Below are 57,671 nucleotides of genomic sequence, written 5' to 3'. Positions count from 1 at the left end.
TGGAGCATGTGCTGTGGGATGCGATCCTCGGGCACCGCAAGCTCGATACGGAAACGACGGCCACGCAGTTGATCGACATGCTGTGGGCCGCGATGCAGCCGCCGGCGCCGGAGCAGGCGGCGTTGGTGCGCTTCAGGAATGAAGTGGCGGAAGCGGTGCGGCGGCTGGAAGGGGAAGCGTCACGCGCGTGACGCGGATGAGCAGCGCGGCGACCGCCTCGCCGCAGCCTCTGCGCCGTCGCTCACGGCTCGGCGCCACTACGAATCCTCGCTGACGCGCAGCGGCGCGCGACTCTGCTCGTTGTTCAAATGCACGAACTTGCGCAACAGCCGCATCAATTCCTGCGAATCATCTTCGCCCATCCCGTCGAACAGCCCGGCACGCAGTTCCTGCACCGACGGAATCAGGTGGGTGAGCAACTCGACGCCCGCCGGCGTCAACAACAGACGCCGCTGACGCCGCGGCAGCACTTCGCGGACGATCAATCCTTTCGCTTCGAGCCGGACCGCGAGATCCGCGGTGGTCGACGTGTCGAGCGCCACCCGCTGCGCGAGCGTCACCTGGTCGAGCCCCGGATTCTCGTAGAGCATCCGCAGCACCGCGTACTGCACGGGCGTCACGTCCCGGCCCAGCTTCTCGTAGAACATCGCGACCGCGATCTGGTGCGCGCGCCGGATCAGGTGCCCCGGTTCGTCGTACAGGTCGATCGGGAAAGCCGGCAGGTCGGCGGGATTCGTTTTTTCCATGAATGAGTCGATGACATAGGCGGCACACGCCGGTTGCGCGCGCCGTCGGCATGGCGCTGCGTCGCGCCATTTCCCGGGAAAACCAGTATACCGCTCGCCTTGTTTCCGCCAATCTCAATGCGTACACTGAATCTCATTCAGTACACGGAATGAAGATCGGGCCGCATCCCCGGCGGCACCGTCCCCGAAGGAGACAAAGAACATGTTTCTCAAGAACGCTTGGTACGTGGCGTGCACGCCCGATGAAATCGACGGCAAGCCGCTGGGCCGCAAGATCTGCAACGAGTCGATGGTGCTCTACCGCGCGGCGGACGGCCGGGTCGCCGCGCTCGAGGATTTCTGCCCGCATCGCGGCGCGCCGCTGTCACTGGGATTCGTGCGCGACGGCGTGCTCGTGTGCGGCTATCACGGGCTCGAAATGGGGTGCAACGGCAAGACGGCCGGCATGCCGGGCCAGCGCGTCGGCGGTTTCCCGCCGATTCGCAGCTTCCCGGCGGTCGAGCGGTACGGCTTCGTGTGGGTCTGGCCGGGCGACGCGTCCGAAGCCGATCCCGCCAAACTGCCCGCGCTGGCGTGGGCCGAGGATCCGGCCTGGGCGCACGGCGGCGGCCTGTATCACATCCGCTGCGACTACCGGCTGATGATCGACAACCTGATGGACCTCACGCACGAGACCTACGTGCATGCGTCGAGCATCGGCCAGAAGGAAATCGACGAAGCGCCGCCGAAGACGGTGAGCCATGGCGACGAGGTCGTCACGAGCCGCTTCATGGAGAACGTGATGCCGCCGCCGTTCTGGCGGATGGCGCTGCGCGGCAACGGGCTCGCCGACGACGTGCCGGTCGACCGCTGGCAGATCTGCCGCTTCACGCCGCCGAGCCACGTGATGATCGAAGTGGGCGTCGCGCATGCGGGCCACGGCGGCTACGACGCGCCGGCGCACAAGAAGGCGTCGTCGATCGTGGTCGACTTCATCACACCGGAAACCGACACGTCGATCTGGTACTTCTGGGGGATGGCGCGCAACTTCCGGCCCGACGATCGCGCACTGACCGCCGAGATCCGCGAAGGCCAGGGCAAGATCTTCTCGGAAGATCTCGAGATGCTCGAGCGACAGCAGCGCAATCTCGAGCAGTGGCCCGAGCGCACGCTGCTCAAGCTCAACATCGACGCCGGCGGCGTGCTGTCGCGCAAGGTGATCGACCGGCTGCTCGCCGCCGAAAACGCGGCGAGCCCGCAGCGGCCCGCGATTCCAGTCGCGCAGGTCAGGGAAGCGTCATGAGCGGCGCGACATTGACGGTCCGCGTAGCCCGCAAGTGGCAGGAAGCGCGCGACATCTGCGGCTTCGAATTCGTCAGCGACGACGGCTCGCCGTTGCCGCACTTCGACGCTGGCGCGCATATCGACGTGCATCTGCCGGGCGGGCTCGTGCGCCAGTACTCGCTGTGCAACCACCCGGCGCAACGCGATCGCTATCAGATCGCGGTGCTGCGCGAGGCCGACGGCCGCGGCGGGTCGCGCGCGATTCACGACGAAGTCCGGCAAGGCGATACCGTGCGGATCGGCCTGCCGCGCAATCAATTCCCGCTCGCGCCCGACGCGCCGCACCATCTGTTGCTCGCCGGCGGGATCGGCGTCACGCCGATCCTGAGCATGGCGGAACGGCTGTGCTCGGCCGGCATCCCGTTCGACATGCATTACTGCGCGCGTTCGGCCGATCGCATGGCCTTCGTCGAGCGGATCAATGCGGCCGGGTTTCGCGATCACGTCCGCTTCCACGTCGACGACGGCGCTCCCGCGCAACGCTTCGATCTGGCTGCCGTGCTGGCCGGCGCGCCCGACGGCACGCATCTGTACGTATGCGGCCCGCGCGGCTTCATGGACGCGGTGCTGAACGCCGCGCGCGAGCGCGACTGGCCCGACGCACGGCTGCACTATGAGTTCTTCGGCGGCGCGGTCGCATCGTCCGGCGCGGATCGTGCATTCCAGGTCAGGATCGCGAGCAGCGGCAAGGTGATCGACGTGCCGGCCGAATGCACGGTGATCGCGGCGCTGGCGGCGAACGGCGTCGACGTGCTGACGTCGTGCGAGCAAGGCGTGTGCGGCACCTGCCTGACCCGCGTGCTCGAAGGCGAGCCCGATCATCGCGATGCGTATCTGACCGACGACGAAAAAGCGGCCGGCGACCAGTTCATGCCGTGCTGCTCGCGATCGCGCACCAACCTGCTGGTGCTCGATCTGTAGATCGGTAGTCGGACCGCCCGACACGCGGCGGCCGACCCCACGATAACGAAGACGATCGATGGTGCTGCAATCCGAACCCGCCCAACCATCGCACGCCGCCCCGCGCCCATCGCTCAGTCAGCTCAATCGGCGAGCCGGCAATGCGACAGCTTCAACCCCGGCAGCACCGGCGCATCGACATAGCCTTCGTTCACGCAACTGAACCGGAACGCCGCCGACGTAACGAACGGCTTGATCTCGCCGCCGGGGAATTTCGGCTTCAGCGCGTCCTGGTCGGCCACGTCGAAATGCGTGTCGAATTGCTCGCCGTCGGCCGTCAGCGCGCCGAAGTACGTGCCGCCCGGGTCGCTGCCCATCCGGATCACGGCGCCGACGAACGTGACGCGCTTGCCGTCGTATTTCGCCTTCGCGGCGGCCATGTCCTGCGTATAAGCCTCGATCATCGCGCCGTAGTGCGCGTCGATCGCAGGTTCGGCGTTCGAAGCCGCACACGCGGCCTGGTGAACGCCCGTCAGCAGCGCGCAGGCCGCAAGGGCAGCCGCCGCGAACGGCGCGGAAATCTTCTTCAAGGGTGGTCTCCCGTCTAGCGTGGTGGTTGAAATGATCGAAGCCCGGCGCAACGCCGGCGGAATGCGCTTGCGTCGCTTTAATCGTTCGAATGGCGGTACACGGCTGCGATCACTTCGTCGCCCGCGCGGTCGTGCGCGGTGCGTGGCATCGCGCCGAGCGCGACGTGACAGGAAGATGACATGGTGCGGCCCCCGGCTCTCTCGTTGAATTTCACTGCGTCTGATTTTGGCCGCTACGGTAGCAGACGGCCGACAGGCCGGCAACCCAGGGCCAAGCGTTGCCCGGTCGCCCCATTACAATTGCAAATGGTTCTCATTACATATATCATGCGCGTCCTGTACGCAACGCAACGCCGCAGCCCGCGCCACGATCCTCAGCACGCCTCTTCCCGCCTCGATTCATGCCATCCCGTCGAACGCCCTGCCGTGTCCGGACCCCGCGTCCGTGGCACACGCGCCTGCCTGCCCTGCTCACCCTGTGCGCCGCGACCGGCGCGCATGCGGCCGGCGCCGAACCCGTTGCCCCCGCACCGGCTCCGGCGACCGCCGCCGAACACGAACTCCCGGCGATCAGCGTCAATGCATCGGCCACCGTCGATCCGACGATCGGCTATCAGCCGCGCACGACGAGCATCGCGGGCGGCGACGACCGTCCACTGAAGGAGATTCCGCAATCGGTCGCGGTGGTCAGCAGCAGCGTGATGCAGGACCAGCAGGCGCGCTCGCTCGACGACGTGCTCGGCAACATCAGCGGCGTCACGCAGACGAACACGCTCGGCGGCACACGCGACGCGTTCATCAAGCGCGGCTTCGGGTCCAACAACGACGGCTCGGTGCTGGTCGACGGCGTGCGCACGCCGGTGCTGCACAGCTATCTCGCGACGATCGATCGCGTCGAAGTGCTGAAGGGCCCCGCTTCGCTGCTGTACGGGATGCAGGACCCGGGCGGCGTGATCAATCTCGTCACGCGCAAGCCGGAAGACACGTTCGGCGGTTCGATCTCCGCGTCGCGCACGAACCACGGCGGCAGCACCGCCCAGTTCGATCTCACGGGGCCGCTCGGCAAACCCGGCCAGATCGCGGGCGGCACGCTCGCATTCCGGCTGACCGGCGAATACGACACCAGCCGCTACTGGCGCAGCTTCGGCCGCGAACGCAATGCGCTGATCGCGCCCGCGCTGTCGTGGCACGACGCGAACACGTCGATCGACGTCAGCTACCAGTACGTCGACTACACGATGCCGTTCGACCGCGGCACCGTGCTCGTCAACGGCCAGCTCGATGATGCGCTGCGCTATCGCCGCTACGAGGAAGCGTGGTCGCAAAGCAGCGGCATCCAGGAAACGCTGCGTACGCGCATCGAGCACCGCTTCTCCGATGCATGGCGCGTACGCGCGACCTACGGCTGGGGCCGCGACCGTTACGACCAATACATCACCCGCGCCACAGCGTTCAACAGCAGGACCGGCGCGCTCACGCGCTCGTCCGATGCGAACCTCGGGCGCAACGATTCGGACCAGATCGCGACGCTCGGCCTGCTCGGCAACGTGACGCTCGCGGGCATGCAACACGCGATCTACGTCGGCGGCGAATACGAGCGGCAGCGCAGCTTCCGCGGCGACACGATCCGCGGCAAGGCGACGACGGGCTTCAATCTCTACGATCCCGCGTACGACCTGCTCGCGCCGGGCGGCGTGCCGAATCCGAAGCAGAGCGATTCGCGCTCGGTCGTGCATGCGTATTCGACGATCGTGCAGGACTCGGTGAAGATCACCGATCGCCTCACTGCGGTCGGCGGGCTGCGCTGGGAAAACTGGCAGCAGGAATCGGGGATGGGCCGGCCGTTCGTGTTCGCCGACCGCTCGCGCGGCAGCGTCTGGCTGCCGCAGTTCGGGCTCGCGTATGCGTTGACGCCGGCGCTGACCGCCTACGCGAACGTGAGCCGCTCGTTCAAGCCGAACGTCGCGTCGAACGTCGCGGCGCCGCTCGCGCCGGAATACGGCCGCGTGCTCGAGGCCGGGCTGAAGTTCAGCCTGAAGCCCGCGATCACGGGCACGCTCGCCGTCTACCAGATCGACAAGCGCAACGTCGCGGTCACGGTTGGCGACATCACGTCGACGATCGGCACCGCGCGCTCGCGCGGGATCGAGCTGGACGTCGCCGGGCAGATCACGCGCCACCTGAGCGTGATCGGCAGCTATGCGTATACGAACGCGAACGATCGCGACAGCAACACGCCGCTCGTCAACGTCGCGCGCCACACGGGCAGCTTGTTCGCGGTGTACGACACGGCCATCGCGAACCTGCCCGGGCGCTGGCGCTTCGGCGGCGGCGCGCGGCTCGTCGGCGCGCGGCCCGGCGACACCGCGAACAGCTTCTCGCTGCCCGGCTACGTGACCGTCGACGCGTTCGCGGCGTACGAAACGACGATCGGCAAGTTCCCGACCCGCTTCCAGCTCAACGTGAAGAACCTGCTCGACAAGACCTACTATCCGTCGAGCAACAGCAACCTGATCGTCGCGGTCGGCGAGCCGCGGCTCGTCACGCTGACGACGACGGTATCGTTCTGACGGCCTGACGCGCTCACGGACGCCAGCGATACACGACGATGCTCGAGCCGTTGTAGTTGTCCTTCGTGATCACGTATTCGCCGGTCGAGCGCAGGTACGCCTGCACGCCGTACATCGAGTCGACGTCGTTGCCGACGTCCATCGCCGACGCGTTCGAGTTCGTCAGCGTCGTGACGAGCGCGCCGGTGTTCAGGTCGAATACGTCGATGTTCGGCACCGTGTGCACATAGCCGACGAACAGGTAGTGGCCGGCCGCCGCGATCGATTTCGGGTTCGCGCTCGTCAGGTTGATCACCGGGTTCGGGGTGCTCGTGTTGCCGTTCTTCCAGCCGCGATAGACCTCGATGTGCCCGTTCATCGCGGTCCAGTCCCAGTTGCCCGCGAGGCCCTGCGCGAGGATCATCGTGTCGCTGTCGGCCTGGTAGAGGATGCGCGTCACGGGCGCCACGCTGCTCGGCACGGCCGTCGTCACCGGCTTGCCCCATGACGGCTTGCCGGTCGCGTCGAAGCCCGTCATCGGGTAGCGCGTGATCACGTTGGAGCCGTTCAGTCCGGCCCACACGTCGCCGTTGCCGTCGATGTCGAAGCCGGCCGTCACCTGAAGCGTCGTGTTGAACGGCTTGCCGGGCAGCGAGCCGGCCGGAATCGCGATATAGCCGCTCGCGGTGTTGAAGTAATATAAGTTGAAGTTGCCCGGGTTCTGGCCCGACGCGACGAGAATCCGGTTGCCACCGACCGTCACGAGCTGGCCGAAGTGCTGGCCGCGCTGATAGTCGTTCATGTCGAGGCGCGGGTCCTTCGGATAGGTGAACGGGTCGATCGTGTTCGCGACGAACGTGCCGCCCGCGGTGCCCGTATACACATTGTTGCCGCTGAAGAACAACGCGCCGTCGGTCGCGGGATCGGGCGCGGCGATGCCCTCGAAGTTCAGCGCCTGCAGCTTCCATTGCAGCGTGCCGACCGGGCTGTACGAATGCAGATCGGTGCTGCCGTTGCGGCCGAGATCCCAGCCGCCGCCCCACGCGTTGTTCAGCACGTACAGGTTGCCGGCCGCATCCTTGCCGAGCGCCGCGACGCGCGTGAAGCGCTTGTCGCCGACCTGCCCCTTGATGCCCGTCGTCGTGTCGAGATAGCCGCCCTGCACGCCGAACGTACCGACCTGCACCGGCATCCCGGGCAGCCCGCCGTACACCTTGATGTTCATGTCGGGCCCTTCGTCGCCCACCATCAACCGGCCCATCGGCGCATCGAAGTACAGCGACGCCGGCCGCGCGCCGGCCGCCATCTGGAGCGTGTTCATCGCCGCACCGGTCGCACTGAACTGCGCGACGACGCCCGCGCTCTTGCGCGCGACCCACAGGTTGCCGGCCGCATCGAGCGCCAGCGCGCCGGGGCCCGTGACGCCGATGTCGCGCTGCCACACGCCGTCGGTCGTATAGACGCGCACGCGGTTGCCGTAGAAGTCGCTCACGTACAGCAGGTTGCCGCCCGTCGCGAGGCCCGTGATCACGTCCGCATACTGGATGCCCGTCCACGTGCTGACCGGGATGCGCAGGTCGCGCTGGTTCGTGCTGCGGTTGTAGCGACCCACCGAGCCGCTGCCGAACGTGCGGTTGTAGCCGAGCGCGACGAACAGCGACGTCGAATTGCCGGTGATCGCGCCGCCGTGGAATTCGTCGTGGATGCCGATCGTGCCGAGCGGCTGGCCGTTCTGGTAGATCGCGACGCCGCCCGCGTTCTCGTCCCAGCGCGACGCCGTGTAGATCACGCCTTCGGGCGCGACCCACATCGAGCGCGCGCCGTTGCCGACGTGCGAGGCCAGCGTGCCGTACGTGTTCGCGAGCCAGTCGGTCGAGTACTGCGCCTGCGCGTGGCTTGCCGGCGCCAGCAGCGCGATGCACATTCCGAGCAACGCCGCGCGGATTTGTTTCATTGACATGAATAATGCTCCCAGACGAACAATGGTCGACACTGTAAATCGCGGCGCATGAAATATTGGTGATTCCGGCAAATGCGCATTCGCCGTCCCCCCGAATTATTCACTCCACGCCTTTTGGCGTCCGGCGCTTTTTCGTCAACGATCGAAAAATCTTCGAAACCGCGCCGCGACGGCCTGCCAGCCGCACGATTCCGGCGCATTCCCCGGCATTTTCTTCCGGGTCATCCAATACAAATCCGTCATTTTTTCTGACATTGCCGTATTGCCTTTTCATCCCGGAATTCTTTTCGATTATTACAAATCGAAATTAAAATGAAAGAGAAAAATTATTGTGCGGCGCGATCGGCTTTTCGCGATTTCGGGCACGGAAGGGAAAACAGGAAGGAAAGAGGAATGCGGAGGGGAAGGCCGCGCGCCGGCCGTACCGGCACGCGGCGGCGATGTTCAGTTCGCCGGATCGAGCGTCGGGCCGTCCCAGCCGTCGACGTATTTCGGCAGCGCATCGACGACGTCGAGCACGCGTTGCCGGTAAAACAGGTGCATCGTCGGCTGCAGGTCGCCCGGCAATGGCCCGCCGTGCGCCCGCGCAGTCAGGCTGTTCGGCACGACACGCATGCCGAGCCGGTTCGTCCCGAACACGATCTCGCCGCACGCTGCGCACCACGTGCGCGCCATCGACTTCGACGGGTGCGGAAACGTCGCGTGGCCGCCGTCGATCGTCACCTGCTCCGGCGGCCATGCGGTCGCGGACAGCATCGGCGTGCCGTAGAAATCGCGGCAGGTCGCGCAATGACAGTTCGCCCGCGCGGCCGGCTCGCCGCGCAGCGTGACGGTCACGGCACCGCACAGGCAGCGCGCGGAAAGCGTTCGGGTCATGTCGTCTCCTCGAAAAGGGAGGCAACAGTATAGGAGCATGCATGCAACGGGGCTCGCCTCGGCCGCGGGCTCCGTTGCACGCGCAACGACCGTGCGTCAGAACTTCTGGCGCAGCCCGAGGCTCACGATCGCCTGCGAGCGCGAATCGGACGAGTGACCGTTCGCCTTGTCGGACACCGATGCGGTCGCGGCCACCGGTCGGCCGAGCGCGTCGAGCGTCGTGCCGGACGCATGCTGGTACGCGCCGAGCAGATACACGCTGGTGCGCTTCGACAGGTCGTAGACCGCGCCGAGCGTGACGTTGTGATACTGCGCGCGGTTGTCGATGCCGTCGACGTCGCTGCCGCGCGTGTAGCTGTAGCCGGCGAACAGTTGCGTCTGCGGCTGCACGTTCCAGCGCGTGAACACGCCCGCGACGTTGAACGTCGCATGGCCGGAGAACAGCGACTGCGCGCCGCTGCGGTACTGCACGTTGCTGTAGTTCACCCCGACGACGGCCGGGCCGAAGTCGTACGTCGCACCGGTCGCGATCACCTGCTGCGACTGCGCGCTCGCATAGCCTTCGTTGATCGACGAATTGAACAGGCCGTCGTCGGTGCTCTGCCACTTGCCCGCCGTCGGATCGGTCGCGCCCGTCTTGCTGTTGTCCGAGCGCTCGTAGCCAACGCCCACGCGCAGCGGCCCGGCCGCGTACGCGGCGCCGACGCTCCACGTGTTGCGCTGCTTCATGCTGCCCGGCTGGCCGCCGAAGCCGTACAGTGCGCCGAACGTGAAGCCCGCGTAGTTCGCGCTCGTGTACTTGATCGAACTGTCGACGCGCGCGGTCTGGTCGAGATCGTCGATGTCGCCCGGGTGCGCGCCGAAGCCGCCGATGAACGACGACGGGCCGACCGGGCTCACGAAGTCGTCGAGCGACGTGTATTGGCGGCCGAGCGTGATCGTGCCGTAGCGGTCGCTGCCGACGCCGACGAACGCCTGCCGGCCGAACTGGCGGCCGCCCTGGCCCGACGTGCCGTTGGTGATGTCGAAGCCGTTCTCGAGGACGAACAGCGCGCGCATCCCGCCGCCGAGATCCTCGGAACCCTTGATGCCCCAGCGGCTGCCGGACAGGTTGCCGGTCGTGAGCCCAACGCTCGAATGCCCGGTGTACGCGCCGGCCGAGCCGACCCGTTCGTTGCTGCGATAGGTCACGCCCGCGTCGACGATGCCGTACAGCATGACGGAGCTTTGCGCGGCGGCGACACCGGCGAGCGAGAGCAGCAGCGGGGCTGCGATCAGTTGCTTGTTCATGGTTGGTTGTCTCCGGGCGGTGAACCCGTTGTTCTGGCTGGCTGTTTGCGAATATCACGCGCGGGCGCCGACATCCGCCGGCGGTGCGAGACCGGCGACGTCCGCGCGCGACGACGGGCGGGCATGCCCGCTGCGGCCGGTATGGTAGTTGGAACCGGTTCCTTTCCAAAGCGGAATAATGGCAACAGTTTCTTGTCAAAATTGAGATAGTCGGCGACCGGCCGGGAGCGCGGTCGCCGCGCCTGTACAGCGCGTGGCGACGCAGACGATAATCGGCTGCGCGCCTTCCATCGGGAGCTCCTTCATGCATGAAACGACCCTGCTGATCTTCGCCGCCGTCGCGTTCGTCGGCATCGCGACGCCCGGCCCGACCGTGCTGCTCGCGCTGACCAACGGCTCGCGCTACGGCGTGCGCCGCGCGGCCTACGGTTTCGCGGGCGCGATGCTGTCCGACTTCGTGCTGGTCGTCGCGGTCGCGCTCGGCCTCGGCGCGCTGCTGCTGGCGTCGGCGTTCTGGTTCTCGGTCGTGAAGTGGCTTGGCGCCGCCTACCTCGCCTATGTCGGCATCCGGCTGCTCACGTCGAAGGGGGCGCTCGACGTCGGGGCCGCGCAACCCGGTGCGGCAACCGAACGCAACGCGTCGATCTTCGCGAAAAGCTTCCTGACCGCGGTGACGAACCCGAAGGGTTATCTGTTCTTCTCCGCGTTCCTGCCGCAGTTCCTCGATCCGCTGGCGCCGCTCGCGCCGCAGTACGTCGCGCTCGCCCTCACGTTCGCGCTGCTCGACGGCGTCGTGATGTTCGGCTACGCGCTGCTCGGCGCACGCGCGGTGCGGCTGCTGAAGCGCTCGGGCGCGCTGTGGCTCGAACGCACGTGCGGCGCGATGCTGCTCGCGCTCGCCGGTTCGCTCGCGCTGTACCGGCGCCATGCCGCGTAGGCGCCCGGTTCGATGAGAGTCGCCGCGCCGCCGGGCGCCGGATTCCCCGGCCTGTCGCTCCGGCAACTCGAACGCGCGGACCTCGACGCGTGGTACGCGTACCTGTCGAACCCCGACGTTTTCCGTCACACGAGCTGGAACCTGCGCTCGCCCGACGGTCTGCTGCCGCTGTTCGACAACATCGAATCGACCGATCCCGATTCGATCCGGCGCCTCGCGATTGTCGACACCGCATCGGGCGCACTTGCCGGGACGGTCGGGTTGCATACGGTGTCCACCGTGAACCGTTCGGCGGAGATCGCGTACGACCTCGCGCCGTCGCACTGGGGGCGCGGCATCGCGAGCGCGGTGTGCGACGCCGTCACCGCGTGGGCATTCGACGAAGGCGGCTTCAACCGCATGCAGGCCGTCGTGCTAACCCGCAACGCGGGCTCCGCGCGCGTGCTGCAGAAGTGCGGCTACCGCTACGAAGGGCTGCTGCGCGCCTACAAGATGGTGCGCGGCACGCCCGGCGATTTCGCGATGTACGCGCGGCTCGCGACCGACTGACGCGCCACTGCGCCGCGCGTCACGCGCCGATGCCGCGACGCAATTAGACGCCCCGCGCCGAATTGGCGACAATCGCCGTTCCCCACATCGCCTTGCCGCCATGAAAATCGCCGCGCTGTCCGACATCCACGGCAACCTCGCCGCGCTCGACGCGGTGCTCGACGACGTCCGCCGCCGCGGCGCCGACGTGATCGTCAACCTCGGCGACATCCTGTCGGGCGCGCTCCATCCGGTCGAGACGGCCGATCGCCTGATCGCGCTCGACCTGCCGACCATCAAGGGCAATCACGAACGGCAACTGCTGACGCACGAGCGCGACGCGATGGGGCTGTCGGATCGCTGGGCGCATGACACGCTGCGCGCCGACCACCGCACGTGGATCGCCGCGCTGCCCGAACGCCTGACGCTCGACGAGGACGTGCTGATGGTGCATGGCACGCCGGCCAGCGATCTCGTCTATTTCCTCGAAACCGTCACGCCCGACGGCTGCCGCGCGGCCACGCCCGACGAAGTCGAGCAACGCGCGGGCGACACGGCGGCCTCGCTGATCCTGTGCGGCCACACGCACGTGCCGCGCACCGCGAAGCTCGACGACGGCCGGCTGATCGTCAATCCGGGCAGCGTCGGGCTGCAGGCGTACGCGGACGACCTGCCGCATCCGCACCGAATCGAGACGGGCTCGCCGCATGCGCGCTACGCGACGGTGTCGCGCACGGCGGCCGGCTGGAACGTCGAATTCCATGCGGTCGAATACGACTGGCACACGGCCGCCGCGATCGCGGCGTCGCGCGGACGCGACGACTGGGCGGTCGCGCTGCGCACCGGCCGCTGCTGACGCGCGCGTCCCGGCTCGTCATCCGCCCCTCGCGCGGCTTCGACGCCTGCAACACCAGCGCATCACCCCGCGTTCCTCAGCGTCAGCCGCGCTTCGAGCCCGCCGCCGTCCGTCCGGTTGTTCAGCGTGAGCGTGCCGCCCATCGCAAGCGCGAGTTGCCGCGCGATCGCGAGGCCGAGCCCCGTGCCGCCCGTATCGCGATTGCGCGACGTCTCCACGCGCCTGAACGGCTCGAACACCGCGTCGAGCTGATCGTCCGGAATGCCGGGCCCGCGGTCGAGCACCGCGATCACCGCGCCGCCGTCCGGCGCCGCCCGCACGTCGATCTCGGCCGTGCCCGCGAACTTCAGTGCGTTGTCGACGAGGTTGCCGACGATGCGGCGCAGCGCCTTCGGCCGCGTAACGAGCGCGAGCGGCGCATGGCTGTGCAGCGCGACGTCCTGCCCCGCATCCGTGTAGTCGTACACGATGCTGTCGAGCAGCGCATCGAGATCGATGCGGCGCGCGGCTTCCTCGGTGCCGTGCAGCGTGCGCGCATACGCGACGCCCTCCTTCACCAGATGCTCCATCTCCAGCAGGTCCTGGCGCAGCTTCGCGCCCTGCGTGTCGTCGTCCATCACGTCGACGCGCAGCCGCATCCGCGTGATCGGCGTCTGCAGATCGTGCGAGATCGACGCGAGGATCTGCATGCGTTCGGCCATGTACTGCGCGATGCGGTCCTGCATCGCGTTGAACGCCCGCGCGGCGCGCGCGACTTCCGACGGCCCGTCTTCGTTCAGCCGCTCGCCCTTCAGGTCCGGCCCGAGCGCGTCGGCGGCCTGCGCGAGCTGCTTGAGCGGCCGCGTCGCGAGCCGCACCGCGAGCCAGCAGCACGCGGCCAGCACCGCGAGCTGCACCACGAGCACGGCCGGCAGCCAGCCCGACAGCGGCACCGTCGACATCGGATGGATGTCGATCGTCAGCGGCGAGCCGTCGGTCAGCCGCAGATGCACCTGCAGATGTTCGCTGTCGCCGGGGATCGAATTCGCGGTCAGCGGATAGTCGCCGCCGATGCCGTCCGAGATCGAGCGCTCGACGCGCGCCGACAGCCGCGCTTCCGGCGGCGTGCCGGTTTGGCCGGGCCCGAGGATGAACGCATAGCTGCGCCGCGCGAGGCGCGGCAGCCACGCAGCGCGCTCGGCGGGCGGCAGATGGTCGAGCAGTGCGACCGAGCTGGCGACCTCGCGCTCGATGTAGCCCATCATCAGGTTCGTGGTCGCCTGGTCGCGCTCGGTCACGGTGAGCCAGAACGACAGCGTCTGCGCGAGCGCGAGGCCCACGCACAGGATCAGCGCGAGCCGCGCGAACAGCGAACGCGGCCAATGCCACGGCGTGCGCGCGCTCATGGCGTACCGTCGACGGCGGTGACGGTCGACGAGAACACGTAGCCCTCGTTGCGCAGCGTCTTGATGTAGCGCGGTTCGCGCGCGCCGTCGCGCAGACGCTGGCGCAACCGGCTCACGAGCAGGTCGATCGAGCGGTCGAACGGGTCGGACTGCCGCCCTTGCGTGAGATTCAGCAACTGGTCGCGCGTCAGCACGCGTTGCGGGTTGTCGAGAAACACGCGCAGCAGCCGGTATTCGGCGCCGCTCAGCGCGACCAGCGTCCCTTCGGCGTCGAGCAGGTGGCGCCCGGTCGTGTCGAGTTGCCATTCGCCGAACGCGAGCAGCGCGGCCGTTTCCGTCACCTGCATGCCGGGCGGCAGCATGCGCGCGCGGCGCAGCACCGAGCGGATCCGCGCGAGCAGCTCGCGCACCGCGAACGGCTTGGCCAGGTAGTCGTCGGCGCCCATCTCGAGGCCGATGATGCGGTCGGTTTCCTCGCCGCGTGCGGTCAGCATCAGCACCGGCACCGTGCGGAACTTGCCGGCGCGCAGGTCGCGGCACAGCGTCAGGCCGTCCTCGCCGGGCAGCATCAGGTCGAGCACGATCAGGTCGGGCGCGCCGTCGTCCAGCACGTTGCGCATCTCTCGGCCGTTCGCGGCGAGCGACACGCGCATGCCGTTCTTCTCGAGGTAGTCCGCGATCAGTTCGCGGATCGCGCGATCGTCGTCGACGATCAGCACGTGGTCGATCTTGTCCATGAGTCGGGGGCGGTATCGGGGTTCGGGCGGGCGATGTCCGCTTTTATACCGCACGGCGGGCACGCGTTTGTATCCCAATGTATCGCGCAACCGCGACGACACACAACATTGCACACGCGCGACGGGCCGGACACATCGCAGATACGTCGGCGCCGCCTAATGGGGCCTGTCGAAACACGTCGGGCCGCCGCCCTCGCGCCGCGGCCCCAAAGATCAGGAGAACGCCATGCTGCCCCGACTCAAGACCGCCGCCCTCGTCCTCGCCCTCGCCGCCACGGCCGGGCTCGCCGCGTTCGCCGGCACCCGCGACGACGCAGGCATCCAGGCGTCGCCGGCCGGCATGGCGGCGCCCGCTTTCACCGGCATCGACCGCTGGCACAACAGCCCGCCGCTGACGCTCGACCAGTTGCGCGGCAAGGTCGTGCTCGTCGATTTCTGGACGTACTCGTGCATCAACTGCATTCATACGATCCCGTACGTGAACGACTGGTATCGGAAATATCGCGACCAGGGGCTCGTCGTGGTCGGCGTGCATACGCCGGAATATCCGTTCGAACGCGACGCGAAGAACGTCGCCGATGCGATCAAGCGCTTCGACATCCGCTATCCGGTCGCGCAGGACAACCACTACGACACGTGGCGCGCGTACGGCAACCAGTACTGGCCCGCGCTGTACCTGATCGATGCGAACGGCAAGATCGTCTATACGCGGTATGGCGAGGGCGGATACGACAAGACGGAGGCGGCGATTCGGAGCGCCCTCGCGCAGGCGGGCGAAGAGGCGAAGGGTTCGACGCGCACGCAGTGACCGGTGCGGCGTGCGGGCGCGATGCTCGCCCGCACGCCGTGGCTCTCATACGCTCAAGTGCGCTTCGCGTCGGCTTCGGCCAGCATCGCTTCCCCGATCGCGCGCTTCCCGTCCGCGACCAGCGCTTCGCCGGCGCCGCGGATATCGGCCTCGGCCTTGTTCTGCCCGAGCTTGCGCTTGCCGACGAACCGCGTGATCTCGATCTGCAGCCCGACGATCGATTGCAGCATCGTGTCGATATAGTCCTTCGGCGCGTCGCCCATCTTCCACGGCACCGGCTGCGACGCCTCGTGCGTGCGCGTCAGCCGTGCGACCACGCCGCGCACGAACTTCTCGTCGTCGCGCACCGTGATGCGGCCGTACGCATGCACGACGCGGTAGTTCCACGTCGGCACCTGCCGGTGCGCGACGTGCTTGCTCGGATACCCGTTCGGCGAAATGTACGCGTCGCCGGCGCGGAAGATCACGAGCACCTCGTCGCCGTCCGCGACGTCCTGCCAGACCGGATTCGCGCGCGCGACGTGCGCATGCAGTTCGCCGAGCCCGCCGTCGTCGGGCATCAGCTCGAACGGAAGGTGGTTCGCGTCGAGCCCGCTCCTGCCGTGCGTGATCAGGCTGCCGAACGGGTGCTGCACGATCAGTTCGCGCAGCACGTCGGGATTGGGTTCGTTGAAATCGGCGGGGACGTACATGTCGGCTCCACGGTGGTGCGGGGTGGGAAATGGCGCGGGCGCAGGCCCGTCATGCGCCGATTGTGAGCCGAAACTGGTTTATGCTGTAGAGCCGGTTTGAAACAATTTTAGCAGACCAGAATCATGGCAAGAACGGCCCGGATCGTCGAAATCCCGTCGCTCGGCGCGCTCGACCGCGCGGCCGGCGACCTGAGCCGCCAGCTCGCGCAGGCGCTGCGCGACGCGGTGCGCCGCGGCGACGTCCGGCCCGGCGACGCGCTGCCGTCCACGCGGTTGCTGGCGGCATCGCTGCAGGTCGCCCGCGGTACCGTCGTCGACGCGTATGCGCAACTCATCGCCGAAGGCTTTCTCGAATCGCGCGGCGGCGCGGGCACGCGGGTCGCGAACGCACTCGCGGAACCGCCGCCCGTCGACGAACCCGCTCCCGCTGACAGCCGCCAGCACCCGGCGCGCAACGGCCTGCCCGAGCCGGCCGCCACCTTCGCGCGGATCGCCCGCGAATTCAGTCCGCTGCCGGCCATGCCGTTCGCGATCTCGGTGCCGGTCGGCCTCACCGCGCCCGACGACATCTGGCGCCGGCTCGGCAATCGCCTGCGCGCCCGCGGCGCCGGCGCGCCGTCCGGCTATGCCGACCCGCAAGGCGCGCTGCCGCTGCGCGAAGCGATCGCCGATTACGTGCGCCGGTCGCGCTCGGTGCGCTGCGATGCGAGCCAGGTCGTGATCACGAGCGGCACGCAGCAAGGGCTGCATCTCGCGAGCCAGGTGCTGCTCGGCGCACACGACCGCGCGTGGGTCGAGAATCCGGCCTATCGCGGCATCACCGCGCTGCTCGACAGCACCGGGCGGCGCGATGCGATGGTGCGCGTGCCGGTCGACGCGGACGGCCTCGACGTCGACGCCGGCATCCGCGTCGCCCCCGATGCGCGCGCCGCATTCGTCACGCCGTCGCACCAGTACCCGCTCGGCATGCCGTTGAGCATGGCGCGGCGCAATGCGCTGCTGGCATGGGCGCGCGCGCATCGCGCCTGGGTCGTCGAAGACGACTACGACAGCGAATTGCGCTACGAAGGCTATCCGTTCCCGTCGCTGCAAGGTCTCGCGCCCGACCGCGTGATCTATCTCGGCACCTTCAGCAAGATCCTGTTTCCGTCGCTGCGGCTCGGCTACGTGATCGCCCCCGACGATCTCGTACCCGCGTTCTGCGGCGCGCGCGTGCTGATGGACCGCCATGCGCCCACCGCCGACCAGCACGTGCTCGCCGCGTTCATCGCCGAAGGTCATCTCGATCGCCACATCCGTCGCGTGCGCGGCGTCTATGCGGAACAGCGCGCGCTGCTGATCGACACGCTCGGCGCGCGCCTGCCGCGCGAACGCGCGTGGGTACAGCCGGGCGACCAGGGGATGCACGTCGTCCTGTGGCTCGCGCAAGGGATCGACGATCTCGACGTGGTCGCGCGCGCCGCCCGGGCCGGTGTCGCGGTGCGTGCGGTGTCGCCGATGTTCGCGCCCGGCACGGCGCGCGCCGGGCTCGTGCTCGGCTTCGGCGGGTTCGACCGTGCGCAGATGGAAGCGGCCGCGCAGCGGCTCGCGGACGTCGTTTCGTCGGCGGAATAGCGGCCCCGCGCGCGGTAAAAGGTTCGCGGGGGGCAACAAACGTAATCGTCTGTAAATCCTGCAAGCAAACGGCCGTTTCGGGCACCGGCGCCCGGGTTCCGTTTGCTAGGATCGCGCGTCTTCCCTCCGCGCTCCTGCCGCCTTGAATCGCTTCGTGCCGTTTCTCCGAGATGCGTGGCTTCGTTGCCGCGCCCGTGTCGCGCCGCTCGCCGCCGCGTGCCGCACGCGCGTCCGCGCGCTGGGCGCGGGCGCGCTGCATCGCCTGCGCCATCCGACCCGGCGCGGCGTCGCGCTGACGCTCGCCGCGATCCCGGTGCTCGGCCTGCTGGTGCTGCTCGCGTTCGTTCCGTTCACGCCGAGCATCGGCGACATCCGCAAGGCGCGCATCGACCGCCCCGCGCGCGTGCTGTCGGCCGACGGCCAGCTGATCGCCGAATTCCGGCCCGTGAACCGTGAATGGGTGCCGCTCAAGCAGATCTCGCCGCATATGGTCGATGCGCTGATCGCGACCGAGGATCACCGCTTCTACGCGCATCACGGCATCGACTGGCGCCGCACGCTCGCGGCCGGGCTGCATACGTTCTCGGGCGACCGCCAGGGCGGCTCGACGATCACGCAGCAGCTCGCGCGCAATCTGTATCCCGACGAAGTCGGCCGCGCGCCGACGCTCACGCGCAAGCTGAAGGAGCTGATCACCGCGTTCAAGATCGAAGCGGTGTACAGCAAGGACGAGATCCTCGAAACCTACCTGAACACCGTGCCGTTCCTGTACAACGCGTACGGCGTCGAAATGGCCGCGCGCACGTACTTCGGCAAATCGGCCGATCAGCTCGACATTACGGAAAGCGCGACGCTCGTCGGGATGCTGAAGGGCAACAGCTACTACAACCCGGTGCTGAATCCGGACCGCGCGGTCCAGCGGCGCAACATCGTGCTCGGCCGGATGGCGCAGATGGGCATGCTGTCGCCGCAGCAGCTCGCGAAACTGCAGCGCCGGCCGCTGCACGTCGACTTCGAACCGCAGACCGCGCAGCCGGGCCTCGCGCCGCATTTCGCGGTGCAACTGCGCAAGTGGCTGATCGCATGGGCCGACCGCAACAACTACGATCTGTACGCGGACGGCCTCGTCGTGCGCACGACGCTCGATGCACGGCTGCAGGACATGGCCACGCAGGCGCTGACGCGGCAGACCGAACGACTGCAGGCGATCGCCGACGGCGCATGGCGCGGGCCGTCCGGTTGCGGGCTGCGCAACGACCTGTTCGTCGGCTTCATGCGGCAGACGCCCGAGTATCGCCAGGCGCGCGACACGGGGCTCACCGATGTGCTCGCGCTGAAGCAGCTCGGCGCGAATCGCGAATTCATGCGCACGCTGTGCGAGCGCAAGACGCAGGTGCAGGCCGGCTTCGTCGCGATCGATCCGCGCAACGGTGCGATCCGCGCGTGGGTCGGCAGCCCGGATTTCGGCAGCGAGCCATTCGATCACGTGGTACAGGCGCGGCGCCAGCCGGGTTCGACGTTCAAGCCGTTCGTCTATGGCGCCGCGTTCGCGGACGGGATGCGGCCGGGCGATACCTTCGTCGACCGCCCCGTCGCGATCCCGATCGACGGCCGCGCCGTGTGGCATCCGACCGATGCGGAACCGCCGACCGGCGAGCCGATGACGCTGCGCGACGCGCTCGCGCTGTCGCGCAACCGCATCACGGCGCAGGTCATGCAGCACGAAGGCGCCGCGAAGGTCGCTCAGCTCGCCCGCGCGATGGGCGTACGCGACAGCCCGCTCGATGCGGTGCCGTCGCTCGCGCTCGGCACGAGCCCCGTCACGCTGAAAGAGATGGTGTCCGCGTACGGCACGATCGCGAACCGCGGCGTGTACGTCGCGCCGCAGATGATCACGCGCATCGAGGATCGCAACGGCCGGGTGCTCGCCGCGTTCGGCAGCGCGCCGCCGGAACGCGCGTTGCCCGCGCCTGCCGCGCAGACGCTGGTCGACGCAATGCGCGGCGTCGTCGATTACGGGACCGGCGCGGACATCCGCTCGCGCTACGGGATCCGGATCGACGTCGCGGGCAAGACCGGCACGACGCAGGACAACACGGACGGCTGGTTCATCCTGATGCATCCGCAACTGGTGGCCGGCGCATGGGTCGGCTTCGACGACGGCAGCGTGACGCTGCGCAGCGACTACTGGGGCGCGGGCGCGCACAGCGCGCTGCCGATCGTCGGGTCGTTCTACGATGCGGCGCTGCGCGCGCGGGCGATCGATCCGCACGTGCAGTTCTCGCCCGACTTCCGGCCGCGCAGCGCGCCGGCGCCGAAGCGACGCGCACCGCCGCATTCGGGCCTGTTCGACTGGTTGAGGTTCTTTCGCTAAACGTGCCGGCGGCGCTCCGGGCTACCGCAGCGTCGTCGTCGCGTGCCCATCCGCGTACAGCCACACGGGAACGCCGTCATCGCGCAATGCGGCGACCGGTTCATCCATGCGCCAGCGCTGCGCGATCTCGACACGGCGAACGAACCACGGCATCAACGTCGCATGCCGTGCATCGTCGTCACGATCGTCGTCGAACAGCGCATCGTCGCCGATTCGCGTGTAACGCGCCGGATGCAGCACGGTGCCGTCCGCGCGCAATACCGTCGCGCGCACGTCGTGGCCGTCGTCGTCCTGCACGCTGGCGAGCCAGCCATGATCGGCGCCCCAGAACAGGCCGGCCACGTCGTCGTAGCGCCCCTGCGCGATCGTCGCGCCCGTCTCGAGATCGCAGATCGCCAGTTGCACCGGCTCGCCCGGCAGGCCGCCGATCGCGTAACGCGTGAACAGCTCGCCCGGCACCGCTTCGTCGTCGGGCAGCCACGACAGCGCGCCCATGTTGACGAAGTCGAACGGCGTGAGCACGCGGCCCTGCCCGTCGACGATCGCGCAACGGCCGTCGTCGCGCCGCACGATATGGCGGATCGTGCCGAGCTCATCGAACATTTCCGCGTGTTCGCCGCCGGTCAGCGGTGCAACTTCCGCGTAATGCGGTTCGACGATCACCCGGCCTTTCGCATCGACGAGACCGACGTGACCGTTACGCCGCGCGACGAACGCGCCGCACTCGGACGACCATTCGAGCGACGCCCACTCGGGCTGTGCGCGCCATTGCCCGTCGCGCCCGATCAGCCCCCATCGCTCGCCTTCGGCTGCCGCCGCGACGGCGCCGTTCACGAATTCGTGCGCGTCGTCGAAACGCGGCGGAATCGTCCACGCGCCATGCGTATCGACGAAGCCCCAGCGGCCATTCAGGCTCGCCGACGCGACACCGCCGGTGAACTCGCCGAAATCGTCGAGCGTCGGTTCGAGTACCCACGCCCCGTCCGTGCGCACGAGCCCGAACCGCTCGCCCACGCGCACGCAGGCGACGTCGCCGCTGAAATCCCACACCGCGTCGAACGCCGGTTCGCGCACGATCCTGACACCGTCGCCCTCGACGTCCCCATCGGCAAGCAGCAGGCCGACCTTGCCGTCGCGCGCGGCCCACAACAACCGGTCGTCACGCGCGCCACTGGCCCACAGGTTCGTCCACTCGGGCGGCACGATCACGTCCCACGCGTCGTCGGTTTCACGCCGCACGCCCCACAGGCCGTTGCTTCCGCGAAAGCTGAACGTGTCGTGATCGAGCCAGTTGCCGTGCAGCTCACCGGCGTCGAACATCTCGGCGAACGTCACGCGGCGCGGCGGATTCTGCCGCCGGAAATAATGATGCGACACGCCGCCGAATCCGAAGCCCCACGCCCAGTCGCCCCAGTCAGCGGGCGTATCGATCTCGAGTGCATCGCGCACGCCGCGCACGTCGCGGAAGTCCATGCAGTTCGCGACCTGCCACCACAGGCGCGTGCACGCATCGCGTTCCTCGTCGATGTAGTCGTTCGGATCGCCGTCGTCGAGCCATGACAGTTCGTCGAGGTTCGCGGATAGCCGGGCCGCGCCGTGCGCGTCGCCGAGCGCATCGATCGACTCGCCGAGATGACGCACGACCGCATCGAACTGGCGCGCGAGCGCCGGATCGTCGCCCGGCAGTGGATACGCGGTGACGAACGCCGCGAGCCGGCTGAGGCGCGCAAGCGCGGCGCGTGCATCGCTCATGAGATTCGGCGTGCCGGCATCGCCGAACACGCGTTGATCGGTAATCGCGTCGCCCGCGCCGCCGTCGGCCAACAGCACGCGCCACAGCAGCGGAAAGTGATTATTGGATTCCGCGAACTCGATCGTTCGCGCGTCGTCGCCATTACCTGGCTGGAGATAAAGCCATGCTCGATTGCCCATCGGAAGGGTCGCCCTCGTTATTATTGTTGCCGTGATCGTGTCGGCGCCCATTATAGAAGCACGCGATGACGCCGGCGGTGGCCGCCTGCGCCGCGCACCATCACCGTCATCGTTCGACCATGACGGCGCGCAATACGCTATCCGATTTCGACCGCGACTATCTTCCCGATTCGAATGAATCGCCGGCCCGGCGACGTACCGGCCGGCGAGGCACTCGACCGCGTTCAGCCGGCCGCGAGCGTGGCGGCCAGCGCGTCGTATTCAGGCACCCACGCTGCACGCCACGCCGCCTTCGTCGCGTCATCGACCCACGCGCCGTCGATCCCGTTCAGCATGAACTGCTTCAACTCGGCCACGGTGAAGCCGAAATGGCTGAACATCAGCTCCCACGCTTCCGAAGGGTTCACCTTGTGCAACGTCGGATCGTCAGTGTTCGGATGGATCTTCAACCCGAGCCCCGGCATCTTGCGCATCGGATGCAGTTCGGCCCATTGCGCCGGCGGCAGCGTGCGCAGGTAATACGAATTCGTCGGCACGACGGTAAACACGATGCCGCGCTCCGCATAGCGGGCGCACAGCTCGGGGTTGTCGACGATCGTATAGCCGTGATCAATGCGGTCCACCTGCAGCAGATCGACGGCCGTCTCGACGTTGCGCCACGGCATCCCGAACTCGCCCGCATGCGCAGTCGTGCGGAAGCCGACCGCACGCGCGCTGCGGTACGCCTTCCAGAACAACTCGGGCGGCCGGTCGTTCTCGCGATAATCGATACCGAGTCCCGCGACTTCGTCCGCGCGATGCGCGCTCATCCACTCGACGATCGCAACCGCTTCGTCGGGGTCCTGCTCGCGGTCGATGCTCGGAATCACGCGCGCGCCGATTCCGAAATCGCGCGCGGCATCGCGAATTCCCGTCACGATCGCGGCCTGCGCATCCGCATACGCGATGCCCGACACGCGCACCGTTCCCGTCGGATTCCAGAAGAATTCCGCGTGCCGCACGTTGTGGGCGGCTGCGTCTTCCAGATACTCATAGGTAATACGCCGCAGGTCGTCGGGTTGCGTCAGCAGATATTTATCGAGCGCGCGCAGCACGTGCAGCACGCCGACCGGTTTCTCGCCGCGTGCGTAGAACGCGTTGATCTCCGCGCGTTCAATCGGCGCGCCGCTGCGTTCGGCCAGCGCGACGAACGTGTCGTGCCGCACCGCGCCGAGCAGGTGGCAATGCAGCTCGACTTTCGGCAGCGCGCGGAAGAAGGCCCGATGGGCCGGCGTGATCTCGATGCCCGTGCGCGCGGCCGGGACGTTGCCTGGTGTTCCCTTCATGTCAGTCTCTTTTTTCGGTAGTGCCATTGCGTCGCGAAGCCGTCTCTCAGTGCGGCTTCACGACGGTCCAGAAGTAATAACCGAGCGGCAGCGCGAGCACGACGAGCCCCCACGACACGTCGCGCCAGCGCCCAGCCAGCAGCTTGACGAGCACGTAGCACAGCAGCCCGCCCGCGATGCCGGTGCCGAAGCTGTTCGACATCAGCGTGAGCAGCACCATCGACATCACGGGCAGCGCATCGGTGAAGTCGTCGAAATGCGTATGGCGGATCGTCGCGAACATCGACAGCCCGATCAGGATCAGCGCCGGCGCCGTCGCCTCCTTCGGAATCGCGAGCGCGACCGGCACGAACAGCAGCATCGCGGCGAACAGCGCGGCCGCCGCCACCGACGACAGCCCGCTGCGGCCGCCCGACTCGACGCCCGCTGCCGATTCGATCAGCGCGGTCAGCGCGGGAATGCCGAACACGGGCCCGAGCGTCGCGGCGAGCGAGTCGACTAGAAACGGCCGGTTGATGTTCGGCAGGTTGCCGTGCTCGTCGAGCAGGTTCGCCTTCGCGCCGACCGCAAGCGCGGTGCCGAGCGTCGAGAAGAATTCCGCCGCGAAGAATGCGAACAGGTACGGCGCGGCGGCCAGGCTCAACGCGCTGCCGATATCGAGCTTGAACGCGATCGGCGCAATGCCGTGCGGCAGCGACATGAACGACGCGGGCAGGTGCGTGACGCCGAGCGGCACACCGGCCGCGGCGGCGACGAGGATCGCGATCAGGATCGCGCCGGGCACCTTGCGCGCCTGCAGCACGATCGCGACCGCGAGGCCGATCAGCGCAACCAACGCGCCCGGCCGCGAGAAGTCGCCGAGCGCGAACGCGTTGGTCTTCGCGTTCGCGACGACCATCCCCGCATTGCGCAGCCCGAGCATCGTGACGAACAGCCCGATCGACGCACCGAGCCCGAGTTTGATCTGCACCGGAATCAGCCGCACCACGACGCCGCGCGCGCCGAGTATCGTCAGCAGGAAGAACAGCACGCCCGACACGCATGCGATGCCCAGGCCCGTCTGCCAGCCGACGTGCTCGGTCGTCGCGAGCGTCACGCCGATGATCACCGAGCCGCCGATACCGGGGCCGACGAGGAACGGCAGGTTCGCGTAGAACCCCATCAGCGTGGTGAACAGCACGAACACGATGATCGTCGCGGTCGTCGCCGCGCCGCGGTCCATGCCGCCCGTCGCGAGCAGCGACGGGATCACGACGAGCAGGTACGCGGCCGCGAGAAACGACGTGACGCCCGCGATCGTCTCGGTGCGCACGCTCGTGCCGCGCGCGGCGAGCGCGAAGCGGCGTTCGAGCCAGTTGGCCGGCACGCGCGCCGGCATCGTGTCAGTCGCTGACATGGTGGTTCTCCTGTGATTCCGAATATTGTCCTGTGTCGGGTCGTGCAGCGCGGTCTTATACTGCCGCGTACCGCATCCCGACCGTCATTGCCCGATGTCCGACCGCTCGTCGCTGCTTCCCGCGCTCACGCTGCGGCAGGTCCAGCACTTCGTCGTCCTTGCACACGCACGCAGCTTCACGCAAGCCGCGCAGGCGCTGTCGCTCACGCAGCCCGCGCTCACCGCGTCGATCCGCCAGATCGAGTTCCTGCTCGGTGGCCGCCTGTTCGCACGCACCGCGCACCGGCTCACGCTGACCGCCGCGGGCGAAGCCGTGCTGCCGCTCGCCGAGCGCCTGCTCAATCAGGCGCGCGGCACCTTCGACGACATGACGCGGCTCATCGGCGAACGCATCCAGACCGTGCGCATCGCGTTCATCCCGTCGGTCGCGGGCCGCCTGCTGCCCGCGCTCAACGCGCTGCGCGCCACGCACCCGACGTTGCGCTTCACGCTCACCGATTTGCCGAACAGCGCGCTCGTCGAAGCGGTGCGCGACGGCGTCGCGGATCTCGGCATCGGCGTGCGCGAACCCGACGGCGACGACGGCACGCTGCGCTACCGGCAGCTGTTCGAGGACGAGATCGTGATCGTCGTGCGGCACGACGATCCGCTCGCCCGCGCGAAGAGCGTCACGTGGGCGAAGCTCGCCGATCGCGATCTCGCGGTGTTCGTGCGCGGCAGCGTCAGCGAATCGCTGCATCGCACCGGCGGCGCCGGAAAGCTGCGCCTGAACGTCACGTACCGGATGGAATACACGGAGCCGCTCTACGCGCTCGCGCGCAACGGCCTCGCGACCGCCGTGCTGCCGAGCCTCTACACGATGCATCTGCACGATCCCGAACTCGTCGCGCTGCGCGTCGACAAGCCGCGCGTCACGCGCGCGATCTCGCTGATCTCGCTCGCCACCGACGATCGCGGCCCGCACGTGCGCGCGTGCCGCGAGTGGATCGAGCAGCGCATCTGATTCCGTTCGCCGCGCACGGCCGCCCGCACTCAGGGCAATTTCGCGATGCGCTCGACGAGCGTCGCGTAGAAGCGGTCCGCGTCGACCTCGTTGATCCATGTCGCATTCGCTGCACGGCCGCTGCGCCCGTTCCAGTCGACGATCGTCTCGCCGAGCGTCCACTGCCCGGTCGTCTCGACCACCACGTTCACCTTGCGGCCGCCGAACAGCGTCGGATCGACGAGATAGCCGACGGCCGTCGGGTCGTACATCGGCGCGTCTTCAACGCCGCGCCGCTTCTTGTTGTAGGCGAGCTCGGCCTCCATGATGTCGGCGACGATCGCGCCGCAGCGGTTGCCGAGCGCACGGAACGGCGCGACGCGCGCCGGCGTGATCGACGCCTTCACCGCGACGTCGCGCGGCAGCACGACGATCGGCACACCGCTGCCGAACACCACGTCGGCCGCGTGCGGATCGACGTAGATGTTGAACTCGGCGGCCGGCGTGATGTTGCCGCGCTCGAAAAACGCGCCGCCCATCAGCACGATGTCGCGCAACGCGGCGCGAATCTGCGGTGCTTCGACCAGCGCGGTCGCGAGGTTCGTCAACGGGCCGAGCGCACACAGCGTCACGCTGTTCGGCTCCGCGCGGCTCAGCGTATCGACGAGGTACGACACCGCGTGACCGGCGGCGAGCGGCGCGCGCGGCGCATGCAGTTCGACGCCTTCGAGCCCGGTCTTGCCGTGCACGTTCGCGGCCGTCACGAGATCGCGCACGAGTGGCCGCGGGCAGCCCGCATACACCGGCAGCGCGTTCGTGCGGCCGGCCCAGTCGCGGATGATCCGCGCATTGCGTTCGGTCAGCTCGAGCGGCACGTTGCCGGCCACGGCCGTCAGCGCGCGCACGTCGAGCCGGTCCTGCGCGCCGAGCGCGAACAGGATCGCGATGGCGTCGTCCTGCCCCGGATCGGTGTCGATGATCACCGTGCGGCGCGCGGCGTCGCCGCCGGCCGCGAATGCGCCCGTTTCGGGCAGCAACGCGGTGCCGGCCAGCGCGGCGGACAGTTTCAGGAAGGTGCGGCGGGAGGCGATCGGATGGGTCATGGTCGGGCGCTCAGAACACGTGCCGGACGCCGAGCGTCGCCATCATCTGGCGCGTGCCGGTCGAACGCGCATACGCGAAGATCTGCGCATGGTCCGCGTCGCCGGCCGCCTGCTGCGCGATCACCGTCAGCGCGACGTCGGTGCGTTTGGACAGGAAGTAATCGGCCTGCAGGTTCACCTGATGCCATTTCGGACGCTTGTCGATCACGTCGTACTTGCCGTTCGTGAACGCATACGCGGCGCCGAGAAAGAGTTGCGGCGTCATCGTGTAGACGACGTTCACGCCCAGGTTCTGCAGGTGCAGGTGCGAATTGTCGAGGTAATCGTAGCGCACGTCGGTGAACATCGCCGCGAACTGCGCACGGCCGATCGTGTAGAAGCCGCCCGTGCCCGCGATCCGCTGCCGGCTTGCGTATGCGGCCGGCGACATCGCGCTCTTGCTGAAGATCAGCAGCGGCGACGCATAGTCGTTCGCGATCGCGCCGTTCTGGTTCGTCGCGCTGTACGGATGGTTGTACTGCGCATAGACCACGCTCCAGCGCAGCGGGCCGCGCTCATACCCGAGCCCGAAGCTGTACGCGCTATTGTTCGCGAAACCGGTCGTATTGCTGAAGCCGTACAGCGCGGTGAACTTCAGCCCGTAGTAGACGGGGCTCACGTACTTCACCGAGTTCTGCACGCGGATGTCGTTGTAGCCGTTGTCGTTGTCGCCGATGTTCACGCCGTTGCTCGCGATGATCACGGGCCCGATGTAGTCGTGGATCGCATCGTACTGGCGACCGAACGTCAGCGAACCGTAGGTGCGGTCGGCGAGCCCCACGTACGCCATGCGCCCGAACTCGCGACCGTTCTGCGCGGCCGTGCCCGTCATCACGTTGAAGCCGTTCTCGAGCTGGAAGACGGCGGACAGCCCCTGCCCGAGATCCTCCTTGCCCTTCAGCCCCCAGCGCGGGTTCTGGTTCGTGCCGGACAACGCCTGCCACGCGTTCTTGCCACCCTGGTTCGTCGCGAACCCGACACCGGCCGAGATGAGACCGTACAGCGTGATGCTGCTTTGCGCACCGGCATGGGTCGCGAAGGCGCCGAGCATCGCGAGCGGAGCGAGCTTGTAGAGAGTTTTCATGCGGGTCGTGTGGTCGGTGGTGGTCCAGGCGCGGCAGGGTTCCGCGAAACTGGACTCGACTATACGAACCCGGATCGGATAATAAAAGTTTGCTTTCCTTATATGTCAATAAAACGGATTTATTCTCATCCTTGCGCATTCCGCTGTCGGTGAACCGGCGCTCAGTCCGCCGTGTCGCCGCCCTTCGGCAGCTTCGACCACGCGCCGCGCCCCGGCATCGGTGACCAGGCCGGGCGAGTCTTGCGGGCGCTATCGATCACGACCAGGTAGCGGCCCGCGATCGGCGTGACGTCGCGATCGCGACGCAGCACCCACAACGACTTGCCGGCCTCGACGCGTGCCTGATAGTCGTCGTCGAGCAGGCCGTGCTGGTCGAGGAACGTGTTCAGCGAAGCGGGAATCCGCACGCAGCCTTTCGAATGCCGGATGCCGAGCAGCGCTTCGAGCCGATCGGGGTCGGTCGCATGCATCTGGAAGCGCATCGGCGACACGCCACCCTTGCCCCAGCCGCGCTCGCCATCCACCCAGCCGAAGTCGTAGATGCGCATGTCGCGGTGGCCGTAGCCGCGAATACCGTTCTCGTTCGTCGTGCCTTCCGCGCGGAAATCCATCGTGTCGGGCGAGTGATGAAACACGCCGAGCGGTGTCAGGAAATGGTCGTACTGGCCCGGCAGCCCGGTGCCGACCGGCGATGCGCCGATCATCAACCACGCATTGGCCGGCGTCGCGCGGAAATAGATGAACAGCGCCTGCACGTTCGGCGCGCGATCGACCATTACGACGTATTCGCCGGCGAGATCGCCGAGATCCGCATCGGCGAGCGCTTTCTGAAGGCGGTCCCCGTACGCGCGCTGTTCGTTCGCTGGCACGTTCAGACGTCGCGTGACTTCCTGCGTGAAGCGCTTGCGCATGTCGAGCGCACGGGTCGTCGCGTTTTGCGCCTCCTCGACCGACAGCGGCGGATGCCGGCGCGGCGGAGTGGGTGGAGGCGGCTCGGCCTCGCTGGCGGGCGTGCCGGATGCGGCCGATGCGGGCGCGGCGGCCGACGCGGCGGAAGCCGCGGATGCCCCCGATGTTGCGCTCGCGGATTCCGCGTGATTCGCGTGTGACGCGGCGGATGTTGGCGCGGCAGCCGATGCGCCCGACACTGCATGCGCAGATGAAGCCGGCGGCGTGCGGGACGCCGCTGAAGCCGGCAACGCAGTGGACGAAGACGGCGCAGCGTCGGACGCGGCAAAGGCAGGCTGCTCGGCGAGAACGGAAATCGACATCGCGACAGCGAGCCACACGTATGCGGCGGCTGCACGTTCGAGGCAACGCGGCTTCGCAAAGCGCCGCGCCAGAGGGGCAAGAATCATACGTTCGAAGCCATCGGCCGATCCGGCCGCCGCATGCTGCTGGTGCGAGCGGCGCATCTTCCGCGCAAGCCATCGACACGTCCGGCGCATCGTGCGCGCCCGGCGCCGACGCCTCTTCGCGGCGGAGCCGTCGCTGTGCAACGCGGGCGCTCCGATGGCGGCTAATGAGTCGTCAGGCCCTTCATTCTACTCGTCGATACGCGAATCGGCAGCGACCGGAAGCGCGCTTTTACGTGTAATTGCGCTTCGTCACGCTTTGTTTCAACTCGCTGCCGCTTGAGCTTTCGTTGCGTGGCAGGCTGGCGTGTTGGATGTTTTCGGCGCGCTTGCGTGTTTCATGCGGTTCCGATATCGCCTCGCAGTTGATTTGCATCCCAAATCATTTCGACGATGGCGAACACCGGAACGCAACCGCACCGCACGCATGCCGCACGAACCGTGCGACACGCATGCGCAGATGCCGACTACTTCGAGATGGTTTCGAGTGCGATGCCCTTCGTGCGCGGCCCCATCCCCCCGATCGCGGCCATCACGATCACCATCGCGCCCGCGATGAACGCGAACACGCCGAACGTGCCGAAACCGCGCAGTACGGCGGCGATCACGAACGACGAGAAGATCGCCGAGAAGCGGCTCCACGAATAGACGAAGCCGACGGCCCGCGCGCGAATCGACGTCGGGAACAACTCGGCCTGGTATGCGTGGAAGCTGTACGACATGATGTTGCTCGCGAGCGTGAGGCCGATGCCGAGCACGATCAGGAACGCGCCCACCGTCGTTTGGCTGAACAGCAGCCCGCAGACGACGATCGCCGCCGCCATCGCGACGATCACCGACTTGCGCTCGAAGCGGTCGGCGATCACGAGGCCGATCAGCGGGCCGATCGGCGCCGCGAGCGCGATCACGCTCGAATACATCAGGCTCGACGTGATCGTGATGCCCTGCTTGATCAGCAGCGTCGGCACCCAGTTCGCGAAGCCGTAGAAGCCGACCGTCTGGAACACGTTGAAGATCGTCATCATGATCGTGCGGCTGCGATACGGCGGCACCCACATGTCGCGAAAGCTGCCGCGCGGCGGCACGGGTTCGGCCGGCGCGGGCGGCGGCAGCGGCCGCCCGTATTCGGCCTCGACCTTCGCCTCGAGCGCGCGCATGATGCCGTCGGCTTCGTCGACCCGGCCCTGCTGCGCGAGCCAGCGCGGGCTTTCCGGCAATTCGCGGCGAATCCACCACACGAACAGTGCGCCATGCGCGCCGATCAGCACGACCCAGCGCCAGCCGTCGAGGCCGAACGGCGCGTGCGGCACGAGCAGATAAGCGAGGAACGCGACCACCGGCACCGCGACGAACCCCACTGCCTGCTCGCACGCGAACGCACGGCCGCGTATCTGCTTCGGCACGAGTTCGGAGATGTACGTGCCGATCGTGACCATCTCGACGCCGAGGCCGAGACCGACGACGAAGCGCCAGAAGTTCAGACCTGTGGCCGTGTCCTGGAACGCCATCACGACGTTGGCGGCCGTGTACCACAGCAGCGACCACGTGAAGATCGCGCGGCGGCCGAAGCGGTCGGCGAGGAAGCCGCACGCGATCGTGCCGATGAAGAGTCCCGAGAACAGCGCGGCGATGAAGCTCGCGACGCCCGTGGTGCCGAACAGGCCGTGCGTCGTCGCGGACAGGATGCCGCTTTTCACGAGGCCGGGCGCGACATAGCCGCTGTAGAGCAGGTCGTAGAGCTCGAAGAAGAAGCCGAGGCTCAGCAGCACGACGAGCTTCCAGACGCTACGCGTCGGCGGCAGGCGGTCGAGACGGGCCGAGATGGAGCCGGGGTCGATCGCGGCGGGGCGCGCGGCGCCTGCTGCCGTGAGCGGGTCGGGCTGGGTGGATGCCATGGTGGCGAGTCTCCGGATTCTTGATTGTCGTTGGCGCCAGCAGAGGAAACTGGCGAGCGGCTTCGCGCATTTTAGCGAGGCGCGTGCGGGAGCACATCAATCGGGTGATGGCGGGGTGGGCCGAATGTCTTCGGAGCGGTTCAACGGGCGGTTTCGCGATGAATGTCTGAACGAGCACGGGTTCATCTCGCCCTTGCCCTCACGGCTACACCACTTACATCCGGGCCAAATATTTCGAAACTCCCCGATACTCAGACAAGAACTCTTCCGAGTTGATAAACGCAATAACCGCACGCCTTTCACATAATTCAGCAGCAGCCGGGAATCCCCATAATCAACCTCGATTCCAGGCAGAGTGACCATCCATTGATTTTGCGCATTTTTTTAGCAGGTAACTGCCACACTGCCCGCCAACCAGCAAATCAACACGCCATCAATATATTTAATTTAATTTAGACAGAACGAATGATGCCCTCTCTCTGATTTTCTCGGAGGCATCCTGCTCCATCGCGGCAAGCCGATAAACAATTTCTGCGCCGCCGGGTGTATGCTTGCTCTGCTTTAGATGATCAATCAATACACCCCGAGAATGATCACCATTCAGTAGTCGATAGATGAACGTATCCAGCCAATCAGACGCAGTTGCTCTCATATCCGGGGCTACCTGCATTAAAGCATCGACAACTAAATTTATATCACCACCCTCTATTAAATGAAGAAGACCATACATGACTTCTTCATTTCTAGTTCGGTCAATAAATACAGAAAGGAGATCCACAAGGTCCCCCTTCGATAAAACGTCAGAACTAAGAGTCTCAAGCACCCCATCGAATACGGCAACTTCATCCGGGGATTCAAGTTGACGAACACGCAGCAGATCTTCCAAGCAATCTTTTTTCATAATCCCTTCCCAAATGTCGACGGATACTGAGCCTTGTTTTGAGCAATAACTTTCTGCAGCCCAGCACGAACTTTAGACGTATAACAATTTTGTCGCTGGTAAATTCGTCTAGCATCTCGAATATCCTGCGCCAACATATCCCTAGGCGCCATCGTTAGATCAGGGGTTGTCCCATAAGAACTAGTTTGACGATGACGTCCTCCGGTCGGAGGCATTTCCATGTTAATAGACACACCGTCGCCGCGCGTATAACCTGGCACAGCAATTCCCTCCATATACGCATCAGATGGAATGTGATGCGGAGTGAGATTGTCACCCGTTGATCCGGCTCTCTTCAAATCCCTGTACTTTCCGACGTCTCCTTCGCCGGGAAGCAACGACGGGCAACAGCATCGTGTAAGCCCTGTGGGATCGGTCCACTGAACGGGGTTAGGCGCATATTGATACGCATTTAACCCGCCAACCAGACCAATCGGATCCCTGCTGACAAAGCGCCCAAGAACAGGATCATAGTACCGATACCGGTTATACCTCAGCCCCGTCTCCGCATCCTCCTGCTGCCCCTGGAACGAGAGGGGCGCCTTTCCGTGCTGCATCAGGTTGTGGCTCAGGTGGAACCGTCCGGGCACTGCCGGTCAGTTCGGCATCAACTGACCGGTGGGATACCAGTAGTGAATCTCACTCCTTTCTTCGTGGCACGCAAAACAGCATCGGCCAATTGATCGCCGACGACAATGTATGTCGGGGAGTCGTATTGCCGGCCAATGCCATTGGCTGGGAAATCGGGGCGCAAGACCATCTTTTTGAAACCGACCTTAGCGTCAGGAAATCCCGAGACTTTCACCATTATCGGCTCTGAAGCATCGTGATCAACCACGTCAACTTTCCTAGTCGGGTTGAGAAGAAAGTACGGGCCATCAATCGCCTCTCCGTTCGATCTAACGACAGCCGGGATGAACTGAACATCATCGTCATTCGCCAGTTCTTCAATCGCAACACGCACCGCTTCACTTACGAGCGGAATCAAGATGTCTGACCAGATGACGCCGTAGTCTCGAATCTTTGACAGCCCTTTCTTGGGAAGCTCGAATAATAAGGGATCGAGTCTTGCGAGGCGCTTTGCCTCCTGCAACTCGAAGCGATCCACCCCATTTTTTGCCTCGTCGTAGAGTGCCATCCGACTTTCCGGATAGTCCGCCTCCGTGGTCCAGATTTTCGTCATACTTCCCCGCTCAGGTCGGACACGCCCATGGTCGATGGTTCTGCCTTCAGTAGCCTTATCGGATCTTGACTGATCAACGACTTCAAGCAGGCGGCCTAGAGTTCATCTTTCGCCAAGCGTCAAGCCTTTGAGATTCACCAACAAATCGGTCAGTGAGTCGGCCGATCTCTCCAGAAATTTCGGGTTCATCACCCCCATTCCTACTTCAAATACCTCTCCGCTGGAATTGATCAAAATTGCTTGACCACCACCATCATCCCCGATCATGAAATATCCAGGGAGGCACTTCTGGACTTCATAATCGACATTCCGCTCCGGCAAAATTTCTATCTCATGCAGAGCCAAGCAGCCCATCGAATTTAGCCCGTTGGTGATTTGGAGAAGGTCAACGTACTCTTTAGGAAAAGACAACCCGACCTTCGCCTCCGCAACATGAATCTGACTAGTGGTCGCTGGAATTCTCAGTTCGAAATGTTGACTAAGATACGCTTTATTTAGCATTGAAAGCCCCCCCAAACAGTCTAAATACGTCAAATTTTTCCGTATCGCTCGTCTCACGACACTTTCTGGAACACCGGCCGCCCCCATCTGCCGGGCGGCCTCGTTAAACTCAGTCTGTACATCCGTATTGAAGCCGTTTTGATTTCGGAATGCCCGCTGCATACCGGAGATTTGGGCATGGATGGAGCCCGAAGTGCTCGACAGCAAAACCGCCGGCGCAGCTCGTGAACTATAGTCCCCGTTAGGAAACATCTGTTGCTTCGCCCATTCCTGCTGAATCGGATGATGTGACTGCACCACCCCCGTCGGCAACCGTATTCGTGTTACTTGGCGCGCGATTCGCTTTGCGGCTAAGGTTGCCGTGTTGATCTGCGTCATTCACGCGATAGCCGCCGGGGCCGGCGGCACGCCAAACCAAGCGGGTCAATCCAGGCGATCGGGTCCTCGACGACCGAGGCCAAGGAACCTAGTCGACTCACGTTGATCTGCCGCCTAAAAAACAAAGGCCGCTTACTCGGCCTCGCACTAAAAATCTCTCTAAATATTCAATCAAGACGTGGCAATAAATGCATCAGATTCGCTCGCCAGATGCCCAGCAACGACTGCCTCGACGGCCATCTCTTTCGCGAAGCTATCGATAATAATCAACTTTACCTTCTATATAATGGGTAAATACAGAAATCATCATTTTTGATATTTAGGCCAAACCATATTCCTGGAAGATTCATCAGCTGAACCAGCGGCTAGCCACTGATAGACATCGGCCAGCGGACATCGGTCGGAAGATAAGCTCTCCAACCGACATATACGTTGTCTTGGCCGCCGCTCTGGGGGGAACTAATTCCTGACACATCAGCCCCCCCTTCCGTCCCGACTGATCACAATGTGGATCAGATCCTTACAGACGAATCGACCACCACAATATCAAACTTCCCTGTAATGCGAGCCCGCTCTACGACGTCTGGATAATGAACACTCCCGCGTCTGGTCCCTCATGATCAAGATCACTTTTCAGAAGCAAGTAGCCGACCCCACCCACCAGAATGCTCTTGTGCGTGGGCGCGGCTTTGTTTAGACGTGAGTTGTTGAGTTGTAGGACATAAATCATCCCGTCTCTTTCTTCCTCATCCTGCACCCACGCGGGAATACCTGCGATTTTTGCAATGCCATTTTCTTCGCTGTCGTCAGCGGGGTTCTGCACGACGTCAATCCGCTTGGGCGGCAGAATAGGGCTTCCGTACCGGTCCACCGAAATATTGCTAGGACGATAGGCCAATGCGACCCCACCTTCGCTCATCGCGCTATCGATGTATCCGTCGTCTGTTAGCGAGTATGGGGAAAAGATGGACACCACCAAGTCGCTCTTCACACGGAGCCCAGACACATATTTGCAGAGAAACTCGGCAGGAAAGGTAGCCAGATGAAGCAACGGAGCACCGTTTGAATCAGCCGGCCAATTGAACGCTCCGGGCAAAAAGGGGCTCCCTCCGAAATAGGCCACGGATGGGGTTGGCTCCCCGTCAACAAAGATCAATTCATTGAACATCTACGATCCTCCTAATTACATGGACATGGGCACCGAGACAGGAAGCGTCCCGCTTGCCTTCGAAGTTCGCGCGCACGTGCCGCAGGAACACCTGCCTGGCGCAAGGCCCCTTGCCAAACATCCATCTGGCGCTTCGTAGGCAGCCCGTTCTCGCCGAATTGAAACTCATCTCGACCAACCCCCAGATGGAGGGCCGCTAACGCGTTCTCATTCTTGTGAACTTCCGTGTGCATCGGACGCGGAAGTGCAATCGACGGATTCGCTTTATTGCGTACCCCCTCAGGGGTAAGTCCCATCTGCTCCAAAGCCTCATTCCGAACAAACTCGTGTGCGTCCAGCTCGTCTCGAGCGTTTGCCTTTCCAGTCAAGCCTCCATAGCTGCCAAGTTGGCACTTTCTTGCCAGCCCGAGCGGATCAATCCACTGCCCCGGATTGGGTGCATATTGATAGGCATTTAACCCGCCAACCAGACCAATCGGATCCCTGCTGACAAAGCGCCCAAGAACAGGATCATAGTACCGATACCGGTTATACCTCAGCCCCGTCTCCGCATCCTCCTGCTGCCCTTGAAACCGAATCGGGTTCCTCGGCTCCACGCCCGCCGCCTTCGACGCCCGCGCAATCACTTCCCGCGCCTCGCCCCAGGCCCGATACGACGCCTCCCACACCACCTCCCCCACCTCGTCCGTCATCAGCAACGGCGTCCCAATCTGGTCGCAGTGGTAATAGAACAAATGCGCGTCCGACTGTCTTTCCGGCACACGTTGCAGCGGGTCCTTCTCCGGCACGTACGGCTCGCCCTCCTGCCACACCGGCGTCTGGATCCCCGCGACCGGTTGCGCCGTCACATATTGCGCAAGCGGAACGAACGTTTCCGGCTCGTAAACGTACTGCGTCGCACCGGTCTCGTTGCTTTCGTACGCCAATTGATCGCCATCCCACCCGAACACCGTCCGCACGCCATCCACGTCCTTGCCGATCCGGCGCCCGAAGGAATCGTAGAAATACCGCGCCTCATGCTGCCGCCCGGCCTCCTCGACACGCGCCACATGCAACCGGTTGAATCCGTCCCACTCGTATTCCTGCCGCCCCACCGGTGATCGCTTGCCGATCAGGTTCCCGCGCGCATCGTATTCGAAGTGCGTACCCGCATATTCCTTCAACAGATTCCCGAGCACGCGCGGCACTTCCGCCGGCAATGTGCTGTCCACGCTGTCCGGCACAACCGGACTCGCTTTCACGGCCCCCGGCGTACGAGCGTGCCGGGGACTACCGGGGTCAATGATGTTGCTTGCCGGGTCGAAGGCGAAAGTCTCGGTACCGAGCGGCCCGATCGCCGCGATGAGGCGGCCAACCGGGTCATAACGATAGTTGATCAACCCCTTGCGGCTGTCCTCGATATGCTCGAGCTGCCCCACGGCATCGTACCGATACCGGCGCTCGGCCAATGCGGCAGGCGCATTCGCTCGCCGAATGGCCTGCCGGGTGATTCGTCCGGCCGGATCGTACTGCGTCTGCTGCCCGACCTTGCTCGACAGCATCCGCCCGGTTTCTCGATGCAAATCGTCGCGCTCGAACTGGATTCGCTCCTCACCATCGAGCACGAGCCCGTGCACGTGACCCGACCCGTAGATCAACCAGTCCAGCACATGACCATCGGGGCGGACGGTCTTGATCCGCGTGCCGATTTCGTCGTATTCGTGATGCCACACATAGCTGCGCGATTCACCGAACAGCCGATAAGCATGATGTTCGCGCACCAGATTGCCGACCGAATCGAAAAACATCTGCGTCCGGCTGTGGCTGTTAAGCGCCTCGATGAGTCGCCCGCTGGCGTCGTATGCGAATCGCTCCTTGCTCGCACCCGAGGTCCGGCATACGATGCGGCCGGCCTGATCGAATTCGAGTTCGGTCACCTGCCCGCCCTCGTCGATCTTCACCGGCTGCAGCGTGCCCTCGCTGTATCCGTATGTGGTCCGCTTGCCGTCGAACCCGATCTCTTCCAGCAATCGCCCCGCTGGATCATAGTGAAATTGGTAGGTCGCGCGATTCGCATCGGTCAACACCGTCAAGCGACCGAGGCGATCATAACGATAGGCGAGCGTGTAGCCGAGCGCATCGACGCGGCTGGCCACACGCCCCGCGACGTCGTATGAAAAACGCGTCATGCGCTCGAGCGGATCGGTATGGGACAGCAGACGGCCTTCGGCATCGTGCGTATATCGATAGGTGCCTGCCGGAGACGAGATCTCGCTGACCGCCCCATTCGGGCCGTACCGGTAAACCGTGGCATTGCCAGCCGCATCGATCGACTGCGCCAGTCGCCCGTCGGCATCGTAGCGCCACTTCGTCACCTTGCCCGAGCAGTCGGTGTACTGAAACAGTTGTGCCGCGTCATCGTAGACAAGTACCTTCGTACCGCCCTTCGCATCGACCATCTTGACCGGCATCCCGGCGGCGTTGTACGCATACTTCGTCTCGTGCCCGAGCGGGTCCTTCTGCGCGACCAGATTACCCGCGTCATCGTACGAGCGCTCCCACTCATATCCTTCGGGATCCTTGAGACGAACGAGTTGATCGCGGTCGTCGTAACCCATCTCGACCACAGCCCCGTCGACGCGGTAATGCTTCGTCATGTTCCCGCGTGCGTCGTAGTCCATCTCCTCGATGCCGCCGTCGCGATGAACATGCATGACCAGGTTGTTGTCCTGGTCGCGCCGCATCCACTCCTCGGTGCCATCCGGATACGCGATCCGGTACATGTATCCGCGGATGTTGTAGTAGTACCGCGTGACGTTGCCCAGTGCATCGGTGACATAGGTCAGGCGGATGTTCGGGTGCCACATGAGACGAATGTCGTGGCTGCCGTCGTCGGCATATTCGCGCACGCACCGAGCATTCGTGTTGTCGTCGCGCTCCGCCCCTTCCCACTCGAGGTTCATGCCGCGGCCGGTGCGATCGGTATAGCGCGTGATCAGATGACGGTCGTAAGCATACTGGCGCACGTTGCCGTAACGATCCGCCGCACGCACGAGATCGCCGTTCTCGTCGTACTGGTATTGGGCAAGCGTGGTGCGCGTGTTCGCGTCGACGATCTGCTCGATCGTTGCGATACGTCCGCGGCTGTCGTGGCGAAACGCGAGCGTATGGCCGGCCGAACTGACGAGCCGCGCCAGACGATTCGCGTCATCGTAATCGAGCGCGATCGTATTGCCCGCGCGATCCTTCTGCAACGCGAGGCGGAACGAATCGCCGCGCTTCTCGTATACGTGCAGTAGATCGTGACCGTACGCGACCGTCGTCCACGTGTCGTCGAGCCGGCTCAGCGTCACACCTTCCACGCGGTCGTCGTGAACCGCACCTGCCGCGAGCGCCGGATATTCGATGTTGCGGCCGGTCGAATCGCTGTAGATCCATTTGCCGTCCCGAACATCGATGCGCGTCATGTACGGCGAGAGCCAGCGCGCGCCCAGTTCGCCGGCATCGTATCCGGCCAGCCGGGACCGATAGACGCGTATCCAGACGACGGGCATCGCACCCGGCAATTCGAAATCGGCATGAGAAAACGTCTCGTCGCCGAACGCGTAGCTGATCGAACCGCCCGACGCACCGACCCCGCACTCTTCGCAGTGGTCGACACCCGAGCCCTTCGCTCTCGTCTCCTTCTTCGTCGCGGCAAGGGGCACCTGCGGCCGCTGGGCCGTCGCTTCCGTCGTGCCCTGCGATTTGATGGATGCGGCCCGCATCGCGTCGCGCTTGTGCCGCAACGCGTTGACGAGCTTCAGCAGCAGCCACATCAGCTTGCCTTCGTCGCTGCCCTTCAGCTCGTTGATCTTGCCGACCACCACCGGAGCAAGCGTGCGCAAGGACACGGCAATCTGGCGAATCGGTGCGACGTATTCCTCCGAAATAAGCCCGGTCGCCGTGCTGGTCGCGGCGTTGGCGCCGCGCTTGACGAGCGCCGTCCTGGACTCGGCCAGATATCCCCACGCCCCCGTTACCAGATCCTTGCTGAACCATCCGCTCTTCTTCATCTGTTGACGATACTCGGCGGCCCGCCGCTCGTTCTCCGCAGGATCGAACAGTTGCCCCGCCAACACTGCATCGATGCCGTCCGCGAGACTCGTCAGGATCTCCCGGGCTTTCGCCGCGCAGTGGTCGATCACGTCGTTGAGCACGGCCTGCAGCTTCGTCAGGAAATCCTCGATCTCGGTCGCGCATGACGCCTGGACATGCGTGACGACGATCGATATGAGCGCGGCGCCGATATCGCGCTTGTGAATCAGGATTTCATTGCGAATCAGCGCCAGCAGCGGCCGCGCCGTGAGACGCATGGGCGCCAGCACCGGCGGAAACGGAATCACGCCGATCAGGTTGATCGCGAGTCCGAGATAGTCGAGCAGTTCGCCGCCGCGCTTGCGGATGATCGAGACGATGTCGGTGAGCGCATCGGCCAGCGCCATCAGGTTGTTGAGCACCGGAATCATGCTCGCGACCGTTTTCAGTCGATCGACGTCCACGTAGCCATGCGTCACGCTGATCAGCCACGCGTTGAAGCCTTCGCCAGATGCGACGACGTCGTCCGGATGAACATCGGTCAACCACGGGGTGGCCTGCTCATACTCCGCGCCCGGAGGGAGTTTTTGATCTGCCATGCTCTCAGGATTCTTCTGGTTGTTCGGCTTTCGACGTGCGGCGACGGCCTCGCCTTCTCGTGTCCCGGATGATCGGCCAACGGCTCGCGGCATTGTACCGACGATTGGGCGACGGGAAAATGAAAGGTCCGGTTTCCCCGTAGCCGCCCAATTCTTCGCGCCCCATTTATCGCGGCTCGCGGTCGCACCGACTTTATGTAAATTTCGTAACCGTCTGTCGCGGTGACAACGGCCGCCCGACGCTGAAAATGGCGCCCTTCCGGGGCGTGGCTCGATCGACACGGCCCCGATGCGACGGGATAAACAGGACTTCCGCCGGTCCGTCGCCCATGCCCGCGTCGCAGACACCGCGGAAGCAGATTCGAAAGTCGTTCATCTCCGCGCCCCGGTAACATGCTACCGGGCCAACTACCGGCTTCCGGCTGCCTTTCGGCAACCGGCATTGTCGGCAAATCGTAAGTATTCCATGTCCATGCAACGACTATCCACGTACGCCCGCCGGATCGCGCTGATCGCGCTGCTGCAGTTCGCGGCGATCGCGACGGCGTCGGCGTTTCCGGCCGCCGCTTCCGCTCCCGTCGCGAGCGGCGTCGGCGCAACCGTGCCGGCCATCTCGCTGCCCGACGCCGTCGCGCAGCTCAAGCAGATGCAGGCCGAGCTGGACCGCATCAAGCAGCAGACGTCGACCGCGTCCAACAGCAAGGAGCTGGACGGGCTCGACGACTCGGCGCAGGAGCTGAGCACCGATGTCGCGAAACTGCAGAGCGATCTCACACCGCAACGCGCGCAGGTTCAGGCGCAACTCGACGTGCTCGGCCCGCCGCCGGCCGAGGGCGCCGCGCCGGAAACGCCCGCCGTCGCGAAGCAGCGGGCCGCGCTGGACGCACGCAAGACGCAGATCGATGCCGCGCTGAAGCAGGCCGCCGACCAGAAGACGAGCCTCACGAACCTGACCGAGCAGTTCGCGAAACTGCACCGCAGCCTGCTGAAGAACCAGCTCGCGTTCCGTTCGGGCAGCATCTTCAGCGCGCAGTTCTGGCTGCCGCTGTTCCACCTGTCGCCGGACGACCGTCAGCGGCTCGACGATTTCAACGGCGAACTGTTCGACATGCTGCGCTCGTCGTGGGTGCCCGGACAACGGGCGATCACCACGCTGCTGCTGATCGCCGCGTTCGCCGCATGGCTCGGCGGCCGCCGGCTCATCGAGCGCGGGCTCGCGTGGATCGCGCTGAACCGCCTGCCGCCCACCCGCTTGCGCCGCAGTGCGCTGGCGCTGTCGACCGCGCTGTCGACCTTCCTGGCGACGGCCATCGCGATTCAGATCCTCTACCTCGCCGTCGCGCGCCACTACGAACTCACGCCGTCGCTGACCGATCTGTGGGACCAGTTCGCGAAACTCGCCGCGACCTGCGCATTGATCGCCGGGCTCGGCCGCGCACTGCTCTGCACGAAGCATCCGTCGTGGCGCCTGCCCGCGCTCGCCGATCCCGTCGCGCTCGCGATGAAGCCGTTCCCCGCCGTCCTGGCCGGGCTGCTGCTGGTGTCGGGCACGCTCGAATCGATCAACCGGATCGTCGACACCAGCCTGTCGGTCACGCTGTTCGGCCGCGGCATCGTGTCGCTCGTCGTCGCGCTGACGGTCGGCGCGTCGCTGTTGCGCGCGAACCGTGCGCGCAGCGCCCTCGCGGCGGCAGGCGAGGCGCCCGAGCAGCGCTCGACGCTTGCCGGGCTAATCCATGCCGGCGTCACGCTCGCGATCGTCGCGTCGTTGATCGCACTCCTGATCGGTTACATCACGGTCGCGCGCTTCATCACGTACGAGCTCGTGTGGTTCGAGATCGTGCTGTGTGCGACCTACATCCTGATCCAGCTGACGCGCGACGCGAGCGAAAGCCTGTTCTCGTCGAGCCTGTCGACGGGCCAGCAGATCAAGCATCTGTTCGCGCTCGAAGATCGCCACCTCGACCAGGCGCGCACGGTCCTGTCCGGCTTCGGCACGAGCCTGCTGATGCTGATCGCGGCGATCGCGCTGCTGACGGGCGGCTTCGGCACGACGCCGGGCGACCTGCTCGACAGTGCGGTCGCGATGATCGGCAGCCAGCGGCTGCAGAGCCTGAACATCATGCCCGACCGGATCTTCAACGCCGTGATCGGCTTCGCGATCGGCTTCTACCTGCTGCGCTCGCTGCGCCGCTGGCTCGACGGCGAGTTCATGCCCGCGCTCGGCATGGATACGGGCATGCGCGTGTCGCTGATCACGCTGTTCACCAACGTCGGTTACGTGCTGCTCGTGCTGATGACGCTCGGGCTGCTCGGCGTCCGGTGGAGCAATCTCGCGTGGATCGTCAGCGCGTTGTCGGTGGGTATCGGTTTCGGCCTGCAGGAAATCGTGAAGAACTTCGTGTCGGGGCTGATCCTGCTGACCGAGCGCCCGGTGAAGGTGGGCGACATGGTCAGCATCGCGGGCGTCGAAGGCGACATCCGCCGCATCAACGTGCGCGCGACCGAGATTCAGCTCAGCGACCGCTCGACCGTGATCGTGCCGAATTCGCAGCTGATCTCGCAGAACGTGCGCAACGTGACGATGGGCAACAGCACGCAGGGCGTCGCGACGCTGGTGCTGACGTTCCCGCTGAACACCGATCCCGAGCAGGTGCGCGACCTGCTGCTCGATGCGTATCGCGAGCATCCGGCGATTCTCGACAAACCGGCGCCGTCGGTGACGTTCAGCCAGCTCGCGCCGGACGGGATCACGCTGAGCGTGACGGGTTACGTGTCGAGCCCGCGGATCGCGAGTTCGACGAAGAGCGACCTGCTGTTCGAGATACTCAAGCAGTTGCGCGCGGCGGCGATCACGCTGTCGAGCCCGCAGATGCTGGTCGTGCAGAACATGCCGACGAACGATGGTCCGACGCCGCACGAATCGTAAGCAAGCCATCGAGCGGGTACGCTCGCGATCGATCGGCGTGCCGCACGCCTCGCAATAAACGACAAGGGCCGGTTACCGCTTTCGCGACAACCGGCCCTGTTCATTCGACCGTCGATGCGCCCTGGCCGGGCGCCCGCCCTCACACGTCGAACTTCACCCCCTGCGCCAGCGGCAGTTGCCGGCTGTAATTGATCGTATTCGTCGCCCGGCGCATATACGCCTTCCACGCGTCCGAACCCGACTCACGCCCGCCGCCCGTTTCCTTCTCGCCGCCGAACGCGCCGCCGATTTCCGCGCCGCTCGTGCCGATGTTCACGTTGACGATCCCGCAATCGCTACCGGCCGCCGACATGAACTGCTCGGCCTCGCGCATGTCGTTCGTGAAGATCGCCGACGACAGGCCTTGCGGCACCGCGTTGTGCACGTCGATCGCATCTTCGAAGTCGTCATAGACCATCACGTACAGAATCGGCGCGAACGTCTCGCGCTCGACCACCGCCGATTGCTTCGGCATCCGCACGATCGCCGGACGCACGTAGTACGCATCCGCGTGACCGACGTCGACGCGCTCGCCGCCCTTCACTTCGCCGCCCTGCTCGCGTGCATCGGCCAGCGCTTTCTGCATCGCGTCGAACGACGCACGATCGACGAGCGGGCCGACCAGCGTACCTTCCTCGAGCGGGTTGCCGACCTTCACCGACGCGTAGGCCTTCTCGATGCGCGGCAGCAGTTGCTCGACGAGGCTGCGATGCACGATCAGGCGGCGCAGCGTCGTGCAGCGCTGGCCGGCCGTGCCGACCGCCGCGAACGTGACCGCGCGCACGACGAGGTCGAGATCCGCGCTCGGCGCGACGATCATCCCGTTGTTGCCGCCGAGTTCGAGGATGCCGCGCGCCAGGCGCTGGCTCAGCACCTTCGCGACTTCCTGGCCCATCCGCACGCTGCCCGTCGCGCTGACGACCGGCACCTTCTTCGACGCCGTCAGCACCTCACCGACATCGCGCATGCCGAGCACCAGCTGGCTCAGCTCAGCCGGCGCGACGCCCGGATGCGTCTTCTCGAACTCACGGAGCGCCTTCTGGAGCAGCACGTGACATGCGATCGCGGTAAGCGGCGTCTTCTCGGACGGCTTCCACACGACCGAATCGCCGCACACGAACGCGAGCGCCGCATTCCAGGCCCACACCGCGACCGGGAAATTGAACGCCGAAATCACGCCGCACACGCCGATCGGGTGCCACGTTTCCATCATCCGGTGGCCCGGGCGCTCGGACGCGATCGTGAGGCCGTAAAGCTGGCGCGACAGACCGACCGCGAAATCGCAGATGTCGATCATTTCCTGCACTTCGCCGAGCCCTTCCGACGTGATCTTGCCTGCTTCGAGCGTGACGAGGCGGCCCAGCTCGGCCTTGTGCTCGCGCAGCACGTTGCCGAACACACGCACGAGTTCGCCGCGCACCGGCGCCGGCACCGTGCGCCACTTGAGGAACGCGTCGTGCGCGGCGTCGATCTTGCGCTCGGCGTCGGCGGGCGTGTCGACGGCCAGCGTCGCGAGCGTCGCGCCGTCGAGCGGCGAGCGCGCGGTCAGCGCGTTGCCTTTCCACTGGGCGAGATCGATGTCGAGCGCGGCAAGAATGTCGTTGAATTGCATCACTTCCTCTTCAGGGACAGATTGATCGGTGCGGCGGCAGCGCCGCCCGCGTGATTCGATTGGAGCGCGTTCGAGCGCCTCGTGCAAGCGGATGCGCCGCGCGGCGGGCCCGGTGCGCCATCCGGCGCATCGCGCGGCGCCGCCGCCGGCAAGCCCGGCCGGACGGCGCGCCCCAGCCTCGCGAGGCACGATCCATGAAACACATTGTCGATGGCCACAAGTCGGGCCGCTATTGATATTAACTCACGACTTCATTCCCAAAACGCAAGAAGTCAGCCGCGCAGCCGCGCCTTTGCCTACGCTGATATCAGACGGTTCCAAAGCCCGCAGACGGGCACGCGGACGCGTCCCGGCCCGACGCAAGTTGATGACGATCCCGCATCACCCTGTGCGGAAATATCGTTTGCCGCCCGTGCATCGGACCCCACACAATCAGTGCGACGTCGAGGTGCAACGCACCCGGCGCGCCGCCGGCCGCCACGACCGCCGCCGGACGACCGACGAACGCGACACGCACCACGGCCCGGGTCAGCGGGCCCGCTTCGCACCGCATCACCGCTGCCCGGCCCACGACCGGCAACGCGTCGCGCTTCGTCACCGAAAAACAATCCCGGAGACAGCGCCCAGCGCCCGCCATGCATTCAGACGCCCGCCCCGATTCGTCCCGCCCGTCCGGCTCGCCGCCCGCGAAGCCGTCCCTCCACCGTGCGCTGCAGGCGCGCCATCTGCGAATGATCGCGATCGGCGGCTCGATCGGCACGGGCCTGTTCGTCGCGTCCGGCGCGTCGATCTCGCAGGCCGGGCCCGGCGGTGCAATGCTCGCGTACATGATGATCGGCCTGATGGTCTATTTCCTGATGACGAGCCTCGGCGAAATGGCCGCGTTCATGCCGGTATCGGGCTCGTTCGCGACCTACGGCGCGAAGTTCGTCGACGATGGCTTCGGCTTCGCGCTCGGGTGGAACTACTGGTACAGCTGGGCCGTGACGCTGGCGGTGGAGCTCGTCGCCGCGCAGCTCGTGATGCACTACTGGTTCCCGCACGTGCCGGGCGTCTGGTGGAGCGCGCTGTTCCTCACGCTGATCTTCGCGCTCAACGCGCTGTCGGTGCGCGGCTTCGGCGAGGCCGAATACTGGTTCGCGCTGATCAAGGTGCTGACGGTGCTCGCATTCGTCGGCGTCGGCCTGCTGATGATCTTCGGGATCATGCAGGGCGGCCCGAGCGCCGGCTGGGGCAACCTCACGATCGGCGACGCGCCGTTCGTCGGCGGCTGGGCGACGATGCTCGGCGTCGCGATGATCGCGGGCTTCTCGTTCCAGGGCACCGAGATGATCGGCGTCGCGGCCGGCGAATCGGAGAATCCGCGCACGACGATTCCGCGCGCGGTGAGCCAGATCTTCTGGCGCATCCTGCTGTTCTACGTGTTCGCGATCTTCGTGATCGGCGTGCTGGTTCCGTACACCGATCCGAGCCTGCTGAAGAGCGACGTGACCGATATCGGCGTGAGCCCGTTCACGCTCGTGTTCCGCCACGCTGGGCTGGCCTTCGCCGCAGGCGTGATGAACGCGGTGATCCTGACGGCCGTGCTGTCGGCCGGCAACTCGGGCATGTACGCGTCGACGCGCATGCTCTACAACCTCGCGGTCGAAGGCCGCGCGCCGAAGCTGTTCGCGAAGCTGTCGCCGGGCGGCGTGCCGCGCAACGCGCTGTATGCGACCACCGCGATCGGCGCACTGTGCTTCCTCACGTCGCTGTACGGCGACAAGACCGTCTACCTGTGGCTGCTGAACACGTCGGGCATGGCCGGCTTCATCACGTGGCTCGGCATCGCGGTCAGCCACTACCGGTTCCGCAAAGGCTTCCTGAAACAAGGCTACCGGCTCGACCAGTTGCCGTACCGGTCGAAGTGGTTCCCGTTCGGCCCGCTGTTTGCGTTCGCGCTGTGCGCGGCCGTCGCGCTCGGCCAGGACTATCAGGCGTTCCTCGCCGACAAGATCGACTGGACTGGCGTCGCCGCGACCTACGTCGGCCTGCCGTTCTTCCTCGCGATCTGGCTCGGCTACGCGCTCGTGCGCAAATGCCGGCTGGTGCGCTACGAGGACATGGACATCGCGCCGTGGATCGAACGCAACGCGACGCATGAAGCGACCGAAAAGGCCGACGCCGGCTATCCGGCCTATGTCGCCCGTCCGGCCAACCCGACGCCGGGCGCCTGACGCCCGGTCACGCGCCGGCAGCCGCCCCTTCGCGGCGGCCGCTGCGCTGAAATCCCCATTCGACGCGGCGCGCGCGTTCAGGCAAGATCGACGCGCGCCGTCCGCCTTTCCGCCGTCACGAGTCACCGAACACGCATGCAGAACTTCTACGAAGCCACCGTTAGCCGCCAGCCCTACCCGCAACTGACCGACACGATCGATACGCAGGTCTGCATCGTCGGCGGCGGCCTCGCCGGGCTGTGCACGGCGCTCGGCCTCGTCGAGCGCGGCGTGCACGACGTCGTCGTGCTCGACGGCGAACGGGTCGGCTTCGGCGCGTCGGGCCGCAACGGCGGCTTCGTGTTCGGCGGCTACAGCCTCGACAACGCCGACCTGCTGCGCACGCTCGGCCGCGACGAAGGGCGCCGGCTGTACCGGCTCACCGTCGACGCGGTCGACCTGATCCGCGCGCGCATCGCCCGCTACGGGATCGACTGCGACATCGTCGACGAAGGCGTGATGCTCGCGAACTGGTTCGACGATCCGTCGCGGCTCGACGGCGTGCGCACGCTGATGAAGCAGGAATTCAACGTCGACTGGGAACCGGTCGCGACCGACGCGCTGCGTGCGCGGCTGAAGACGCAGCGCTATTACGGCAGCCTGTTCGAGCCGAACGCATTCCACTTTCATCCGCTGAAGTACGTGCTCGGCGTCGCGGCGGCCGCGTCGCGCGGCGGCGCACGCGTGTACGAACGCTCGGCCGCGCTCGGCATCGCGCGCGACGGCGCCGGCTACGTCGTGCGCACGGCGCAGGGCGCGGTGCGTGCGAAGGACGTCGTATTCGCCGGCGGCGGCTACGCGCGCGGCGTGTCGCCGCGCATCGAGCGCGCGGTGCTGCCGATCGCGACCTACGTGATCGCGACCGAACCGCTCGGCACGCGCCTGCCCGACGCGATCGACGCGCCGTACGCGATCTACGACACGCGTTTCGCGTTCGACTACTACCGTCCGCTGAAGGACACGCGGATTCTGTGGGGCGGCCGGATCTCCGTGCTCGATCGCGGCCCCGACGCGATCGCGCGCCTGCTGCGGCGCGACCTGCTGCGCGTGTATCCGCAACTGGACGGCGTGAAGGTCGACTACGCGTGGGGTGGGCTGATGAGCTATGCGCGGCACAAGATGCCGCAGATCGGCCGCGACACGGACGGCGTGTGGCACGCGATCGCATTCGGCGGTCACGGGATGGCGCCGACCACCGTCGCCGGCGAGGTGCTCGCCGCCGCGCTGGCGGGAGAGCGTCCGGTGCCGGACGGCTTCGCCGCGTTCGGGCTCACGCGCACGTTCGGGCTGGCCGGCCTCGCCGCCGCGCAGCTCACGTATACGGCGTACCAGGCCCGCGACGCGCTCGCGTCCTGCCGCCGCTGAGCGCCCGCCGCAGCCTTGCCGATTAGAGCGGAAGGTCGGCCGGGCGGGCATTTCCCACATGCTAGAATGCCTTTTCCAAGCCGCCGCGAACCAGAACAAAGTCACATGAAAGCAGGAAGCAAGGCCGCCACGTCCGACCCCCGCGCGCTTGCGTCCGACGCGCGGCGCAAATACGATCCCGAGCAAACCAAGCGCAACATCCTCGACGTCGCCACGCAGGAATTCTCCGCGATGGGCCTCGCCGGTGCGCGCGTCGACGCGATCGCCGAGCGCACGAACACGACGAAGCGGATGCTCTATTACTACTTCGAAAGCAAGGAAGGCCTGTACGAGGCCGTGCTGGAGAAAGTATACGGCGACATCCGCGCGCTCGAGCAGGAACTGCACGTCGGCGACATGGAGCCGCGCGAAGGCATGCGCCGTCTCGTCGAATTCACGTTCGACTATCACGACAAGCATCGCGATTTCGTCCGCCTCGTGTCGATCGAGAACATCCACGGCGCGAAGTATGTCGAACAGCTGAAGTCGTTCAAGAACCGCAACGTCAGCATCATCAAGACGCTCGAGGAACTGGTCGAGCGCGGCGCGGCCAGCGGCGTGTTCCGCAAGGACATCGACGCATTCGATCTGCACCTGCTGATCAGCTCATTCTGCTTCCACCGCGTGGCGAACCGCTACACGTTCGGCGCTGCATTCGGCCGCGACCCGTCGGCACCGCGCCTGCGCGCGCGACACCGCGACACGATCGCCGACGCGGTGCTCCGCTACGTCGCCGCGTAAGCGGCGGTAGTCGCCGGCCGGGGCACGCGACATCCGCGCCCCGCGAACTTCATTCAGCACTTCAGCGCATCAGTCCGTCGGCGCGGTCGACGCCAGCGCGATCCGCGCCTTCTGTTCCGGGCTCCCCGCCACGTAATACTTCTTCGCCCAGCTCGAATCGGGCGCGAGCGCGAGCCGCGCATGCGTACCCGTGCCGTGCTGCTGCTTCGCATGGATCGCCAGCGCGCGGGCGCGGTAGTGCTCGTACAGCCGCAGGAATTCCGCGAGATAGATCGCCGCGATCCGCTTGTCGCGGATCTCGAGCAGGTTCTCGTCGTTGTACTGCTCGGAATTGCGGCTCATGTTCGCCGAACCCGTATAGACGACCGGATTCGCGCCTTCCGCATCGATCACGATGAACTTGTGATGGATCACGACGGGCGGGAAAACCGGCGCCGGTTCGCCCGGGAAAAGCCGCAACTCCGGCTCGAAACCCTGCGGCACCGTGGCCGGCGAGAAATACGACGCGTCGATCACGTCGTGGTTGTCGCGGCTGCGGTGGTACAGCTCGAGGTTCGCGAGCGTCGCCGCATCGAGCGTCTGGCCGTCGTGCTGCGCGGTATCGGCCTTCGTCGCGCTGCCGACGCTGATCTTGTTCACGAGGCCGAACATCATCAGCCCGCGGTCGCCAGCCGCGAAACACGCGTCGCGCAGCGCCGCGTCGGTCGGCATGAACAGGCAGAACGACACCGAATGCTTCGCGGCCGCGATCGCGGCGACGATCGTATCGATCTCGGTACGCTGCCCCGCGGGCTCCGGCGAGTACGCGACGCGCACCTGCGCGCTGCCGATCGTCATCGGCGCCGACCAGCCCGGCGACAGCCGCGCGGTCTCCGCAATCGACGGATTCCCGGCCAGCGCATGCGCGCGCTCGTTGTACAGCGCGGCGAGCGCAGGCGAGTCGAACGCATGCAGCACGTTGGCCTGCTCGGTCAGCCCCTCGGTCGTGAAGTTCGCGGAGCCGGTCAGCACGCGCGCGGGCGCCGGGTTCGACGGCGCATCGGTCACGATGAACTTGTCGTGCATGATGTGCGTCTTGTCGCGCGGCGCGAGCGTCGCGAGGCCCTGCAGCGCATCGACGGCCGGCTGGTTCGGCGACGGCAGCGGCGGCTTGCCCTTGCGCGCCGTCGTGTGCGCGTCGTAGACGATCGCGAGCGACGCTTCGCCGTGCTGGCGGCCGAACGCGTCGAACGCGGGCAGCGCCCACAGCGTGTCGGTCAGGTGATAGACGGCCGACACCGCGCGCGATGCCGGATCGAGCATCTGCGCGAACACCTGCTCCATGTCGTTCGCGAGCCACGTGCGCAACTTCAGCGCCTGCGCGGCGCTCGGCGCCTCGTTCGGCGCGAGGCCGAGCGCCGCGACCTGCTTCGCGAACGCCTGCGAGCTGACCACCGCACGGTTGAACCACGTGCCGATGCCGTCCTCGACGTGCGCGGGCAGCACGACGTCGCACACGCCGGCTTGCGCGTCGAGCACCTGCAGGTTCGCCGGCGTGCCGACGACCGGATAGACGTCGTAGCGGAACGACGCACCGCGGTCCTGCGGATCGATGCGCGCGTCCCACCACATGAATTTCTGGATCGGCGCCTGATCGGTCGGCGCATCGCCCTGCGTGTCGGCGGCCGGGCCGTCGAACGTCAGGCGGTTGGGCAGCCAGCTGTCCGGCGCACGCGTCTTGCCGTCGGCCGACCAGAAACCCGGCGTGCGCCGGATCGCGAAGCCGAGGAAATCGGACCGCGACGCCGCATCGGGCCAGTCGAAAGCCAGCAGGACCAGGGTGGGGGAAAGATAGCTGCGCACGCTGACGGTCATTCGTTGCTCCCTGGCCCGGCGGCCGGTCGAGATGAATGCGTCAGTCTTGATGGCGGTTCTTCCCGCGCGATGACCGTTCGATGAACCTTGTATGTCGGACGCGCGTCAGTCGCATACGAGCAGCTCGATCCCGCGCGCCGTCAGCGCGCGGCGCACGGCCTTGTCGGGTGCGCGTTCGGTCACCAGATAGCGGGCGGCGGACGTGCCGTTGATCCGCACCGGCGTCACGCGGCCGAATTTCGAATGGTCGGCGACGATGATCGCCGTGCCCGCCGCCGCGATCATCCGGCTGCGCACTTCGGCCGCGAGCCGCGAGTAGTCGGTGCACTCGCCGTCGGGCGTGATGCCGCCGGCGCCGACGAACGCGAAATCGACGTGGTATTGCGCGAGCTGGTGGATCGTGTCGAGCCCGAACGTGGCGTCCTCGTCGTCGGACAGCTCGCCGCCGAGCAACGTCACGCGGTTGCCGTTGCGCCGCGCGAGCACGAACGCGGTACGCCAGTCGTTCGTGTAGATCGACAGCCGGTGCCGGTCGGCGAGCGCCAGCGCGACCGCATGCGGCGTGCTGCCCGAATCGATCAGCACCGATGCATCGTCGGGCACGAATTCGGCCGCGCGCCGCCCGATCGTGCGCTTCGCGTCGGCGTTCGCGGCTTCGCGCTCGGACAGGCTCGGCTCGCGGCGATCCGCGGCCAGCGCGCCGCCATGCGTCATCACGAGCAGGCCGCGCGCGGCCAGCGCGTTCAGGTCGCGCCGCACGGTTTCGCGCGACACGTCGAGCGAACGCACGAGTTCCGCGACCGTCAGCGCGCCCGAGCGTCCGAGCGCCGACAGGATGTATTGATGACGTTGTTCCGCCAGCATCGCGTGTGCGCCCGAGGCGACTGGTAATGGGTAAGCCGGCCATTGTATTACGGACGTTTGACGACCATTTGACCGGGCCGGGTAACACGGCCGGGCGGCGGCCGCGCGCGTTGCCCGAAAGCGAAATTCTGTATTGCCCGGCGCGCGCGAATCCGCGCGGCGCCGGTTGCTACACTTTGCGCTTCGCCGAACGACCGACCAAGACCGACCAATAAAGGGGCTCGCGCCATGTATCGCAAAGGCAGTGTGATCGAAATCCAGTTTCCGCCGGAACGCCTCAACGACGCGGCAGGCGATCCGTACTGGATCGACCTGACGCTCGACGAAGCGCGTCGGCTCTACGAACAGCTCGCCGCGCGCTTCGCGACCGACGCACGCGCCAACCAGCCGCTCGATACGTTCTCGATCGACTGAGCGTCGCTGCTGCGCGCCCATCCGCGCAGCGCCGTGCCGTGCGGTGCCGCGGACGATCATCCCCGCCGCGCCGCGCACCGGCGCGCGATGACCGCCGCCCCGCTCACGCGCCGCGCGGCATGAGTGCAGGATTCGACAAGACGCCAGCGTCGCTTCGCCCGATACTGGCCGACTTTCCGGATCTGTCCGGCCGCGTCGCGGCCCGTCACGCATGCTCAACTCGATCGTCGCCGCCGTTTTCGTCGCGCTCTGGTCCACCGGCTTCATCGTTGCACGGGCAATCAAGCCCTACGCCGATCCGAACCTGTTCCTGCTCGCGCGCTTCGCGGGCACGGCCGCGCTGTTCGGCGTGGTCGCGCTCGCCGCGCGCGCGCCGTGGCCGGCCCGCCGCGAATGGCCGCGCCACCTGATCGCCGGCGCGCTGTTGCAAGGCGTCTATCTCGGCGCGAGCTACTGGGCCGTCGCGCAAGGGTTGAATGCGGGCGTGATGGCGCTGCTCGGCGCGCTGCAGCCGCTTGCCACCGCCGTGCTCGCGGTTCCGCTGTTCAACGAACGTCTGCCCGCGCGCGGCTGGCTCGGGATGGCGCTCGGGCTGGCCGGCGTCGCGCTCGTGCTCGCGCCGAAAGTCACCGGCGGCGTCGCGCCGCCGCCGGGCGCCGCGCCTGCGTGGCTCGTCGTCACCGTGTCGGTGCTGGCGGTCGGGTCGATCACCGCCGGCTCGCTGTACCAGAAAGGCAAGCTCGCGCAGAGCGACCTGCGCACGGCGGTCGCCGTGCAGAACTTCGGCGCGGCGCTCGTCGCGGCCGTCTTCGTCGTGCTGCTCCATGAAACCCGCTGGATCGACGCGCCGGCGCTGTGGGTGTCGCTCGTGTGGGGCGTCGTGTTCCTGTCCGGCGGCGCGGTCACGATGCTGATGTGGATGCTGCGGCACGGCAATGCGGCGCGCGCGACGTCGCTGCTGTTTCTCGCGCCGCCGCTGGCCGCGCTGCAGGGCTACGCGCTGTTCGGCGAAACGCTCGCGACGATCCAGCTCGCCGGCTTCGCGCTCGCGCTGGTGGGCGTCGTGCTCGCGCGGCGCTGACGGGCGAAGACGCACGCGGGATCGAGCGGCCACGCCGTCATCGGGCCTCCATCCCTCCTCGCTGAAGCCGCGCGCACGGCCGCCCTTCGCGCAGCATCTCCTGCACCCGCCCGGCGCACCGCGCACCACGGCGATGCGGCGCGTCTCGCCGATGCAACGCGAAACCGCCGGAAACGCCTGTCCGGCGCGGCGGCGCGCCGCGATTGCGCTTATGATGAGCGCCTTGCATTTCGTCCCGGAACTTTCCTCATGACATCCGCCGATTACGCCAGCCGCCAACGCGCGATCATTGCCGAACTGAACGTCGCCCCGCACTTCGACGCCGAGGCCGAAATCGACCGCCGCGTCGATTTCCTCGCGCAATACCTTCGTTCGACCGGCCTGCGGACCTACGTGCTCGGCATCAGCGGCGGCGTCGATTCGTCGACGGCCGGCCGGCTGGCGCAGCTCGCGGTCGAAAAGCTGCGCGCCGGTGGCTACGACGCGCGCTTCATCGCGATGCGCTTGCCGAACGGCGTGCAGAACGACGAAGACGATGCGCAGCGCGCGCTCGCGTTCGTGCGCGCGGACGAGGTATTGACGGTCGACGTGAAGCCGGCCGCCGATGCGATGCTCCGTTCGCTGGTCGCGTCGGGCCACGCGTTCGAAGACCCCGCGCAACAGGATTTCGTGCACGGCAACATCAAGGCGCGCGAGCGCATGATCGCTCAGTACGCGGTGGCCGGCGCGCGGCGCGGCATCGTGATCGGCACCGACCACGCGGCCGAATCGCTGATGGGTTTCTTCACGAAGTTCGGCGACGGGGGCGCGGACATCCTGCCGCTCGCGGGCCTGAGCAAGCGTCGTGTGCGCGGGGTCGCACGCGCGCTCGGCGGCGACGAGCTGATCGTGATGAAGGTGCCGACGGCCGACCTCGAGGAACTGCGCCCGCTGCGCCCCGACGAGCACGCGTATGGCGTGACCTACGACGAGATCGACGATTTCCTCGAAGGCAAGCCGGTCGCCGACCGCGTCTACGAAACGGTGCTGCGCTTCTACGACGGGTCGCGCCACAAGCGCGCGCTGCCGTACACGATGTTCGACTGGCCGACCGCCTAAGCCGGCCGCCCGGCTACCGACATACCGCCGCGCGCACCGTCACGGCTGCGCGCGGCACATCGGCGCCGGGCAACGCTATGCGTTCCCGCCCGTCTTTTTCGCCTGCAGCGCACGAATCCGCAGCCGCGCGCCCGTATCGCTGACCGTCGCGTCGTACATCGTCGCGAGGTCGCGCTTGAGCGCGGTGCGCGAGCCGCCGTCGAGATACACCATGTGCCCCGACGGATAGAATCGCGCGGACAGGTTCTGCCGCACCTTCTGGTCCTCCAGCGGCATCTGCTGCAGATCGATCACGGTCTGGTAGAACGGCGTGACGAAATCGTAGAGTCCGTTCGCCGACAGCACCTTCAGGTCGACGTTCAGCGCCATCACCGCGGCGAGGTCGCCGGCCGTGTAGAGGATCACGTTCCCCTGCGCATCGATGCCCTGCTGCGCGCCGGTCGGGTCGATGTGGCTGAAATCCCAGTTCTTGAAGGCCTGGTCGTTCAGGTCCGTGAACGCCGAGTTCGACGTGAACTTCAACTGCTCGTTCAGGTAGCTGTTCCACATCGCCGTATAGACGCCCGTCACGGCCGTCATCGTCGGATCGTTGCCGCCCGAATTCGGGTCGATCTTGCCGGCGATGCCCGACGAGATCCCGGTCACGCGGCCGTCGTACGAACCGAGCGCGAGCCCCTGCGCATGCAGCAGCGTCGTCAGGAACAGCGAATTGCCGCGCGTGTCGTAACCGGCGATGTCGAGCCCCCACGATTGCAGCGTCGCCGTATCGATGCCCGTGTATGCCGACAGCTTCTGCACGGTGGCCGGGTTCGCATGCGGCATCGCGCGCAGCGCGCTCAGGTAGTCGGTGCGCGCGAACTGCGCGACTTCCTCGACGAACGCGCCGAGATCGCTCGGCGCCGGCTTGATGCCGAGCTTCTTGTGATACCACGCATCGGCCGCGGCGGTCGGCAGCGCGCCGACCGGGTTGCCGGCCTGCCGGTAATCGAGGATCGACGATTGCAGCGTGACGCCGTTCAGGTCGACGCCGTCCTCGTGCAGCTTGTACGCGAGCACGCAACTGCGCGCGGTGCCGTACGATTCGCCGAACAGGTATTTCGGCGAATTCCAGCGGTTGTTCTTCGTCAGGTAGCGCTTGATGAACTGCTTCAGCGAATTCGCATCCTGGTCGACGCCCCAGAAGTCGCGGTTCTTGTTCGGCGCGACGGCCGCCGAATAGCCGGTGCCGACCGGATTGATGAACACCAGGTCGCTGTGGTCGATCATGCTGTCCGGGTTGTCCTCGAGCTGGTACGGCGCGGGCGGCGTGAAACCGGGCATCGACGTCTTGATGCGCTTCGGCGCGAACGAGCCGAGCAGCACGAACACCGACGAAGATCCGGGCCCGCCGTTGTAGAAGAACGTCACGGGCCGCGTTTCCTCCTTCGCGCCGTCGGCCGTGAACGCGACGTAGAAAATCTTCGCGGCCGGCTGCGAACTGCTCGGATCGACCGTCACCAGGTGGCCGACCGTCGCCGTGTACGCGATCCGCTTGCCATCGATCAGGATCGTGTGGTGCGTGATCGCGGCCGCCTCGGTCGTGTCCGTCACCGAGTCGTCGGGGCCGTTGCCGTACGCGACCGGATCGAAGAACGGCTGGTCGCGGCCGTGGCTCAGCGCGACCGGGTTGATGGTCGGCGGCACGCCATGCGAATTGTGGTCGCCGTGATGCAGCGGATACACGCCGCCGGAAGATGCGGAATCGATGCCCATCGTGCTGCTCCTGGAGGTGAAAAAAGACGCGGGCAGACCACCCGCGTCGAACGGAAAGGCGTGCGCCGGCGCGTCAGCTCGACGGCTTGCGCGCGAGGATCGTGGCGAGTTGCGCACCGTTCGGGCTGCCGAGGCCCGTGCACGCGTCCCAGCCGGACGCGGCCGCATACGTGCCGTTCGATCCTTTCGTGATGTCGCGCAGCGCGCCCGGATGCTTGTACAGCACCGGATTGATCCAGCCGGCCGGCGCGCCGGCCGTCGCATTGATCCGCGCGATCAGCGCGGCCCACAGCGGTGCGACCGCGCTCGTGCCGCCCATCACCGAAGGCGTGCCGGCGACCGACACTTCGTAACCCGTCTGCGGCGACGCGTCGCCGGCCACATCCGGCACGCCGCGCTTCGCGAGCGGCGTGGTGGTGCCGTCGGCGCGCGCGACCTTCAGCCCCTGCTGCCATGCCGGCAGGTCGAACAGCGAACTGACGCCGCCGCCGCCCGCCCCGCCGCCGGCCGCCTCGTCGTTCCACGTGACCTCGCTGCGGATGCCCTGCCCGGGCAGCGCGTCAAGTTGCGTACCACCGCAGCCGAGCACGTACGGGCTCGACGCGGGGAAATCGACGTGATCGGCGCCGTCCTGCAGCCCGTCGCCCGAGCCGCTGTCGCCCGACGCCGCGCAGACGGTGATGCCCTGTGCGGCGGCCGCCTGCAGCACGCGGTTGAACGCATGGGCGGACTGCGCCTGCCAGATCGCCTCCGGGCCGCCCCAGCTGATCGAGATCACGGAAGGCCGATTGGTCTTGTCGGTGACGGCCGCGTTGACGGCCTGGATGAAGCCCGCGTCGCTGTTCGGCGCGAAGTAGACGGCGATCTTCGCGGCCGGTGCGATCGCGCCGGCGATCTCGATGTCGAGCGCGACTTCGCCGTCCGGGCCGTTCGGCTCGCCGGTCGGTGCGTTGCGGCCGGTGCCGACGTTCACGTCGACGAGCGTCGGCGGCGTCGTGATCCCGAGCCCGCGGAAATACTGCTGGATGTCGGCCGCGCGATAGCCGCCGCCGAGTTCGACGATCGCGATGCATTGCCCGGCGCCGTCGCCGGCCGGAAAGTCGTACAGCGACGCAAGCTGGATCGGCGTGAACGTGACGGCCGCCGCGCCGCGCGCCGGCTTGAACGGCGGACGGAAGCGAAAGTGCGGCCGCGCCTGCGGCCGGCTGTCGAGGCCCAGCACGGCCGTCACCGCATCGCCGAGCTCGTCGGGCAGCGTGATCGGGCCCGAACGGCCGCGATACTGGCCGATCGACCGATGCTCGAAACGCTCGAGCTTCACGCTGAACGCGGCTTCGAACTGCGCGATCGTGCCGGACACCACGACGACGCTTTCGACCGGGTCGACACGATCGACCGCCAGTTGATGACGGTGCGCGAAGTCCTCGGTCTTGCGGATGTCGTCGGGATTGGCGGAGAAACGCTGCGCGAATGCGTCGCGCGACAGCGGTTTTGCACCGGCGTCGCCGCTGGCGAGCTGGTGGACCA

At 66.4% G+C, this 57,671-nt stretch carries 44 protein-coding genes and 1 pseudogene (2 of these 45 cut by a window edge); 18 read left to right on the top strand and 27 right to left on the bottom strand.

The genetic code is table 11. From position 1 onward, the window contains the following. Window positions 1–191, top strand: partial view of a TetR/AcrR family transcriptional regulator gene (locus KR541_RS22160; RefSeq protein ID WP_050016225.1) — the end only. It extends 556 nt beyond the left edge of the window; only the last 191 of its 747 coding nucleotides appear in the window; its start codon lies beyond the left edge, outside the window; it ends in the stop codon at window positions 189–191. A 66-nt stretch (window positions 192–257) separates the two neighbouring features. Here the strand turns inward: KR541_RS22160 and KR541_RS22155 are convergent, their stop codons facing one another. After that, the gene (locus KR541_RS22155; protein WP_050016226.1) at window positions 258–746 is read right to left on the bottom strand and encodes a MarR family winged helix-turn-helix transcriptional regulator; all 489 of its coding nucleotides are present in this window, start codon (window positions 744–746) and stop codon (window positions 258–260) included. Window positions 747–948: 202 nt separating this feature from the next. Here KR541_RS22155 and KR541_RS22150 point away from each other — a divergent pair, with 202 nt between their 5' ends. Then, window positions 949–2,028 carry an aromatic ring-hydroxylating dioxygenase subunit alpha gene (locus KR541_RS22150; protein ID WP_050016227.1) on the top strand — a complete coding sequence of 360 codons (1,080 nt, stop codon included), beginning with the start codon at window positions 949–951 and terminating at the stop codon, window positions 2,026–2,028. Continuing rightward, entirely contained in the window at window positions 2,025–2,990 is a 966-nt protein-coding gene (locus KR541_RS22145; protein ID WP_050016229.1) for a PDR/VanB family oxidoreductase, read from the top strand. Before KR541_RS22150 ends, KR541_RS22145 begins: the two co-directional genes overlap by 4 nt. A gap of 122 nt (window positions 2,991–3,112) precedes the next feature. Here the strand turns inward: KR541_RS22145 and KR541_RS22140 are convergent, their stop codons facing one another. Continuing rightward, window positions 3,113–3,559 (bottom strand): hypothetical protein, encoded by a 447-nt coding sequence (locus tag KR541_RS22140; RefSeq protein WP_050016231.1) that lies wholly within the window; start codon window positions 3,557–3,559, stop codon window positions 3,113–3,115. Window positions 3,560–3,960: 401 nt separating this feature from the next. Between KR541_RS22140 and KR541_RS22135 the strand changes: the two genes are divergently transcribed. Then, window positions 3,961–6,129, top strand: a complete 2,169-nt coding sequence (locus KR541_RS22135; RefSeq protein ID WP_050016233.1) for a TonB-dependent siderophore receptor — start codon at window positions 3,961–3,963, stop codon at window positions 6,127–6,129. A gap of 13 nt (window positions 6,130–6,142) precedes the next feature. Here KR541_RS22135 and KR541_RS22130 read toward each other — a convergent pair whose 3' ends face one another. The 4 genes from KR541_RS22130 to KR541_RS22115 all read right to left on the bottom strand — a co-directional run bounded on the left by KR541_RS22130 (window position 6,143) and on the right by KR541_RS22115 (window position 10,234). After that, window positions 6,143–8,068, bottom strand: a complete 1,926-nt coding sequence (locus KR541_RS22130; RefSeq protein WP_216089786.1) for an NHL repeat-containing protein — start codon at window positions 8,066–8,068, stop codon at window positions 6,143–6,145. Window positions 8,069–8,168: 100 nt separating this feature from the next. After that, complete coding sequence (locus KR541_RS22125) at window positions 8,169–8,342, bottom strand: hypothetical protein (protein WP_162838126.1); 174 nt, start codon at window positions 8,340–8,342, stop codon at window positions 8,169–8,171. Window positions 8,343–8,512: 170 nt separating this feature from the next. Beyond that, a complete protein-coding gene (locus KR541_RS22120; RefSeq protein WP_006490053.1) occupies window positions 8,513–8,944 on the bottom strand; it encodes a GFA family protein in 432 nt (143 codons plus the stop codon). Window positions 8,945–9,040: 96 nt separating this feature from the next. Then, a complete protein-coding gene (locus KR541_RS22115) occupies window positions 9,041–10,234 on the bottom strand; it encodes a porin (RefSeq protein WP_216089785.1) in 1,194 nt (397 codons plus the stop codon). A 304-nt stretch (window positions 10,235–10,538) separates the two neighbouring features. Here KR541_RS22115 and KR541_RS22110 point away from each other — a divergent pair, with 304 nt between their 5' ends. The 3 genes from KR541_RS22110 to KR541_RS22100 all read left to right on the top strand — a co-directional run bounded on the left by KR541_RS22110 (window position 10,539) and on the right by KR541_RS22100 (window position 12,555). Continuing rightward, window positions 10,539–11,171, top strand: coding sequence for a LysE family translocator (locus KR541_RS22110; RefSeq protein WP_050016238.1), 633 nt, complete (start codon window positions 10,539–10,541; stop codon window positions 11,169–11,171). A gap of 12 nt (window positions 11,172–11,183) precedes the next feature. After that, window positions 11,184–11,720: a GNAT family N-acetyltransferase gene (locus tag KR541_RS22105; RefSeq protein WP_050016240.1), complete on the top strand. Its 537-nt coding sequence runs from the start codon at window positions 11,184–11,186 to the stop codon at window positions 11,718–11,720. Between the two features lie 100 nt (window positions 11,721–11,820). After that, the gene (locus KR541_RS22100; RefSeq protein WP_050016242.1) at window positions 11,821–12,555 is read left to right on the top strand and encodes a metallophosphoesterase family protein; all 735 of its coding nucleotides are present in this window, start codon (window positions 11,821–11,823) and stop codon (window positions 12,553–12,555) included. Between the two features lie 62 nt (window positions 12,556–12,617). Here the strand turns inward: KR541_RS22100 and KR541_RS22095 are convergent, their stop codons facing one another. Beyond that, on the bottom strand, window positions 12,618–13,940 hold the full coding sequence (locus KR541_RS22095) for an ATP-binding protein (RefSeq protein WP_050016244.1): 1,323 nt from the start codon (window positions 13,938–13,940) through the stop codon (window positions 12,618–12,620). Further along, window positions 13,937–14,677, bottom strand: coding sequence for a response regulator (locus KR541_RS22090; protein ID WP_050016245.1), 741 nt, complete (start codon window positions 14,675–14,677; stop codon window positions 13,937–13,939). Before KR541_RS22090 ends, KR541_RS22095 begins: the two co-directional genes overlap by 4 nt. A gap of 226 nt (window positions 14,678–14,903) precedes the next feature. On the opposite strand from KR541_RS22090, the gene KR541_RS22085 reads away from it, so the two are divergent. Then, entirely contained in the window at window positions 14,904–15,485 is a 582-nt protein-coding gene (locus KR541_RS22085; protein ID WP_050016247.1) for a thioredoxin family protein, read from the top strand. A gap of 53 nt (window positions 15,486–15,538) precedes the next feature. On the opposite strand, the gene KR541_RS22080 is transcribed toward KR541_RS22085, so the two are convergent. After that, entirely contained in the window at window positions 15,539–16,177 is a 639-nt protein-coding gene (locus KR541_RS22080) for an FMN-binding negative transcriptional regulator (RefSeq protein ID WP_050016249.1), read from the bottom strand. A 123-nt stretch (window positions 16,178–16,300) separates the two neighbouring features. On the opposite strand from KR541_RS22080, the gene pdxR reads away from it, so the two are divergent. Together pdxR and KR541_RS22070 are read left to right on the top strand one after the other, a co-directional pair. Further along, window positions 16,301–17,791, top strand: coding sequence for a MocR-like pyridoxine biosynthesis transcription factor PdxR (pdxR, locus tag KR541_RS22075; protein WP_209939564.1), 1,491 nt, complete (start codon window positions 16,301–16,303; stop codon window positions 17,789–17,791). A 142-nt stretch (window positions 17,792–17,933) separates the two neighbouring features. Next, entirely contained in the window at window positions 17,934–20,165 is a 2,232-nt protein-coding gene (locus KR541_RS22070) for a penicillin-binding protein 1A (RefSeq protein WP_050016254.1), read from the top strand. A 21-nt stretch (window positions 20,166–20,186) separates the two neighbouring features. Here the strand turns inward: KR541_RS22070 and KR541_RS22065 are convergent, their stop codons facing one another. The 3 genes from KR541_RS22065 to KR541_RS22055 form a co-directional block, all read right to left on the bottom strand. Next, a complete protein-coding gene (locus KR541_RS22065; protein ID WP_239468940.1) occupies window positions 20,187–22,148 on the bottom strand; it encodes a WG repeat-containing protein in 1,962 nt (653 codons plus the stop codon). Between the two features lie 173 nt (window positions 22,149–22,321). Continuing rightward, window positions 22,322–23,422 (bottom strand): adenosine deaminase, encoded by a 1,101-nt coding sequence (gene add / locus KR541_RS22060; RefSeq protein WP_213346207.1) that lies wholly within the window; start codon window positions 23,420–23,422, stop codon window positions 22,322–22,324. 46 nt (window positions 23,423–23,468) lie between these two features. Beyond that, window positions 23,469–24,818, bottom strand: a complete 1,350-nt coding sequence (locus KR541_RS22055; protein WP_050016264.1) for an NCS2 family permease — start codon at window positions 24,816–24,818, stop codon at window positions 23,469–23,471. 94 nt (window positions 24,819–24,912) lie between these two features. Here KR541_RS22055 and KR541_RS22050 point away from each other — a divergent pair, with 94 nt between their 5' ends. Further along, a complete protein-coding gene (locus tag KR541_RS22050) occupies window positions 24,913–25,821 on the top strand; it encodes a LysR family transcriptional regulator (protein WP_216089784.1) in 909 nt (302 codons plus the stop codon). Between the two features lie 29 nt (window positions 25,822–25,850). Here the strand turns inward: KR541_RS22050 and KR541_RS22045 are convergent, their stop codons facing one another. The 10 genes and pseudogenes from KR541_RS22045 to KR541_RS22000 form a co-directional block, all read right to left on the bottom strand. Beyond that, a complete protein-coding gene (locus KR541_RS22045; protein ID WP_089489678.1) occupies window positions 25,851–26,903 on the bottom strand; it encodes a nucleoside hydrolase in 1,053 nt (350 codons plus the stop codon). 10 nt (window positions 26,904–26,913) lie between these two features. Continuing rightward, on the bottom strand, window positions 26,914–28,026 hold the full coding sequence (locus tag KR541_RS22040) for a porin (protein WP_089489679.1): 1,113 nt from the start codon (window positions 28,024–28,026) through the stop codon (window positions 26,914–26,916). A 161-nt stretch (window positions 28,027–28,187) separates the two neighbouring features. Then, window positions 28,188–29,474: a L,D-transpeptidase gene (locus tag KR541_RS22035; protein WP_080334347.1), complete on the bottom strand. Its 1,287-nt coding sequence runs from the start codon at window positions 29,472–29,474 to the stop codon at window positions 28,188–28,190. Between the two features lie 374 nt (window positions 29,475–29,848). Next, window positions 29,849–31,276, bottom strand: coding sequence for an MFS transporter (locus KR541_RS22030; RefSeq protein WP_050016278.1), 1,428 nt, complete (start codon window positions 31,274–31,276; stop codon window positions 29,849–29,851). 442 nt (window positions 31,277–31,718) lie between these two features. After that, window positions 31,719–32,162 carry an Imm30 family immunity protein gene (locus KR541_RS22025; RefSeq protein WP_160300525.1) on the bottom strand — a complete coding sequence of 148 codons (444 nt, stop codon included), beginning with the start codon at window positions 32,160–32,162 and terminating at the stop codon, window positions 31,719–31,721. A gap of 398 nt (window positions 32,163–32,560) precedes the next feature. Further along, window positions 32,561–32,755, bottom strand: a pseudogene (locus KR541_RS37060) (RHS repeat-associated core domain-containing protein); the annotation flags it as partial. Window positions 32,756–32,823: 68 nt separating this feature from the next. After that, a complete protein-coding gene (locus tag KR541_RS22015; RefSeq protein WP_235356268.1) occupies window positions 32,824–33,354 on the bottom strand; it encodes an imm11 family protein in 531 nt (176 codons plus the stop codon). A 147-nt stretch (window positions 33,355–33,501) separates the two neighbouring features. Further along, the gene (locus KR541_RS22010; RefSeq protein ID WP_176016379.1) at window positions 33,502–34,278 is read right to left on the bottom strand and encodes an SMI1/KNR4 family protein; all 777 of its coding nucleotides are present in this window, start codon (window positions 34,276–34,278) and stop codon (window positions 33,502–33,504) included. A gap of 574 nt (window positions 34,279–34,852) precedes the next feature. Further along, complete coding sequence (locus KR541_RS22005; RefSeq protein ID WP_176016380.1) at window positions 34,853–35,446, bottom strand: DUF1963 domain-containing protein; 594 nt, start codon at window positions 35,444–35,446, stop codon at window positions 34,853–34,855. 11 nt (window positions 35,447–35,457) lie between these two features. Further along, a complete protein-coding gene (locus KR541_RS22000) occupies window positions 35,458–40,101 on the bottom strand; it encodes an RHS repeat-associated core domain-containing protein (RefSeq protein WP_216089783.1) in 4,644 nt (1,547 codons plus the stop codon). A 466-nt stretch (window positions 40,102–40,567) separates the two neighbouring features. Here KR541_RS22000 and KR541_RS21995 point away from each other — a divergent pair, with 466 nt between their 5' ends. After that, window positions 40,568–43,030 (top strand): DUF3772 domain-containing protein, encoded by a 2,463-nt coding sequence (locus tag KR541_RS21995; protein WP_050016282.1) that lies wholly within the window; start codon window positions 40,568–40,570, stop codon window positions 43,028–43,030. 139 nt (window positions 43,031–43,169) lie between these two features. Here KR541_RS21995 and amaB read toward each other — a convergent pair whose 3' ends face one another. Then, on the bottom strand, window positions 43,170–44,681 hold the full coding sequence (amaB, locus tag KR541_RS21990; protein WP_050016288.1) for an L-piperidine-6-carboxylate dehydrogenase: 1,512 nt from the start codon (window positions 44,679–44,681) through the stop codon (window positions 43,170–43,172). Between the two features lie 635 nt (window positions 44,682–45,316). On the opposite strand from amaB, the gene KR541_RS21985 reads away from it, so the two are divergent. The 3 genes from KR541_RS21985 to KR541_RS21975 all read left to right on the top strand — a co-directional run bounded on the left by KR541_RS21985 (window position 45,317) and on the right by KR541_RS21975 (window position 49,081). Next, window positions 45,317–46,897, top strand: a complete 1,581-nt coding sequence (locus KR541_RS21985) for an amino acid permease (protein WP_204383883.1) — start codon at window positions 45,317–45,319, stop codon at window positions 46,895–46,897. Between the two features lie 135 nt (window positions 46,898–47,032). Continuing rightward, a complete protein-coding gene (locus KR541_RS21980) occupies window positions 47,033–48,301 on the top strand; it encodes an NAD(P)/FAD-dependent oxidoreductase (protein ID WP_124631668.1) in 1,269 nt (422 codons plus the stop codon). 105 nt (window positions 48,302–48,406) lie between these two features. Next, window positions 48,407–49,081, top strand: a complete 675-nt coding sequence (locus tag KR541_RS21975) for a TetR/AcrR family transcriptional regulator (protein WP_012339399.1) — start codon at window positions 48,407–48,409, stop codon at window positions 49,079–49,081. Window positions 49,082–49,150: 69 nt separating this feature from the next. On the opposite strand, the gene KR541_RS21970 is transcribed toward KR541_RS21975, so the two are convergent. Further along, window positions 49,151–50,935: a phospholipase D-like domain-containing protein gene (locus KR541_RS21970; protein WP_050016300.1), complete on the bottom strand. Its 1,785-nt coding sequence runs from the start codon at window positions 50,933–50,935 to the stop codon at window positions 49,151–49,153. 105 nt (window positions 50,936–51,040) lie between these two features. Beyond that, window positions 51,041–51,799, bottom strand: a complete 759-nt coding sequence (locus tag KR541_RS21965; RefSeq protein ID WP_050016302.1) for a DeoR/GlpR family DNA-binding transcription regulator — start codon at window positions 51,797–51,799, stop codon at window positions 51,041–51,043. A 228-nt stretch (window positions 51,800–52,027) separates the two neighbouring features. Here KR541_RS21965 and KR541_RS21960 point away from each other — a divergent pair, with 228 nt between their 5' ends. The 3 genes from KR541_RS21960 (at window position 52,028) to nadE (ending at window position 54,392) form a co-directional block, all read left to right on the top strand. Next, window positions 52,028–52,213, top strand: a complete 186-nt coding sequence (locus tag KR541_RS21960) for a hypothetical protein (protein WP_006480515.1) — start codon at window positions 52,028–52,030, stop codon at window positions 52,211–52,213. A gap of 211 nt (window positions 52,214–52,424) precedes the next feature. Then, window positions 52,425–53,294 carry a DMT family transporter gene (locus tag KR541_RS21955; RefSeq protein WP_050016305.1) on the top strand — a complete coding sequence of 290 codons (870 nt, stop codon included), beginning with the start codon at window positions 52,425–52,427 and terminating at the stop codon, window positions 53,292–53,294. Between the two features lie 249 nt (window positions 53,295–53,543). Then, window positions 53,544–54,392, top strand: coding sequence for an ammonia-dependent NAD(+) synthetase (gene nadE, locus KR541_RS21950; RefSeq protein ID WP_050016307.1), 849 nt, complete (start codon window positions 53,544–53,546; stop codon window positions 54,390–54,392). 75 nt (window positions 54,393–54,467) lie between these two features. On the opposite strand, the gene KR541_RS21945 is transcribed toward nadE, so the two are convergent. Further along, the gene (locus tag KR541_RS21945; protein ID WP_050016310.1) at window positions 54,468–56,144 is read right to left on the bottom strand and encodes a S10 family peptidase; all 1,677 of its coding nucleotides are present in this window, start codon (window positions 56,142–56,144) and stop codon (window positions 54,468–54,470) included. 73 nt (window positions 56,145–56,217) lie between these two features. After that, window positions 56,218–57,671, bottom strand: partial view of a S53 family peptidase gene (locus tag KR541_RS21940; protein ID WP_089489688.1) — the 3' portion only. It continues 136 nt past the right edge of the window; only the last 1,454 of its 1,590 coding nucleotides appear in the window; its start codon lies beyond the right edge, outside the window; it ends in the stop codon at window positions 56,218–56,220.

It is taken from the genome of Burkholderia sola (genome assembly GCF_905400185.1).
Lineage (GTDB): Bacteria > Pseudomonadota > Gammaproteobacteria > Burkholderiales > Burkholderiaceae > Burkholderia > Burkholderia sola.
The sequence above is the reverse complement of the archived record's forward strand: the minus strand, read 5'-3'. Positions and strand labels throughout refer to the sequence as shown.

Coding starts and splice junctions, on each gene's coding strand:
- KR541_RS22155 (WP_050016226.1), bottom strand. CDS start 746: ATGGAAAAAACGAATCCCGCCGACCTGCCGGCTTTCCCGATCGACCTG.
- KR541_RS22150 (WP_050016227.1), top strand. CDS start 949: ATGTTTCTCAAGAACGCTTGGTACGTGGCGTGCACGCCCGATGAAATC.
- KR541_RS22145 (WP_050016229.1), top strand. CDS start 2,025: ATGAGCGGCGCGACATTGACGGTCCGCGTAGCCCGCAAGTGGCAGGAA.
- KR541_RS22135 (WP_050016233.1), top strand. CDS start 3,961: ATGCCATCCCGTCGAACGCCCTGCCGTGTCCGGACCCCGCGTCCGTGG.
- KR541_RS22130 (WP_216089786.1), bottom strand. CDS start 8,068: ATGTCAATGAAACAAATCCGCGCGGCGTTGCTCGGAATGTGCATCGCG.
- KR541_RS22125 (WP_162838126.1), bottom strand. CDS start 8,342: ATGAAAAGGCAATACGGCAATGTCAGAAAAAATGACGGATTTGTATTG.
- KR541_RS22120 (WP_006490053.1), bottom strand. CDS start 8,944: ATGACCCGAACGCTTTCCGCGCGCTGCCTGTGCGGTGCCGTGACCGTC.
- KR541_RS22115 (WP_216089785.1), bottom strand. CDS start 10,234: ATGAACAAGCAACTGATCGCAGCCCCGCTGCTGCTCTCGCTCGCCGGT.
- KR541_RS22110 (WP_050016238.1), top strand. CDS start 10,539: ATGCATGAAACGACCCTGCTGATCTTCGCCGCCGTCGCGTTCGTCGGC.
- KR541_RS22105 (WP_050016240.1), top strand. CDS start 11,184: ATGAGAGTCGCCGCGCCGCCGGGCGCCGGATTCCCCGGCCTGTCGCTC.
- KR541_RS22100 (WP_050016242.1), top strand. CDS start 11,821: ATGAAAATCGCCGCGCTGTCCGACATCCACGGCAACCTCGCCGCGCTC.
- KR541_RS22095 (WP_050016244.1), bottom strand. CDS start 13,940: ATGAGCGCGCGCACGCCGTGGCATTGGCCGCGTTCGCTGTTCGCGCGG.
- KR541_RS22090 (WP_050016245.1), bottom strand. CDS start 14,677: ATGGACAAGATCGACCACGTGCTGATCGTCGACGACGATCGCGCGATC.
- KR541_RS22085 (WP_050016247.1), top strand. CDS start 14,904: ATGCTGCCCCGACTCAAGACCGCCGCCCTCGTCCTCGCCCTCGCCGCC.
- KR541_RS22080 (WP_050016249.1), bottom strand. CDS start 16,177: ATGTACGTCCCCGCCGATTTCAACGAACCCAATCCCGACGTGCTGCGC.
- pdxR (WP_209939564.1), top strand. CDS start 16,301: ATGGCAAGAACGGCCCGGATCGTCGAAATCCCGTCGCTCGGCGCGCTC.
- KR541_RS22065 (WP_239468940.1), bottom strand. CDS start 22,148: ATGGGCGCCGACACGATCACGGCAACAATAATAACGAGGGCGACCCTT.
- add (WP_213346207.1), bottom strand. CDS start 23,422: ATGAAGGGAACACCAGGCAACGTCCCGGCCGCGCGCACGGGCATCGAG.
- KR541_RS22055 (WP_050016264.1), bottom strand. CDS start 24,818: ATGTCAGCGACTGACACGATGCCGGCGCGCGTGCCGGCCAACTGGCTC.
- KR541_RS22050 (WP_216089784.1), top strand. CDS start 24,913: ATGTCCGACCGCTCGTCGCTGCTTCCCGCGCTCACGCTGCGGCAGGTC.
- KR541_RS22045 (WP_089489678.1), bottom strand. CDS start 26,903: ATGACCCATCCGATCGCCTCCCGCCGCACCTTCCTGAAACTGTCCGCC.
- KR541_RS22040 (WP_089489679.1), bottom strand. CDS start 28,026: ATGAAAACTCTCTACAAGCTCGCTCCGCTCGCGATGCTCGGCGCCTTC.
- KR541_RS22035 (WP_080334347.1), bottom strand. CDS start 29,474: ATGCGCCGGACGTGTCGATGGCTTGCGCGGAAGATGCGCCGCTCGCAC.
- KR541_RS22030 (WP_050016278.1), bottom strand. CDS start 31,276: ATGGCATCCACCCAGCCCGACCCGCTCACGGCAGCAGGCGCCGCGCGC.
- KR541_RS22015 (WP_235356268.1), bottom strand. CDS start 33,354: ATGGCACTCTACGACGAGGCAAAAAATGGGGTGGATCGCTTCGAGTTG.
- KR541_RS22010 (WP_176016379.1), bottom strand. CDS start 34,278: ATGACGCAGATCAACACGGCAACCTTAGCCGCAAAGCGAATCGCGCGC.
- KR541_RS22005 (WP_176016380.1), bottom strand. CDS start 35,446: ATGTTCAATGAATTGATCTTTGTTGACGGGGAGCCAACCCCATCCGTG.
- KR541_RS22000 (WP_216089783.1), bottom strand. CDS start 40,101: ATGGCAGATCAAAAACTCCCTCCGGGCGCGGAGTATGAGCAGGCCACC.
- KR541_RS21995 (WP_050016282.1), top strand. CDS start 40,568: ATGTCCATGCAACGACTATCCACGTACGCCCGCCGGATCGCGCTGATC.
- amaB (WP_050016288.1), bottom strand. CDS start 44,681: ATGCAATTCAACGACATTCTTGCCGCGCTCGACATCGATCTCGCCCAG.
- KR541_RS21985 (WP_204383883.1), top strand. CDS start 45,317: ATGCATTCAGACGCCCGCCCCGATTCGTCCCGCCCGTCCGGCTCGCCG.
- KR541_RS21980 (WP_124631668.1), top strand. CDS start 47,033: ATGCAGAACTTCTACGAAGCCACCGTTAGCCGCCAGCCCTACCCGCAA.
- KR541_RS21975 (WP_012339399.1), top strand. CDS start 48,407: ATGAAAGCAGGAAGCAAGGCCGCCACGTCCGACCCCCGCGCGCTTGCG.
- KR541_RS21970 (WP_050016300.1), bottom strand. CDS start 50,935: ATGACCGTCAGCGTGCGCAGCTATCTTTCCCCCACCCTGGTCCTGCTG.
- KR541_RS21965 (WP_050016302.1), bottom strand. CDS start 51,799: ATGCTGGCGGAACAACGTCATCAATACATCCTGTCGGCGCTCGGACGC.
- KR541_RS21960 (WP_006480515.1), top strand. CDS start 52,028: ATGTATCGCAAAGGCAGTGTGATCGAAATCCAGTTTCCGCCGGAACGC.
- KR541_RS21955 (WP_050016305.1), top strand. CDS start 52,425: ATGCTCAACTCGATCGTCGCCGCCGTTTTCGTCGCGCTCTGGTCCACC.
- nadE (WP_050016307.1), top strand. CDS start 53,544: ATGACATCCGCCGATTACGCCAGCCGCCAACGCGCGATCATTGCCGAA.
- KR541_RS21945 (WP_050016310.1), bottom strand. CDS start 56,144: ATGGGCATCGATTCCGCATCTTCCGGCGGCGTGTATCCGCTGCATCAC.